This is a genomic window from uncultured Ramlibacter sp., from assembly GCF_936925435.1.
Taxonomy (GTDB): domain Bacteria; phylum Pseudomonadota; class Gammaproteobacteria; order Burkholderiales; family Burkholderiaceae_C; genus Ramlibacter.
This window is the reverse complement of record NZ_CAKZHQ010000049.1, coordinates 55,783-111,093: the sequence shown is the minus strand read 5'-3', so window position 1 is coordinate 111,093 and position 55,311 is coordinate 55,783. Positions and strand designations below refer to the sequence as shown.

Here is a 55,311-nt window from a genome sequence, read left to right as displayed (position 1 = left end):
CGACCACGCCTATGTGTTCTACCAGGTGCCCGTCGCCGCCCGCAAACTCCCGCTGGTGTTCTGGCATGGCGCGGGCCAGTCGTCGAAGACCTGGGAAACCACGCCGGACGGCCGCGAGGGTTTCCAGACCATCTTCCTGCGCCGCCAACACAGCGTCTATCTGATCGACCAGCCGCGCCGCGGCAAGGCCGGGCGCAGCACCGAGCCGCTGGCACTGGCGCCTGCGAGCGACGAGCAGGCTTCCTTCAATATCTTCCGCCTGGGCATCTGGCCGAATCTCTTCGCAGACGTGCAGTTCCCGCGCAGCCCCGAAGCACTGGACCAGTACTTCCGCCAGATGACCCCCAACACCGGCCCCTTCTCGGCGGCCGTGGCCTCCGATGCCGTGGCCGCGCTGTTCCGCAAGATCGGGCCCGGGGTGCTGGTCACCCATTCGCAGGGCGGCGGGCCCGGCTGGCTGGCTGCCACCAAGAGCCCCAACGTGCGGGCCATCGTTGCCTACGAGCCGGGCAGCGGTTTCATCTTCCCCCAGGGCGAGGTGCCGCCGCCCATGCCCAGCGCCGGCGACACGCTGGAAGCGCAGGGCGTGCCGCTGCAGCAGTTCATGGCGCTCACGCGGATCCCCATCACCATCGTCTACGGCGACAACATCCCGCAGCAGCCCATGGCCAACCCGGGGCAGGACCAATGGCGCACGCGCCTGGCCATGGCCAGGCTGTGGGCCCAGGCCGTCAACCGCCATGGCGGCAACGCCACCGTGGTCCACCTGCCTGAGCTGGGCATCCGCGGCAACACGCACTTCCCGTTCTCCGATCTCAACAACCTGGCCATCGCGGATCTGCTGTCCGGCTTCCTGGCGAAGAACGGCCTGGACGCACGGCCATGACATGCCCATCGGGCGAGTGGCCCGGCACTGACGAAGCGCCAGGACTGCGTCCTACAAGGTCTCTGCGCTCGCCACCCGATGCTCGCCCTCTCTCCCCGCCACTCCTTGATGCAAAGGCTGCAAGCCATGGACAGTCCCGACCCAATCACTCTTTCGCGTCGGGATGTCCTGATCGCGGGCACGGCCACCGCAGCCGTCGCCACCCTGCCGCTTGAAGCCGCCGCCCAGGCCGCAGCCCCGATGCCCGCGCCAGGCTCCGTGCCCAGCGCCAGCGTCACGCTGGAGGTCAACGGCAAGGCCCACACAATCAGTCTCGACACCCGCACCAGCTTGCTCGACACGCTGCGCGAGCATCTGCACCTGACCGGCACCAAGAAGGGCTGCGACCACGGCCAGTGCGGCGCCTGCACCGTGCTGCTGGACGGCGTGCGTATCAACTCCTGCCTGACGCTGGCGGTGATGCATTCGGGCGCCAAGGTCACCACCATCGAGGGCCTGGGTACACCGCGCAATCTGCACCCGATGCAGGCGGCCTTCGTCAAACATGACGGCTACCAGTGCGGCTACTGCACACCGGGCCAGATCTGCTCGGCGGTCGGTGCGCTCGACGAGATGCGCCGCGGCGTTCCCAGCCACGTCAGCGCGGACCTGAACGCCCGGCCGCTGCTGTCGGCCGAGGAGTTGCGCGAGCGCATGAGCGGCAACATCTGCCGCTGCGGCGCCTATTCCAACATCGTCGATGCGATCACCGAGGTCGGAGGGCTGCGCACATGAAACCCTTCAGCTACGAACGGGCCAGCACACCGGCCCAGGCCGCCGCCGCGGTGGCGCGCAATGCCAATGCCAAGTTCATCGCCGGCGGCACCAACCTGCTGGACCTGATGAAGCTGCAGATCGAGGCGCCCGCCCACCTGATCGACGTCAACGGCCTGGCCCTGGACAAGATCGAGGCCACGCCCGACGGAGGGCTGCGCATAGGCGCGCTCGTGCGCAACACCGCGCTGGCGTCCGACGAAAGAGTGCGGCGGGACTACGGCGTGCTGTCGCGCGCCCTGCTGGCCGGCGCTTCGGGCCAGCTGCGCAACCGGGCAACCACCGCCGGCAACCTGCTGCAGCGCACGCGCTGCCCCTACTTCTACGACACCGACCAGGCCTGCAACAAGCGCCGGCCGGGCAGCGGCTGCAGCGCCATCGGCGGTTTCAATCGCCAGCACGCGGTGATCGGCAGCAGCGATGCCTGCATCGCCACCCATCCCAGCGACATGGCGGTGGCCATGCGCGTGCTCGACGCCGGCGTGGAGACCGTGCGGCCCGACGGCCGCACCCGCGTCATTCCCATCGCCGACTTCCACCGCCTGCCCGGGACCACCCCGCACATCGAGACGGCGCTGGAACCTGGCGAGCTCATCACCTCGGTCACGCTGCCTCGGCCGTTGGGCGGCACCCATATCTACCGCAAGGTGCGCGACCGCGCGTCCTATGCCTTCGCCCTGGTGTCGGTGGCGGCCGTCGTGCAGCGCGACGGCACCGGCCGTATGGCCATGGGCGGCGTGGCCCACAAGCCCTGGCGCCATGCCGGGGCCGATGCCGCACTGCCGCAGGGCGCCAAGGCGGCGGCAGCGCAACTGTTCGCCGGCGCCCGCCCCACCCACGACAACGCCTTCAAGCTGCCGCTGGCCGAGCGCACGCTCGCCGCCGTGCTGGCCCAGGCCAGGAGCTGAGCGCATGAAGTTCGACACACCCGCCACCACCAACCCGATCGACCAGCTCAAGGTCATCGGCCGGCCCACCGACCGCATCGACGGCCCGCTCAAGACCTGCGGCACTGCTCCCTATGCCTACGAGCGGCACGACGTCGCGCCCGATGCCGCCTATGGCTATGTCATCGGTGCCGGCATCGCCAAGGGGCGCATCGCCAGCATGGATCTGAGCGCCGCCGAGGCTTCGCCCGGCGTGCTGGCCATCGTCACGGCCCGCAATGCCGGCGCGCTGGGCAAGGGCAACTTCAATACCGCCAAGCTGTTGGGCGGACCGGAGATCGACCACTACCACCAGGCCGTGGCCCTGGTCGTGGCCAAGACCTTCGAGCAGGCCCGCGCCGCAGCTGCCCTGGTGCGCATCGCCTACACCCGAGCGCCGGGCAGGTTCGACCTGGCGGCGCAAAAGGACAGCGCGCCGCTGGCCAAGCCTTCGGCCTTTGGCGGTCCGCCTGAAACCAGGGTGGGAGACTTCAGCGGCGCGTTCGCCGCGGCGCCGGTGCAGCTGGACGCCACCTACACCACGCCCGACCAGTCGCACGCGATGATGGAACCGCACGCCTCCACCGCGCAGTGGAAAGACGGCAAGCTCACGGTGTGGACCTCCAACCAGATGATCGCCTGGAGCGTGGGCGACCTGGCCAAGACCCTGGCCATTCCCAAGGAAAACATCCGCCTGGTCTCGCCCTTCATCGGCGGCGGATTCGGCGGCAAGCTGTTCCTGCGCGCCGACATCCTGCTGGCGGCATTGGGCGCGCGCGCCGCGCGCCAGCCTGTCAAGGTGGCGCTGCAGCGGCCGCTGATGATGAACAACACCACCCACCGGCCGGCCACCATCCAGCGCATCCGCCTTGGCGCTACGCGGGACGGCAAGCTCACCGCCATCGGCCATGAGGGCTGGTCCGGCAACCTGCCCGAGGGCTCGCCCGAGACAGCCGTGAACCAGACCCGATTGCTGTACGCCGGCCCCAACCGCATGACGGCCACGCGGCTGGCCGTGCTGGACCTGCCCGAGGGCAACGCCATGCGCGCGCCAGGCGAGGCGCCCGGCATGATGGCGCTGGAGATCGCGATGGACGAGATGGCCGAGAAATTGGGCATCGATCCCGTGCAGCTGCGCATCCTCAACGACACCCAGGTCGACCCGGAAAAGCCGGAGCGGCCGTTCTCCCAGCGGCGCCTGGTGGAATGCCTGCGCGCGGGCGCCGAGACCTTCGGCTGGAACCGCCGCAATGCCCGGCCAGGCCAGCTGCGCGACGGCCGCTGGCTGGTCGGCATGGGCGTGGCTGCGGCCTTCCGCAACAACCTGGTCATGAAGTCCGCCGCGCGCGTGCGGCTGGACAAGCATGGCGTGGTGACGGTGGAAACCGACATGACCGACATCGGCACCGGGACCTACACCATCATTGCGCAGACCGCCGCCGAGGTGATGGGCCTGCCGCTGGACAAGGTCTTCGTGCGCCTGGGCGACTCGGCCTTCCCGGTCTCGGCCGGCTCCGGCGGCCAGTGGGGCGCCAACAGCTCCACCGCCGGCGTGTACGCGGCCTGCATGAAGCTGCGCGGCGTGGTGGCCCAGGCTGCGGGCATCACCGCGCCCGACGCCGTCTTCGCCGACGGCATGGTGCGCGCCGGCGAACGCGCGCTGCCGCTGGCGCAAGTGGCGGGCGAGCAGGGTCTGTCCGCCGAGGACTTCATGGAGTACGGCGACCTGGACAAGAAGTACCAGCAGTCCACCTTCGGCGCGCATTTCGTCGAAGTGGGCGTGGACGCCGCCACGGGCGAGATCCGCGTGCGGCGCATGCTGGCGGTCTGCGCCGCCGGCCGCATCCTCAACCCCAAGGCAGCGCGCAGCCAGGTGATCGGCGCCATGACCATGGGCGTGGGCGCGGCCCTGATGGAGGAGCTGGCGCTGGACAAGCGCCAGGGCTTCTTCGCCAACCACGACCTGGCCGGCTACGAGGTGCCGGTGCACGCCGACATCCCGCACCAGCAGGTGATCTTCCTGGACGAGACCGATCCCCTGTCCTCGCCCATGAAGGCCAAGGGCGTGGGCGAGCTGGGCATTTGCGGCATCGGCGCCGCGGTGGCCAACGCGGTCTACAACGCCACCGGCGTGCGGGTGCGCGACTACCCCATCACTCTGGACAAACTGCTCGACAAGCTGCCGGCCGTCGCCTGAGCAGAGGCGCCTACTTCTTGCCCAGCCCCATGCGCGCTGCGCCTTCGGTGTAGAGCCTGGTCTTGTCTGCCATGAAGGCGTCCATGCCGTCGAGGCCGACATTGACCAGCTCGAAGCCATTGCGCGCGGCCAGGTCCTTCATCTCGGGGTCGTTGTTCAGGGCCAGCCACAGCTCCGACAGGCGCTTGCGCGCTTCCGGCGGGGTGGACTTGGGCACGCCGATGCCGCGGTAGGCGCCGTCCACCCAGTCCACGCCCAGCTCCTTGAAGGTGGGCACGTCGGGCATCAGGGGATGGCGCTTGTCCATGGCCACGGCCAGCGGGCGTACGCGCTCCTTGTTGACGATGGCAAACGGCGTGTAGGTCATCGCACCATCGACCTGGGCGCCCATGACCGAGGTAGCCATGTCGCCCGTGCCCTTGAACGGCACATAAATCGTCTTGATGCCGAAGGCGGCGCCCAGGCGCTCATGGGCCGCATGGTTGGCGGAGAACTGGCCCGAACCACCCAGGCTGAGCTTGCCGGGGTTGGCCTTGGCCGCCTTGATGAAGTCCGGGAAGGTCTTGATGGCGCTCTGGGCCGGCACCACCAGGATGTCGGGCGTGAAGTGGAACCAGAACACCGGCGTCACATCGGCCGTCTTGTACTGCACCTGGCCCTCGATCGGCTGGAACACGATGTGCGGGAGGTTGACACCCACCACGTTGACGCCGTCGCCGGGCAGCTGGTTCATCTGCGACCACATCAGCGCGCCGCCGGCGCCGGCCTTGTACTGGATGATGGTCTCCAGGCTGGGGCACTTCTTCTTGAGCACCATCTGCTGGTGGCGCGCCGACAGGTCGGACTCACCGCCCGGGGGGAAGGCCTGCCAGTACATGACGTTCTTGTCCAGACATTGCGGCTGCTGGGCCCAGCCCAAGCCGGACAGTGCAGTGAGCGCGATAGCGACCATCATCTTCTTCATCTTTGTCTCCTTTGAAAGTTCTTGGGCGCTAGGACTGCAGGCGCCGGCAGATGGCCTGCGTGACCTGGTCCGTCCCGGCCGTGCCGCCCAGGTCGCGGGTGTGCAGGCTCTTGTCGGCGGTGACGGCTTCGATGGCCTGCATCAGCCGGGCCGCGGCCTCGGCCTCGCCCAGGTGCTCGAGCAGCATGACGCAGCTCCAGAAGGTGCCCAGCGGGTTGGCCAGGCCCTGGCCCATGATGTCGAAGGCCGAGCCGTGGATGGGCTCGAACATGCTGGGGTAGCGCCGCTCGGGATCGATGTTGCCGGTGGGCGCGATGCCCAGGCTGCCGGCCAGGGCTGCAGCCAGGTCGCTCAGGATGTCGGCATGCAGGTTGGTGGCCACCAGGGTGTCCAGCGAGGCCGGCCGGTTGACCATGCGCGCCGTGCAGGCGTCGACCAGCTCCTTGTCCCAGCGCACGTCGGGGAACTCCTTGGCGACCTGCACTGCGATTTCGTCCCACATCACCATGGCGTGGCGCTGGGCATTGGACTTGGTCACCACCGTGAGCTGCTTGCGCGGGCGCGACTGGGCCAGGCGGAAGGCGAAGCGCATGATGCGCTCGACACCGGCGCGGGTCATCATGCTCACGTCGGTCGCCACCTCGATGGGATGGCCCTGGTGGACCCGGCCGCCGACGCCCGCGTATTCACCTTCCGAGTTCTCCCGCACGATCACCCAGTCCAGGTCGGCCGGCGTGCAGCGCTTGAGCGGCGCGTCGATGCCCGGCAGGATGCGCGTGGGCCGTACGTTCGCATACTGGTCGAAGCCCTGGCAGATCTTCAGGCGCAGGCCCCATAGCGTGATGTGGTCCGGGATGTTGGCGTCGCCCGCCGAGCCGAACAGGATGGCGTCCATGGAGCGCAGGGCATCGAGGCCGTCGTCCGGCATCATCTTGCCGTGGCGGCGGTAGTGGTCGCCGCCCCAGTCGAACGAGGTGAACTCAAAGCCGAAACCGGCACCTGCATCACTCAGCGCCCGCAGCACCGTTTCGCCCGCAGGCACCACTTCCTTGCCGATGCCGTCGCCCGGAATGCAGGCAATCTTGTATGTCTTCATGAACCAACTCCTGTGTTGGCCGGACTGTAGGGTGGCCACGGGCTCCGGTCCGGAGGCACAATTCAAGGCATTCTTAACCTGTGGTTCAGCAATGCAGCGCAACAACTCCTCCCAGGACATGCAGTTCTTCGCCCAATTGGTGCGCTGCGGCAGCCTGGTGGCGCTGGCCAGGGAGTTGCAGGTGACACCGGCCGCGGTGAGCAAACGGCTGTCGGGCCTGGAGGCGCGCCTGGGCGTGCCGCTGCTGAACCGGACCACCCGGCGCATCTCGCTGACCGAGCAGGGCCGCACCTACCTGGACAACGCGCGCCGCATCCTCGAAGAGATCGAGGCCGTCGAAAGCGGCCTGCAGGCGGCCCTCGCCCAGCCGGCCGGCCTGCTGCGCGTCAACGCCACGCTGGGCTTTGGCCGCATGCAAGTGGGCCCGGCCATCACGGCCTTCTCGCGCAAGTACCCACGCGTCGATGTGCAACTGCAATTGACCGCCACGCCGCCGCCCATCGTGGACGAGGCTTATGACGTGGGCATCCGCTTCGGTGAGCCGCCCGATTCGCGCCTGATCGCGCGCCGGCTGGCGCCCAACCGGCGCCTGCTGTGCGCCTCACCGGCCTATCTGGCGCGTGCCGGCACGCCGCTCAAGCCACTGGACCTGGCGCGCCACAACTTCATCTCCATCCGCCAGGCCGACGATGCGCAAAGCCTGCTGCGCCTGGCCAGCGGCAAGCGCAGCGAGACCGTGAAGGCGCGCGGCAACCTGAGCACCAACGATGGCGAGGTGGCCGTCAGCTGGGCCCTGAGCGGGCTGGGCATCGTGCTGCGCGCGGAATGGGATGTGGCGCGCTACCTGCGCAGTGGCCGCCTGCAGAGCGTGCTGGAGAACTGGCAGGCGCCGCCGGCCGACGTCTATGCGGTCTATCCGGCACAGCACGCGCGCACCACGCGCGTGCTGGCCTTTGTCGACCATCTGGCACACCACTTCGCGCCTTGAAGCGCGGGCTGCCGCGGTCAGCAGCCCGCGGCTCAGTGCTTGCGCGGCGGCGCGACCGCCGCACCCTGGATGCCATGCCGCTGCAGTGCGTTCGCCACAAAGCCCGAGGCCTTCATCTCCTCGATGAAGGCGCTGAGCCAGGCCTGGGCCGCCATGCGGCCCTTGGGCACGCCCATGGCCTGTTCGATCACCATGAAGCGGCCGGGCAGCAAACGCACACCGCCGACGCGCACGGCGTCCGCTTCCAGTTGCTGGCGCACGCCGGCGGCGACCTCGAGGTTCTGTGCCAGAAACACGTCGGTCACCACGGGCGAGGTGGGCGCGCGCACCAGGGTGGCGGCCTTGAGCTCGCGCGCCAGGTACAGGTCGTAGGCGCTGCCGCGGCCGACCACCACGCGCGTGCCGGCGCGGTCAACCTCTTCATTGCGCTGCAGGGGCGAGGCATTGCGCACCAGGTAAGCGCCTTCGATGATGACGTAGGGCGCCGTGTACTCGGTGTCGGCGGCGCGCACAGGATCGATGGCGACAAAGGCCAGGTCGACCTGCCTGGCCTTGACGGCTTCGACCACGTTGCCGGCCGAATTGAACAGCACCAGCTCGATGGGCACGCCCAGGCGGCGCGCTGCCTCGCGGGCCAGATCGACGGACACACCGACAGCCTCGCCGGCGGCGTTGCGGTTGGCCAGGATGGGGTTGCCGAAATTGATGGCGGCGCGCAGCTTGCCGGTGGACGCCAGTTCGGCGATGGCAGCGTTCTTGTCGGGCCCCATGGCGGCACAGCCGCCCAGCAGCAGGGCGCCGGCGGCGCAAAAGCTTCGGCGGTTTGTTGTGTGCATGCTTGTCACTCCACTTTCACGTTGGCGCTCTTGACCAGGTTGACCCAGAATTTGCCGTCGTCCACCAGGAAGCTGGCGAACTGCTCGGGCGAGCCGGAGAGCGAAACCTCCGTGCCCTCGCGTGCCAGCGCCGCTTTCACCGAGGGCTGCTGCATGGCCGCGGTTGCCGCGTCAAACAGCTTTTTCACCACGGCGGGCGGGGTCGCGGCCGGCACGAAGACGCCGTACCAGAACTCCAGGTTGTAGTCGGGCAGGCCGGCCTCCTTCATGCCGGGCAGGTCCGGCACCAGGGGCGAGCGCTCGCGCGTGCTCACCGCGATGGCGCGCAACTTGCCACCATTGGCCTGCGGCAGCACCGAGGGCGAGGTGCCGAAGGTCAGCTGGGTGTCGCCCGCCATCACCGATTGCACGGCCGGGGCGCCGCCGCGGTAAGGCACATGCGTCATCTCGGCGCCGGAGAGCAGGCTGAACAGGGCCGCGCCCAGGTGCGGCGCCGAGCCATTGCCCGAGGTCGAGTAATTCAGCTTGCCGGGGTCCTTCTTGGCCGCCGCGACCAGGTCGGCCACCGAGCGGATGCCGGTGTTGGGGTTGACCGCCAGCACCAGGGGCGAGGTGGTGATCTTGGTCACCGCCAGCAGGTCGCTGGGCTTGTAGCCCAGCTTGGGGTTGAGCGCCGGGTTCACCGAGATGCTGCTGGGACTGGCGATCAGCACGGTATAGCCATCCGCCGGCGCCTTGGCCACGAGGTCGGCCGCCACGCTGGAGCCATTGCCCGGCTTGTTGTCGACCACCACGGTCTGGCCCAGCGCCTTGCCGAAAGCATCGCTCATGGCGCGCGCCACGTAATCGGCGGCGCCGGCCGGCGCAAAGCCCACCACCAGGCGGATGGGCTTGCTGGGATAGGGCGCGGGCTGCGCCGAGCTGCTGCCGGCGATGGCGCCCAGGCCCAGCGCCAGGATCCAGGACATCTTGTTCATGCTGTTGTCTCCTTTTTTTTGGCTGTCTCAGGACCCGGGCATGCGCAGCACGATCTTGCCCACGTGCCCCCCGGCTTCCATCAAGGCTTTGGCCTCGGGCAGCTGGTCCAATGCAAAGACCCGGTCGATCAGCGGCCGGATGCGGCCCGCCGCCAGGTGCGGCAACACCTGCGCGATGAAGCCGGGGATGGCCGCGGCGCGCTGGGCCTTGGAGCGCAGCTTGTTAGACACGCCGAACACGCTCAGGCGCCGGGCATGCAAGGCGTTGAGGTCCAGGTCGGCATTGAGCACGCCGTCCACATAGCCCACGGTCGCCAGCCGGCCTTCGAAGGCCATGGCGCGGATGTTCTCGGCAAACACCGAGCCGCCCACGGTGTTGATCACCAGGTCGGCGCCGTGCTGGGCCGTCGCCTCCATCACGGCCGGACCGAAGTCGGCAGCGCGCGTGCACAGGCCCAGATCCAGGCCCAGCGGCTGGAGCCTGGCCAGCTTGTCGGCTGAACCCGAGGTGCCGATCACCTTGGCGCCCAGCACCTTGCCCAGCTGCAGGCTGGCCACGCCCACGCCGGAGGACACGCCGTTGACCAGCAGCCATTCGCCGGCCTGCAGGCGGCCCTGTAGCACCAGCATGTCGTAGGTCACCATGAAGGCCAGCGGCACCGAGGCCGCCTCCTCCCAGGACAGGGCGTCGGGCACGGGCAGGGCCTCGGCGGCGTCGACCAGAGCGTATTCCGAGAAGCCGCCGGCGCAGCGGCCCATGACGCGGCTGCCGATGGCAAAGCCGCTGGCGCCTTCACCGATGGCGACCACCTCGCCGGCGCACTCGCCGCCAATGGCCTTCCAGCTGCCGGCCTTGCCGTGCAGGCCGTGGCCGACGACGAACTCGCCGCGGTTAAGCGATGCGGCGCGCACGCGCACCAGCAACTGGCCGGCACCCGCTTCGGGCGCCGGCACATCGCGCAGTTCGAGCACCGTGTCGGTCTCGGTCATCTGCATCCAGTAAGACTGCATGTTCTGGTTTCCTTTCAGCGGCCGGTGAAGACCGGTTTGCGCTTTTGCATGAAGGCGGTCCGGCCTTCGGCGTAGTCGGCACTCTCGAAGCAGCCGCGGATCAGCGAGGCGCACAGCGCGTGGTCCAGCTCCGGCGAAGGCTTGAGGATCTCGCGGGTGATGGCCTTGCCCGCCATCACGGTCAGCGGCGCGTTCTCGGCGATGGATGCAGCGTACTCGGCCAGCAGAGCCTCCAGGGCTTCGGGCGCGCAGGCCCGCGACACCAGGCCCAGGGCCTTGGCCTCGACGGTGTCGATGCGCCGCGCCGTGAAGAACAGGTCCTTGGCCGCGCCGGGACCGATCAGGTCGACCAGGTTCTTCATCGCCGAGTAGCGGTAGCCCAGGCCCAGCCGGGCGGCGGGAATGGCGAACACCGAATCGGTGGAGGCGATGCGGATGTCGCAGCTGATGGCCACGTTGACGCCGCCGCCGATGCAGTAGCCGCGGATGCAGGCCAGCGTGGGCTTGGGGAAGTCGGCAATGCCCATCAGCGTGGCTTCGGCCATCTTCTCGTAATAGGCCACGGCCTCGCGCGCGGCGCGCATGTCTTCGAACTGCGAGATGTCGGCGCCCGAGACAAAAGCCTTGTCTCCGGCGCCGGAGAAGGCCACCAGGCGCACGCGCTCGTCGGCCTCGGCCAGCTGGAGCAAGGGCGGCACGGCCTCCCACATGTCAACCGACAACGCGTTGTGTTTTGCCGGGTTGTTGAAGCGGATGTGCAGCGTGCGGCCGTCCAGCCAGGTCTGGACACGCTCGGTGCCGCTGGCGTAAGTGGGTTCTGTCATCAATACACTCCGGCGGCTTTCATGCGGGTAAGGTCTTCGGTGCCGAGCCCCAGCTCGCGCAGGATTTCCTCGCTGTGTTCGCCGCGGCGCGGGGCGGCGCGGGCCACGGTGCTGGGCGTGCGCTCCAGCTGCACCGGCTGGCCGACCAGGCGCTGCGGGCCCTGCCACTTGGAGACCACCTCCTTGACCATGCCCAGGTGCTGGATCTGCGGCTCGGCAAAGACGCCGCGCATGTCGTTGATCTCGCCGCAGGCCACGCCACCCTCGTTGAACTGCTGGATCCAGTGGCTGCGGTCGTGTTCGGCCAGGCGGCGGTTGATCTCGGCGTTGAGCGCATCGCGGTTGACCGAACGGCCCAGCTTGTCGTGGTAGCGGCCGTCGGCAATCCATTCGGGTGCGCCCAGAATGTTGCAGAAGCGCTCCCAGATCTTGGAGCCGAAGACGGCGATGTTCATGTAGCCGTCGCGCGCCTTGTAGACACCGGTGGGAATGCTGGTCGGGTGGTAGTTGCCGGCCTGGCTCGCCACCTCGCCGTCGATCAGGTAGCGCGAGGTCTGGAAGTCCATCATGTAGACCATGGACTCCAGCAACGAGGTGTGCAGGAACTGGCCCTTGCCGGAAGTCTCGCGTTCCAGCAGGGCGACCAGGATGCCCTGGGCCGCGAAGATGCCGGCGCACAGGTCGGCGATGGGAATGCCCACGCGCACCGGCCCGTCACCCGGGATGCCAGTGACCGACATCAGGCCGCCCATGCCCTGGGCGATCTGGTCGAAGCCCGGCCGCGTGGCCAGCGGTCCGGTCTGGCCGAAGCCGGAGATGCTGGCGTAGACCAGGCCAGGGTTGTCGGCTGCCAGCGCCTCGTAATCGATGCCCAGGCGGAATTTCACGTCGGGCCGGAAGTTCTCCACCACCACGTCGGCGCCGGCGATCAGCCGCTTGAGCGTGGCGATGCCTTCGTCCTGCTTGAGGTCCAGGGTGATGGAGCGCTTGTTGCGGTGCGTGTACTGGTAGTCCGAGCCGTCCTGGCCGCCCAGGGTGTCGTCGCCGCGCATGTGCTCGGGCATCTGCACCTGGATGACGTCGGCGCCCCAGTCGGCGAGCTGACGGCAACAGGTGGGGCCAGCGCGCACCTGGGTCAGGTCGATGACGCGAAAGCGCTGCAGGGCAGTGGAAGCGGGCAGGTGGGGCATGGGCTGCGTGTCCTTGTCTGGCGAGGTCTCAGGGACGGCACAGCGCCGTCAGGCTGCGCAGGTCGGGCAAGGCGGCCAGGTCCCAGCAGGCGTGGGTGATCTCGCTCGCCTTGGCTTGTCCCAGCACCGGGTGAACCAGGGCATGGAACTTGGCCTCGAGCTGTGCGTTGGACAGCGGGTTGTTCATGGAGCCGATGGCGTGCTCGACCTGGACCTCGATGCGCCGGCCATCCTTGAGCACGGCGGCCACGTGGACCGCGGCCTCATCGATCGAGTCGTCGACGGTGGCGCGCACCTTGTCGCGCAGCTCGATCACACGCGGGTCGCGCACCACCGCGTCGGAAAATTCTTCCTCGCCCGCATGGCCGTACATCAGGCCCAGGGCGCAGCCGTGGTAGACGCTGAACTTGGCCTCCAGGCCGTCCTTGGGCGCCTTCTTGCCTGTCAGTTCCAGCACCAGGGAGTGCACGCGCAGCTCGATGCGCTCGACCTGGTCCGGCGTGACGCCCTTGTCCTTGAGTTGCACGCAGGCGTCGATGCTGGGATGGATGACGATGCCGCAGGCAAAGGGCTTGTAGGTGTTGAACGAGATCTCGAAGCGCTGGCCCAGCTCGTCGGTCACCTCGTGCCAGGCCCGCTTGTCGGAAGCCACCTGCACGAAGCCGCGGGGCGCCTCCAGGGCACGCGGGCTGGCGGTAAAGCCCTTGCTGGCCAGCAGGGCCGACATCAGGCCTGCGCGCGCCGCGCCGCCCGGATGGAAGGGCTTGGTCATGGTGCCGAATTGCTCGCGCAAGCCGACGGGCTGCGACGCCGCGATGCCCAACGCCATCGCGGTCTGCTGTTCGTCCAACCGCAGCAGGCGCGCGCAGCCGGCTGCCGCGCCCAGCATGCCGGTGGAGCCGGTGATGTGCCAGCCGCGGTCGTAGTGATCGGGGTACATCACATTGCCGATGCGGCAGGCCACATCGATGCCCAGCACCAGGGCATCGAGCAGGTCGCGGCCGCTGCTGCCGTTGCGCTCGCCCAGGGCCAGGATGGCGGAGGCCACCGGCCCGGCCGGATGGATGATGGTCTTGAGGTGGGTGTCGTCGAAGTCGAAGGTGTGGGAGGTGATGCCGTTGACCAGGGCGGCGCTGCCCATGTCCACCTTGTCGCGGCGGCCCAGCACGCTGGCCTGGGGCGCCGGCTCCAGCAGCTGGACGGCAGACAGCGCCGCATCGGCGGCTTCGTGATGCGCGGCGCCGATGGCGCAGCCCAGCCAGTTGTAAAAAGTGCGGTGGGCCTCGCGTTCGACGGCGTCGCTCCAGCCCCGGGACGGGTGGCTGGAAACGAAGCGCGCCAGGATGCTGGTGACCGGGGGAGCCGCTGTGTCAGCGGTGACTTGGGTGTTGCGTGCCATGGGGAAAAGTCGTTGGGAAAAGAAAAGGGCTGGCGGCGTGCGGCCGCTATTCGTCGAGCTGGATCTTGCGGGCCTTGGCCAGCGCGGTCCAGCGCTCGATGTCGGCGCGGATGTACTGGCCGAACTGCTCGGGCGTCATCGGCCAGGGCTCGACGGCCTCACCGGCGAGCTTTTCGGCCAGGTCGGGCACCTTGAGCACGGCCACCTGGGTTTCATTGAGGCGGCGCACGATGTCGGCCGGCAGGCCGGCCGGGCCCACCGAGCCGTACCACTGCATGGCGTCAAAGCCCTTGAAGCCGACCTCGTCCATGGTCGGCACGTCCTTGAGCTGGGGACTGCGCTGCTTGCCGGTAACGGCCAGGGCGCGCATGCGGCCCGAGCGCAGGTGCGGCAGCGCCGCCGCCAGGCCAGGGAACATGGCCTGGGTCTGGCCGCCCAGCACGTCGTTGATGGCCGGCGCGATGCCGCGGTAGGGGATGTGCAGCATGAAGATACCGGTCTCCTGCTTGAACAGCTCCATCGTCAGATGGGTCAGCGAGCCGGGCCCGGCCGAGCCGTAGTTGACCTTGCCGGGACTGCGCTTGACGTAATCGATGAACTCCTTGATGTCCTTGACCGGCAGGCTGGCGTTGATGGCCAGCACATTGGGCGTGGCACCGATCATGCCGATGGGCGTGAAGTCCTTGATGGCGTCGTAGGCCACCTTGCGCGTGGCCGGCGTGGTGCCGTGCGTGGCGACATAGCCCTGCAGCAGGGTGTAGCCGTCCGGGGCAGCCCGCGCCGCGGTCTGGCAGGCGACTACGCCGCCGCCACCGCCCTGGTTATCGACCACGAAGCTCTGGCCCAGCAGGCGGCCCCAGCGCTCGGTGACCACGCGGGCGATCATGTCGCTGCCGCCGCCGGCCGCGACCGGGACGATGTAGCGGATCGCTTTGGCTGGCCAGGCCTGTGCGCGGGCCAGTTGCGGCAACGCGATAGCAGCCGACGCTGCCTGCAAAAGATGGCGGCGAAGCATGGACTTGTCTCCTTTTTATGGCGCGATGATGCGGTGGCCGTCAGCTGTTGTAAATTGCATCTTTTGGAAGACTTGTTGCATTCACTGCATGAATCGGCCTGAACCATGGTGAAGCCCTCCCTGGCGGACCTGCGCGCCTTCGTCACCGTCGGCCAGCTGCAGAGCTTCGCTGCCGCCGCCCAGTCGCTGCATCTGTCGCAGCCCGCGCTGTCGCGCCGCATCTCCCATCTGGAAGGCGTCCTGGGCGTGCGCCTGTTCGACCGCACGACACGCAGCGTCGAGCTGACCCTGCTGGGCCAGCGCTTCCTGGGTCAGGTGCGCAGCGTGGTCGACGAGCTCGACCGCTCGGTGGTCAGCCTGCACGACGTCGCCCATCTGGAAGCGGGCGACGTGACCGTGGGCTGCGTGTTCTCCGCCGTCCACCACTTCCTGCCGGGCGTGATCCGGTCGTTTCGCGAGAAGCATCCCCATGTGCTGGTGCGCCTCATCGAAGAGGGCGCGGACGAGGTGCTGGCCAGCGTCAAGCAAGGCGAATCGGATTTCGCGCTGGACTACATCGGCATGCAGGACCCGGAGGTGGAGTTCACGCCGCTGCTCAAGGAGCCCTTCGTCGTGGCCTGTCCGGCCGACCATCCCCTGGCCAGGCGGCGCACGGTGCGCTGGGAGGAGCTGGCCCGCCATCCCTATGCCCTGGTCTCGCACGAAAGCCGCAACCGGGTGTTGATCGACCAGGCGCTGGCCGAGGTCAAGCGCCTGCCGCGGCCGGTCTGCGAGGTGCGCCATGTCTCCACCCTGATCGGCATCGTGGAAAACGGCCTGGCGATTGCCGTCGTGCCGCAGCTGGCGCTGCCGCGCGAATCGGGCGCCGTGGTCGGCGTGCGCCTGGCGGACCCGGGCATCACCCGCACCATCGGCCTGGTGCGCCGCAACGGCCGCAGCCTGTCGCCCGCCGCCACCGCCTTCGCCCAGCTGCTGACCCAGGCCATCCGGGCCCGGGCCAAGCCCGCGGGGCGCAAGTAGCATGAAGACCAGCACGCTGCGGGCCCAGGACGGCGACGCCGCGGCCGCCATGGTGCCGCTGCGCTCCTTGCGCGCCGTTGCCTCTGTGGTGGTGGCCGGCGGGGTGAGCGAGGCGGCACGCGCGCTGCACCAGTCGCCCTCGTCGGTGACGCGCGCCGTGCAGCGCGCCGAGGCGATGTTGGGCATCAAGCTGTTCGAACGCGGCGCCCTGGGCATGACGGCCACGCCCGCCGGCCAGATTCTCGCCGTGCGGGTGGCGCGTGCCCTGGAAGAATTGCAGGTGGCGGCCGATGGTCTGCGCTTGCGCGGCGCACAGGCATCGGTGGCGGCCCTGCCGCGGCTGGCCAGCGATACGCTGCTGCAGGCGATCGTGGCACGCGCGAACCACGCCACCGAGAGCGCCGCCGCCGCCCACATCGGCATGTCGCAGCCGGCGCTGCACCAGGCGCTGCGCCGGCTCGAGCACCTGGCCAAGATGCCGCTGCTCGAGCGCACGCGCATCGGTGCGCGCCTGAACGAGTCGGGCCGCTGGATGCACCAGCAGGCGCAACTGGCCCTGGCCGAGATCCGGGTCGGCCACGAGGAACTTGCGCGCTGGCGCGGCCAGGGCGGCACGCGGGTGGTGATCGGCACCCTGCCCATGGCCAGCGACGTGCTCGTCCCGCAGGCCGTGGCGCTGGCCATGGGCACGGCATCGGGCATCCATTTCACGGTCAAGGACGGCACCTATGAGTCGCTGACGCAGATGCTGCGCACGGCCGAGATCGATTTCATGGTCGGCCCGCTGCGCGGCGCAGCGCTGGCGGACGACCTGGCCGAAGAAGTGCTGCTGATCGACCGCTTCGTCGCCGTCGGCCGCGCCGGCCACCCGCTGCTGGCCGGCGGCCGCAAGGCCTCGCTCAAGCGGCTGGCCGCCTATGCCTGGGTGGGGCCGCTGCCGGGCACGCCCGCGCAGGCAGTGTTCGACCGGCTTTTTGCCGATGCAGGCCTGGCTGCGCCGCGCGTCATCCTGAGCGCGCACAGCACGGCCGTCGTTCGCTCTGTGTTGCTGGCCAGCGACCACGTCGCGCTGATCTCGCCCCTGCAGGTGCGCGCCGAGGTCCAGGCCGGCCTGCTGGCCCATGTCTCGGCCCCGTTGCCCGGCTCGGAGCGCGCGATCGGCATCACGCAACGGCGCGACGCCCTGGCCTCGTCGGCCTGCCTGGAGGTGCTGGCCGCGCTGCGCCAGACGGCGGTCGCCGCCACCCTGTTTTGAAATAAGCAAAACGCAACGCTGCAGCGCCATCTTGCAAGGCGGATGGGCCGGCCGCGGCCGATACTCGATAGGTGACCCACAATGCCCTTGCCAACCCCTTGAACCGCCGCGCGCTGCTGGCCACCCTGGCCGCCGGCCCGCTGGCCCTGGCCAGCGCCCAGGCCCAGAGCCCCTTCCCCTCCAAGCCGCTGCGCATCATCGTGCCCTTCACGCCCGGCGGCTCGTCCGACGTGCTGGCGCGGGCCATTGGCCTGGAACTGGGCAAGGCCTTCAACCAGCCCGTTCTCATCGACAACGTGCCCGGCGCCGGCGGCTCGCTGGGCGCCGACCGCGCCGCCAAGTCGCCGGCCGACGGCTACACCCTGCTGATGGGCCATATCGGCACCCTGGCCATCAACCCCGCGCTCTACCCCAAGCTGCCCTACGACCCGCAACGCAGCTTCGCCCCGGTGGCCTGGATCGCACGCGTGCCCAACGTGCTGGTGGTCAACGCCGCGCTCCCTGCGCACAACCTCAAGGAGCTGATCGCCCTGGCCAAGGCCAGGCCCGGCCAGCTGGCCTATGGCTCGGGCGGCAATGGCAGCGCGGCCCACACCACGATGGAATACCTGAAGATGCAGACCCAGGCTTCCTTCCTGCACATCCCCTACCGCGGCACGGCGCCCTCGGTGACCGACCTGCTGGCCGGCCAGGTGCAGGTGCTGTTCACCGGCATCCCGGCCCTGCTGCCGCACATCAAGGCCGGCAAGCTGCGCGCCCTGGCCGTCTCCAGCCCCAGGCGCCTGGCCCTGTTGCCGGATGTGCCCACCGTCGCCGAGAGCGGTGTCGCCGGCACCAAGGGTTTCGAGGCCGACCAGTGGTACGGCCTGGCGGCGCCAGCGGGCACGCCGGCTGATGTGGTGACGCTGCTGAACCAGCAAGTGAACAAGGCACTGGCTTCGGAGGAGGTCCGCTCGCGTCTGGCCGCCGAAGGCGCGGAAGCCACGCCAGCGACGCCGCAGCAGTTCGCCCAGCTGATCGCCAGAGAGATTCCGCGCTGGGCGCAGGTGGTGAAGAACGCCCGCATCAGCGTGGACTGACGCAAGCGAAGAAGACACAACAGGAGACACCCATGAAACCATTGATTCGCCTGCTGGCAGCAGGCGTTCTGGCCGCTGCATTGCCCGCTGCATGGGCCCAGGCCCCCGCCGCACCCGCAGCGGTCACCGCCACCGGCAAGACCGAAGTCCTGTGGCTGGGTCAGGCGGCCTTTCGCATCACCACGCCCGGCGGCAAGGTCATCGTGACCGACCCCTGGCTGCGCCTGAATCCGCTGACACCGCCCGAGTACAAGAACCTGGAAGCGCTGGGCAAGATCGACGTGCTGCTGGTGACGCATGCGCACTTCGACCACTTCGCCGACGCGCCCGCGCTGGCGCTGCTGCACCAGGTGCCCTTGCATGGGCCCGGCGACATGAACCAGGCCGTCGGCCTGCTGGGCATCCTGCCGGCCAACCTGGTGCCGCGCTTCAACAAGAGCGGCAGCATCACGCCCGCGCCCGGCATCAAGGTGACGGCGGTGCGCGCCGAGCATTCCTCGGTGCTGGTCTGGAAGAACCCGGCCACCGGCAAGGATGAAGCGCACTACGGCGGCGAGCCGGTGGGCTTCATCATCGAGCTGGAGAACGGCTTTCGCATCTGGCACATGGGCGACACCGGCCTGTTCGGCGACATGCGCTTCATCGCCGAGTACTACAAGCCCGACCTGGTGCTGATGCCCATCGGCGGCCACTTCACCATGGACCCGGCCGACGCCGCCTACGCCACGCGTGAGTGGATCAAGCCCAAGTCCGTGATTCCCATGCACTACGGCGCCAACCCGCTGGGCAAGGGAACCCCCGAGCAATACAGCCGCGCACTGGGCGCAAGCAGCACACGCGTGCTGCCGCTCAAGCCCGGCGAGAAGGCGGTGTTCTGATGCGCCGCCGCACCCTGATCGGCGGCGCCGCCGCCCTCCCCGTCGCTTTCACGCCCACCTGGGCCCTGGCCCAGGCCTTCCCGTCCAAGCCCGTGCGCATCGTCGTGCCCTTCGGCCCCGGCGGCATCGCCGACCTGGTGGCGCGCGCCATCGCCCAGAAGCTGGGCGAGCAGCTGCGCCAGAGCGTGGTGGTGGAGAACAAGCCGGGCGCCGGCGGCGTCGTGGCCGGCGACATGGTGGCCAAGGCCGAACCCGACGGCCACACCCTGCTGCTCATGAGCAACGGCACGGCCGTCAGCGCCACGCTGTTCCAGTCGCTGCCCTTCAACGCGCAGAAGGACTTCGCACCCGTGGCCACGCTGGGTGTGTTCGACATCGCCGTGCTCACCGCCGCCGACAGCCGCTTCAAGAGCATGAAGGAGCTGCTGGCCTATGCCAGGGCCAATCCCGGCAAACTGAACATGGCGACCATCAACGTCGGCAGCTCGCAGCACCTGTCGGCGGAACTGCTCAAGACCAGCGCCGGGGTCGACTTCCAGGTCGTGCCCTTCAACGGCTCGCCGGCCGTGCTGACGGCGCTGCGCGGCGGCCAGGTCGATGCCGCGGTCGAGATCCTGGGCCCCATGCTGCCGCAGATCGCTGCCAAGGCGGTGCAGCCCTTGGCGGTGATGGGCGCGCGCCGCGCCGCGAGCCTGCCCGACGTGCCCACCATGGTGGAGAGCGGCGTGGCCGGCTTCGACGTGGCCTCCTGGAACGCGCTGGCCGCGCCCGCACGCACGCCGCCGGCCGTGGTTGCGCAGCTCAATCGCGAAGTGAACAAGGTCCTTGCCGACCCCGGCGTGCGCAAGCAGCTGGCCGACCTGAATGTCACACCCCGGGGAGGAACACCCGAGCAGCTGGGTGAACTGCTGGCGTCCGAGACCCGCCGCTGGGCGGACGTGATCATCCGCGCCAAGGTGCCACGCCAATAAGCGCCGCGCGCAACAACAGAGTCAACAACGAGGAGAGAGACACCATGAAGATGAAGACACTGGCGCTTGCCGCCTGCCTGTGCGTGAGCGCGTCCGCCATGGCCCAGAGCGCCGCCACCAGCATGACGCTGTACGGCATCGTCGACCTGTCGGCGCGCAAGCAGACCGGCCTGACGGCCGCCTACACCCGCGATGCGAACGACACCACGGTGGTGGCCAGCGGCGTCGGCCCGACCAGCCGCTGGGGCATCCGCGGCTCCGAGGACCTGGGCGGCGGCACGCGGGCGCTGTTCAACCTGGAGTCGGGCATCAACGCCGACAGCGGCATCCAGGCCAATGCCCTGACCTACTTCGACCGCGCCTCCGTGGTCGGTCTGAGCGGCAGCTGGGGCCAGCTGATGGCGGGACGGCAGAACACGCTGCTGGCGGACTCCGCCGGCGTCACCGATCCCATCGGCCTGCGCTTTGCCGGCATGAACCCCAACATCCAGATCACCAGCCTGACCGGCCACCAGCTGGGCATCGAGTTCGGCAACACCGGCTCCAGCGGCTCGTCCAACCGCGTCAACAACGGTCTGAAGTACTCGCTGCCCGTCGGCCCGGTGGTGGCGCGCGCGATGTACAGCTTCGGCGAGGTGACGGCGGACACGTCCAGGCTGCAGTCGGCCGGCCTGGGCCTGGACTACCTGAGCAACGGCTTTTCCGTCACCAGCGCGTACACCCAGTTCCGCGACCTGAACGACCGCGAGCTGCGCGCCAGCAACATCGGCGCCAGCTGGCTGGTGCTGCCAACGCTGCGCCTGATGGCCAACGTGGGCTACAACAAGGCTGAGACTTCGGCAACCACCCAGACCCGCAACCGGCTGATCGCCGCCGGCGTCAACTACGCCGCCACGCCCACGATCGACGTGCTGGCGGGCTACTACAACGCCGAGCGCGCCAGGACCGGCATGACGGACGACGGCTTCAACCGCCTGCTGGCCTTCGTTGAATACAAGTTCAGCCGGCGCAGCAAGGTCTACCTGGAACTGGACTCCACGCACTGGAAAAACAACTACCTGGTGGCCAATGCGAAGTCGACCTCCAACGGCCTCAGCTTGGGCATCACCCACGCCTTCTGAGGATTGGCATGCAGCGCATCCATGGTCTGAACCCGTCGCGCCGGAGCCTGCTGGCTGCCGCGCTGGCCGGCGCTGCGGCACTGGCCGGTTGCGCCAGCGCCAGCGCGCCGGTGGTCCCGGCTGCAACGCGTGCGGCGCTGGCGCCGACGGGCACGCTGCGCGTGGCCGTCTACCCGGGCAGCCCGACCTCGCTGGTCGAGCAGGCGTCGCCTGAGCGCATGCGCGGCGTCAGCGTCGACATCGGCCGTTCGCTGGCGGCGCGCCTGGGCGTGCCGGCCCAGATCGTGGTCTATCCGCGCCTGGCGCAGGCACTGGAGGCGGTGCAACGCGGCGAGGCGGATTTCACCATCACCAATGCCACTGCGGAGCGCGCGCGCGTTGTGGACTTCGCGTCCACGCTGGTCGACCTGGAGCTGGGCCTGCTGGTGCCGGCCGCATCGCGCGTCACGGCTGTCGAGCGGCTGGACCAGGCTGGCGTGACGGTGGGCGTGAGCCAGGGCAGCTCCTCCGAGCGGGTGCTGGGCGGCCGTCTCAAGCAGGCCAAGCTGCGCAGCTTGGCCACGCTGGAAGCGGCCGGCGCCGCGCTGCGCGCGAGCGAGATCGACGCCTTCGCCACCAACAAGGCCATCCTGTTCGAGCTGGCGGAACGCGCGCCTGGCACACGCGTGCTGGACGGCCGCTGGGGCACCGAGCATCTCGCGCCGGCCATCCCCAAGGGACGCGAGGCCGGCATGGCCTGGCTGACATCCTTCACCGAAGGAGTGCGGCGCAACGGCGAGCTGGAACGCGCCAGCCAGCGCGCCGGCCTGCGCGGCACGGCGCCACCGGCGCCCTGAGTCCCCACTCGCGAAGCGCTCAGCGCTTCGGCCGCTGCTTGGCCAGGGCCACGTACCAGTCCAGGCAGGCCGGGTTGGCCATCGCATCCTTGTTGACCACCTTGTCCAGCGGCTGGCCCAGCAGCAGCTTCTTGACCGGCAGCTCCTGCTTCTTGCCGCTGAGGGTGCGCGGGATCTCGGCCACCAGGAAGATGTCGTTGGGCACGAAGCGCGGCGACAGCGCGGTCTTGATCGCGCTGTTGATCTTCTCGCGCATGGCGGCGTCCAGCGCCAAGCCCGGGCGCAGCACGACGAACAGCGGCATATAGCTTTCGCGGCCCAGGTACTCCAGGTCGACCACCATGGAGTCCAGCACCTCGGGCAGGGCCTCGACCGCGCTGTACAGCTCGCTCGTGCCCATGCGCAGGCCGTGGCGGTTGATGGTGGCGTCGCTGCGGCCGTAGATGATGCAGCCGCCCGAAGGTGTGATCTTGAGCCAGTCGCCATGGCGCCAAACACCTGGATACGTGTCGAAGTAGCTGGCGATGTAGCGCTGCTTGCCCTCGTCGTTCCAGAAGTAAAGCGGCATGGACGGCAGGGGCTGGGTGCAGACCAGCTCGCCCACCGCATCGGTGACAGCCTCGCCCTGCTCGTTCCAGGACTCGACCGCGCAGCCGAGCAAGCGGCACTGCATCTCGCCGGCCTTGCTGGGCAGCTCACGGTTGCCGCCGATGAAGGCGCCAGCGAAGTCGGTTCCGCCCGAGATGTTCGCCCACCAGATCTCCGGCACGCCGATGCGGCGGAATTGCTCGCTTCCCCAGTTCTGCACCTCCGGCGGCAGCGGCGAGCCTGTGGCGCCCAGGGCGCGCACGGTCTTGAGGCCCGGCAGCTGCGCCAGATCGACACCGGCCTTCATGCAGTTGGTAAAGAAGGCCGCGCCGGCGCCGAAGAAGCTCACGCCCAGGTCGGCGGCAAAGCGCCAGAGCGTGCTCCAGTCCGGCGCATCCTTGCTGCCGGCCGGATTGCCGTCGTAGATGCAGCAGCTCGTGCCGTTCAACAGGCCGCTGGCCTGCACGTTCCACATCACCCAGCCGGTGGAGCTGTACCAGTGGAAGCGTTCGCCCCAGCTGTTGGCCGCATGGCTGGGGCCGATATCGTTGTGCAGCACCTGCAGCACCAGGGCCACCAGCACGGTGCCGCCATGGCCGTGGACGATGGGCTTGGGCAGGCCGGTCGTGCCGCTGGAGTAGACGATCCACAGCGGATGGCCAAAAGGCAGGCAGAGCGGCTCAAAAGCCGCTGTTTGGGCATCGTTTCTGGCTGTAGCCCCCGAAAAATCTTGCGACTCTGCTATGGAATCAGGAGCATCCAGCTGCCGGTGCACGAGCAGGTGGCACACGCTGGGCAGGGCCTCGCGCAATTGCCTGACCACGTCCGCGCGGTCGACATCGCGGCCGCCGTAGCGCACGCCATCGCAGGCGATAAGCACCTTGGGCTCGATCTGGCGGAAGCGGTCCAGCACGGCCGCCGTGCCCATGTCGGGCGCGCACAGGCTCCAGACGCCGCCGATGCTGGCCACGGCCAGGAAGGCCACCATGGTCTCGGGGATGTTGGGCAGGTAGGCGGCCACGCGGTCGCCGGGCTGCACGCCCTGGGCCTGCAGGTGCAGGGCCAGCGAGGCGACCTGGCGGCACAACTCGGGCCATGACAGTTCCCTGTGCTCACCCTTTTCGTTGCGGCTGACGATGGCCGGCATGCCGGCGGCTTCGGCCGCATCGACGTGGCGAAAGACCTGCTGCACGTAGTTGAACTGCGCGCCCTCGAACCAACGGGCCTGCGGCATGCTGCCCGTGACGACGGCGCTGTGCGGCGTCGGCGACTGCAGTTCAAAGTAGTCCCAGATGCTCTGCCAGAAGGCCGGCAAGTCGCTGGTTGACCAGCGCCACAGCGCATCGTAGGAGTCGAACGCCAGGCCGCGCTGCTCGCGCAGCCAGTCCTGGTACAGGCGGACCTGGGGAACGTGGGGGGCTCTGCTCATGCCGCAAGCGTAGCGCCGGATGGCAGTTCTGGCGGAGCGGGAATGCCCTGAAAACAGAACGCCTCAGGCGCGGCGCGCGCTGGCGCGCAGGCTTTGCACCAGCAGCCGCGCGGGGACGCTCAGCGCTGCCTCGTCACGCACCGAGATGACGAACTTGCGCCGCGCCCAGGGATTGCTCAGGGGCACAACCTTCAGGCCCTGGGCCTGCTGCTGGGCCCGCGCCTCCTCGCGCGGCACGATGGCCAGGGCCAGGTTGGCCGCGACGATGCGGCAGGCGGCGTCCACCGTCGAGACCTGGATGCGGTAGCGCATGCGCTTGCCGGCGGCAGCCGCCTGGCCTTGCTGCGTGGCCTTCATGATGCTGCGCGCCACGATGTCCACATGCTCGTGGTCGATGGTGTCTTCGAAGGCGATGGAGCGGCGCCTGGCCAGGGGATGGTCCGGGTGCATGACCACGGCCAGGTGGTCGCTGCGGTAGGCAAAGGTCTTGAGCTGGCGCATGTCCACCGCGTCCCAGCACACGCCGATGTCGGCCCGGCCCTCCTCCACGCCACGAACCACTTCCCAGATCTCGCGCTCCTCGAAGCTCACCCGCACGCGCTCGTACTGGCGCGCGTACTCGCTCACATCCTCGGGCAGGAACTGCGCCACGGCCGACATGCTGGCAAACACGCGCACATGGCCTTGCACGCCGTCGGCAAAGGCGCCCAGCTCGGCCTGCATGCGGTCCAGCAGCGCCAGGGACTCGCGCGCATAGCGCCACAGCGTCTCGCCGGCCGGCGTGACCACCACGCCGCGCCGCCCGCGCTCGAGCAGCTGGGTGCCAGTCTGTTCTTCCATCTGGCTGATGCGTTTGCTCACCGCCGAAGGCACGATGGCCTCGCGCTGCGCCGCCGAGGCGATGTTGCGCTCCTCGCAGACGGCGATGAACAGGCGCAGGGAGAGGGGGTCGAAATGGCGCATGGGTTCAGACATCTTATCCCGGCATGGCTGACGTCAAAGATGACCACTTCAGAGATGACAGAAAGCGCGGCACCATGCGCCCACAACAAGGAGACAAGCGATGCACCGCAACACCCTCACGGCCGCTCTGGCGCTCGCGCTGGCAGCGCTTCTCGCCACCACTGGGCCCGCACGGGCCCAGGACTTCCCGACCAAGCCAATCAGCATGGTCGTGCCGTTCGCTCCGGGCGGCCCCACCGACACCGTGGCGCGCGTGACGGCGGAAACCATGTCGCGCATCCTGGGCCAGCAGGTGATCGTGGAAAACGTCGCCGGCGCCGGCGGCACCATCGGCACCGCCAAGGTGGTGCGCGCCAAACCGGACGGCTACACGCTGCTGCTGCACCACATGGGCCTGGCGACAGCCGCCACGCTCTACCGCAAGCTGCCATACGATACCAAGGGCGACCTGTCGGCGATCGGCATGGTTTCGGACGTCAGCATGACCATCATGGGCAAGCCGGGTCTGGAGCCCAACACGCTGGGCGAGCTCATCGCCTGGGCCAAGGCGCGCGGCGACAAGGTCACTTTCGGCAATTCGGGGATGGGCGCCGCCTCCCACCTGTGCGGCATGCTGTTCCAGCAGGCTATCCAGACGCAGCTGACCACCGTCCCCTACAAAGGTGGCGGCCCGGTGATCCAGGACCTGATGGGCGGGCAGATCGACCTGGCCTGCGAGCAGGCGACCACCTCCGCGCCGCTGGTCCAGGCCAAGCGCGTCAAGGGCTATGCAGTCACCACCAAAACCCGCTTGCACGCCCTGCCCGACGTCCCGACCGCCAACGAGGCCGGGCTGCGCGGCTTCGAGATCAGCGTCTGGCATGGTCTGTACGCGCCCAAAGGCACGCCGGCGCCCGTTATCCGCAAACTGTCCGAGGCCCTGGCCACCGCATTGCGCGATCCAGCACTGCTGCAGCGGTTCGCCGGCATCAGCACGGACGCAACGGCCGACCGGGCCACGCCGGAGGTCCTGCGCCGCACCTTGAACGCCGAAGTGGACCGCTGGGCGCCGATCATCAAGTCTGCCGGCCAGTTCGCCGACTGACTTCTTCCCCGTTTTTTCACCCCGAGGACCTGTTCTTCCCATGCGCATCGTTGAAATCCGGGAGCGCACCGCTCCCATCGCCTCCCCCATCGCCAACGCCTTCATCGACTTCTCGAAGATGACGCTCAGCCTGGTGGCTGTCGTCACCGACGTCATCCGCGACGGCAAGCCGGTCATCGGCTACGGCTTCAATTCCAACGGCCGCTACGGCCAGGGCAGCCTGATGCGCGAGCGCTTCATCCCGCGCGTGCTGGAGGCCGCGCCCGAGAGCTTGCGCAATGAGGCGGGCGACAACCTGGACCCGCACAAGATCTGGAACACCATGTTCAAGAACGAGAAGCCCGGCGGCCACGGCGAACGCTCGGTCGCCATGGGCACGATCGACATGGCGGTCTGGGACGCGGTGGCCAAGATCGAGAACAAGCCCCTCTTCCGCCTGCTGGCCGAACGCCACGGCACCAAAGCCAACCCCAAGGTCTTCGTCTATGCGGCCGGCGGTTATTACTACCCGGGCAAGGGCCTGGAAGGCCTGACCGCCGAGATGCAGGGCTACCTGGACCGCGGCTACAACGTGGTGAAGATGAAGATCGGCGGCGCGCCCCTGGCCGAGGACTGCAAGCGCATTGAGGCCGTGCTGGCCATGCTGCCGCCCGGCTGCAAGCTGGCGGTGGATGCCAACGGCCGCTTCGACCTGGCCACAGCCGTCGCCTATGCCAAGGCCTTGAGCGCCTACGACCTGTTCTGGTACGAAGAGGCCGGCGACCCGCTGGACTACGAGCTGCAAGCCAAGCTGGCCGAGCACTATGCCGGGCCCATGGCCACGGGCGAGAACCTGTTTTCCATGCAGGACGCGCGCAACCTGGTGCGCTACGGCGGCATGCGGCCGGACCGCGACTGGCTGCAGTTCGACTGCGCGCTCAGCTACGGCCTGGTGGAGTACCTGCGCACGCTGGAGATGCTCAAGGCCAACGGCTGGGGTTGGGACCGCTGCATCCCGCACGGCGGCCACCAGATGTCGCTGAACATCGCGGCGGGCCTGGGCCTGGGCGGCAACGAGTCCTACCCCGACCTGTTCCAGCCCTATGGCGGCTTCCCGGATGGCGTGCGCGTCGACAACGGCCACATCACCATGCCGGAACTACCGGGCATAGGCTTTGAGGGCAAGGCCGACCTGATCCAGGAAATGCGCAGCCTGTCGGCCTAGATTTGCACTTTCGCACGGGCGTGCTATATTTCGCCGAATGGACGCCAAGACCCAGAAATCTGAGCTGACCCGCGCCGCCATCGTCGGGGCTGGGCTGGACCTTGCGTCCGAGCAGGGACTGGAGGCGATCACGCTGCAGGCCGTGGCCGACCGCATCGGCCTGTCCAAGAGCGGCGTGTTCTCCCGCGTGGGTTCGCGCGAGGCGCTGCAAAAGGCCACCATCGACGAGTTCGGGCGGCGCTTTCTGGCCGAGGTGTTCGTGCCCGCCATGCAGGCGCCCAAGGGCCTGCCGCGGCTGGACGCCATCGTCCAGCGCTGGATCGTGCGCACCCGCGACGTCGAGGCCCACACCGGCTGCATCTACAGCGCCGGCGCCTTCGAGCTGGACGACCGCGAAGGCCCGCTGCGCGAGCACCTGCACACCGAGATCATCCGCTGGCGTGGCGCGCTGCGCCGCGCCGTGCTGCAAGCCGTCGAGGCCGGCCACCTGCAGGCCGACACCGATGCTGACCAGCTCGTGAGTGAGCTCAATTCGCTGATCCTGGGTCTGCTGCACGACGCGCGCTTTCTGCGCGACAGCCGCGCCGCCGACCGCGCCCTGGCCACCTGGCAGCGCCTGCTGCGCAGCTACACCGCATAACCCCAAGAGACGGAGACATGTTCTTGCCCCTGACCTTCCGTTTGCCGACATTTCGCACGATTGTGCGAAGAAAGGATTTGCCATGCTCACCCTTGTGATCCTTGCCGCCGCCTGGGGCGGCTGGCGCGTCACCCGCGCCGCCATCCAATCGTTGCGCAGCCTGCCGCAGCGCAATGAAGACATGGTCTTCTATTGAAGGAGCAGCGATGACACGCACCGCCCTCGAGGCCACCTCGGCCTTCTACCAGTCCAGCCCCGGCATCCGCCTGTTCCGCCTGCTGCTGGCCGCATCGCAGCGCGTCTGGCCAGCCCTGGCCGTGCGCGCCGCCTGCCGGCTGTTCCTGACGCCCTTTCCGCCCAAATGGCTGCACCGCGGCAAGCCCTGGGATGCGTCCTGGCGCATTGAGGCCTGGCCTTTCGAGAGCGCCAGCCTGACGCTGTACTCGCAAAGCGCCGCGCCACACGGGCCGGTGGCGCTGCTGGCCCACGGCTGGGGCGGCCACGCCGGCCAGATGCTGGCCATGGCGCAGGCGCTCGCTGCCCAGGGCCTGCGCCCGGTGATCGTGGAGATGCCGGCCCACGGCCGCAGTGCCGGCTCGGAAAGCACGCTGCCGCAGTTCACACGGGCGCTGGACTACGTGGCGGCGCGGCTGCGCCAGGAGGGCCATACGGTGCGCGTGCTGGTGGCCCACTCGCTGGGCGCCAGCGCCGCCGCCTATGTGGCCAGCCGCGGCCTGCCGCTGGAACGGCTGGTGCTGGTGGCGCCCGCGGCCTCGCCGCCGGAGTACACCCACCTGTTCGCCCAGGTCTTCGGCCTGTCGGAAGCCACACGCGCTGCCATGCAGCGGCGCATCGAAGCGCGAGAGGGCCTGCTGATGCCCCAGTTCGTTCCCGACGCCGTGGGGCCGCGCATCCATGTGCCCACGCTGATCGTCCATGACCGCGGCGACAGCATCAACCGCTTTGCCGACGGCCAGGCCTATGCGCATGCCGTGCGCGGCGCCGAGCTGCTGGCCACCGAAGGCCTGGGCCACCGCAAGCTGCTCAAGGATGCGTCCGTGCTGGGCCGGGTCGCGTTGTTCGCGCGCTGACCCTCGCAAGCCGTGTTGCGTTGCGGCTTGCACGGCCGCACGCCAGCCCCTAGCATCGCCGCACCCAAAACAAAGGAGCGAGCGATGGGACTGTTCAACTGGACCGAGAGACCAGCCTCCGTGCTGCAACAGGGCGGAGTGATTGCGCCGGACGAGCGCCTGCCCTGGCCGCAGACCGCCGTCATGGGCGTGCAGCACGTGATCGCCATGTTCGGCGCCACCGTGCTGGCGCCCATCCTCATGGGCTTCGATCCCAATGTGGCCATCCTGATGAGCGGCATCGGCACACTGATCTTCTTTCTCATCACCGGCGGCAAGGTGCCCAGCTACCTGGGTTCGAGCTTTGCCTTCATCGGTGTGGTGATCGCCGCGACCGCCTATGCCGGCAAGGGTCCCAATCCCAACATCGGCGTTGCGCTGGGCGGCATCATCGCCTGCGGTCTGGCCTACATCGTCATCGGCGCCATCGTCCAGGCCTCGGGCACGGCCTGGATCGAGCAGCTGATGCCGCCGGTGGTCACCGGCTCGGTGGTGGCTGTGATCGGCCTGAACCTGGCGGGCATCCCGGTCAAGAACATGGCAGCCAGCAACTTCGATTCGTGGATGCAGCTGGTGACCTTTGTCAGCGTGGCGCTGGTGGCGGTGTTCGCCCGCGGCATGGTGCAACGCCTGCTGATCCTGGTCGGCCTGATCGTCGCCACCGTCATCTATGCGGTGCTGACCAACGGCCTGGGCCTGGGCAAGGCCATGGACCTGTCGGGCATCGCCAATGCCGCCTGGCTGGGCGCGCCGGCCTATGCCGCGCCGGCCTTCAGCGCCGGCGCCATGCTGCTGATCGCACCCGTGGCCATCATCCTGGTGGCCGAGAACCTGGGCCACCTCAAGGCCGTCACCGCCATGACCGGGCGCAACCTCGACCCCTACATGGGCCGGGCCTTCATCGGCGACGGCGTCGCCACCGTGGTCAGCGGCGTAAGCGGCGGCACCGGCGTGACCACCTATGCCGAGAACATCGGCGTGATGGCGGCCACCAAGATCTATTCGACGGCAGTCTTCATGCTGGCCGCGCTGTTCGCCATCGTGCTGGGCTTCTCGCCCAAGTTCGGCGCCGTCATCCAGGCCATCCCGCTGCCGGTGATGGGTGGCGTGAGCATCGTGGTGTTCGGCCTGATCGCGGTGGCCGGCGCCAAGATCTGGGTCGACAACAAGGTCGACTTCTCCGACAACCGCAATCTGCTGGTGGCCGCCATCACCCTGGTGCTGGGCACGGGCGACTTCACCCTGAAGTTCGGCGACTTCGCCCTGGGCGGCATCGGGACCGCCACCTTCGGCGCGATCGGGCTGTGGGCCCTGCTGGGCCGCGCGAAGCGCTAGCGCGCCGGGGCGGACGCCGGCTTCTTCGCCGCGTCGCCGCCAAACAGCTTGCCGACGGCAGCGCCCACGCTGGCGCCGATGGCCGTGCCTATGCCGGGCAGGACCGCCGTGCCGACGACGGCACCGGCAGCGGCGCCGGCCATCGCCGTCGGTGGCACCGTGACCTTGGGTGCGCCCAGCGGCCCGGCGAACTGCAGCGGCACACCGACCAGGCCACCCACCAGGTCCACCCGCAGCTCGCCCTCGACCTGGCGGTTGGCGATTGTTGCGTGGCCGCTGGCGCTGAAGGTCTCGCCGCGCGCCTGCAAGCCGCTGTAGCGCACCACCATGCCCTCGGGCGTGTTCTGCGTGTCCATCTGGCCGCTCAGCGATTGCAGCGGCGTCTGGCCTGCACGGTCCTGGCCGGCGGTGCGGATGGCCTTGTCGATGTCCAGGCGCAGCACGGTCGCCGGCTGCATGCTGAACGTGGTGCGGGTGTGCAACGAGCGCGCCAGTTCCGCGATGGTGTGGCCATCGGCCGACAGCAAGCTGCGGCCCGAGGCCTTGCCGCGCACCACCGAATTGCGCTTGAAGGCAGCCATCGCGCTGTCCACTTCCACATTGCGCGGCGCCAGCTCGCCCGCCAGGTGCAGGCCTTCCGCGGCTGGCGTGAGCGCCACCTGGCCATGTGCAGTTCCGCCGCCCAGCAGCAGCTGCACCTGCCAGCTGTCGGCATCGCCTTCGCGCTGCAGCTTCAACTGGGTCAGCGGTTGCACACCGGGGCGCACGACTTGCGCCTCACGCGGCCGCCAGCCGGCGTCGAAGAACACATTGCCGTCGAACTCCAGCGCCTTGCCATAGCGTGTCACCCAGCTCAGGTTGTGGAAGCGCAGCTGCGCGATCGGCACGCCCTCCTGATGGGCAGCCTTTGCCGGCTGCAGCCGCAGGCCGCGCAGGGCCAGCTGCGGCATCACGCCGCCTTCGACCAGCACATGGTCGAAGCGCAGCTGCCGATGCAGCAGTGCCCGGATCTGGGGCTGGGCCACCAGGCGGTCGAAGCGGATGGGCTCGGGCTGGACGGTGGCGGCGTTTTCGATGACCAGGGCAGGCCAGGGCAGGAGCTGCCAGCGCACCGAGCCCAGGCTGACCTCCACACCCAGGCGGGCCTCGGCCTGGGCCTTGACGCGTGCGCCCAGTTCCGCGTCGGTCGGCAGCCACCAGGCGAGCAGCAGCGCCAGCGCGCCAGCGACGGCAGCCAGGCCCAATCCGATTGACAGCATGCGGCGCGCGCGGCGTTCCATGCTGCCAATCTAGGGCAGGGCCGGCGGGCCACGCGTAGGCCTGCGGCCTGAGCGCGTGCAGGCCGGGCGGACGAGTGCGCCCTAGAATGCGGCGATGCGCATCTGGACAAAACCGGTGTCGGTCGAAGAACTCACCGCCATCCACAAGGACACGGCCGTCGCCCACCTGGGCATGGAATTCCTGGAGGTCGGCGACGACTTCATCCGCGGCCGCGTGCCGGTGGACACCCGCACGCGCCAGCCCTACGGCCTGCTGCACGGCGGCGTGTCGGTGGTGCTGGCCGAGACCCTGGGTTCCTGCGGCGCCGCCTATTCCTGCCCCGAAGGCCACCGTGCCGTCGGCCTGGACATCAATGCCAACCATCTGCGCGGCGCGACCTCGGGCTGGGTCACCGGCATCGCACGGCCGGTGCACATCGGCCGCAGCACCCAGGTCTGGCAGATCGACATGGCCAATGACGCGGGCGAGCTGACCTGCGTGTCGCGCATCACCATGGCGGTACTCGCGCCGCGCTAGTCTGCCGCGCTGCGCGACAGGCGTTCGCTCTTCCAATACACATCGTCGCCACCGTTCATGCGGTTGCAGACGCGGGCCAGCACGAACATCAGGTCGGACAGGCGATTGAGGTAGTGGCGCGGCGCCTCCTTGAGCGCCTCGGCCGCGCCCAGGGCCACGACGGCGCGCTCGGCGCGCCGCGCCACCGTGCGGCAGACATGGGCCTGCGACGCGGCGCGGTTGCCGGCCGGCAGGATGAACTCCTGCAGCCGCGGCAAGGCGGCGTTGTGCTGCGCCAGCGCCTCGTCCAGCGCCAGCACCGCCTCGGGTTTGAGCAGTTCGAAGCCGGGAATGGACAGCTCGCCGCCCAGGTTGAACAGCTGGTGCTGGATCTCCACCAGCAGGGCGGGCACACCTTCGGGAAGAGACTCGCACAACAGCAGGCCGATGTGGGAATTGAGCTCATCGACTTCGCCCATGGCGTGGACACGCAGGCTGTCCTTGGGCACGCGCGTGTTGTCGCCCAGGCCCGTCGTGCCGTCGTCGCCGGTGCGGGTGGCTATCTGCGTGAGGCGCTGTCCCATATGGCTCCCGAAAGAATCAATGCAAGCGCCATTGTCCCATCGGCCGCGTAACGAGTGCCCTGCAGATGTGTCTGGCGCAACAGCAGGCAAAAGTGCTGGCCGGCGGCTGCCGCTTGCGCTGCAATGCGGGCTCTTCCACAACAGCCCCATCCCATGCAGGTGAAACGACGGACTCTCGACGATTTTGAAACCCGCAGCGTGGCCCTGTTCGCCACCGTGCTGGTGAGCATGGCCCTGGCCACATCCGCGCGCGCCCAGACCGCCACGCCCCCGGTGCCCAGCCTGTCGGCCCCCCAGGCCGCCGACAAGGCATCGAAGATGAAACTCAGCGCCGCACAGGTGCAGCAGGCCTTCCAGCAGATCGACAAGAACCGCGACGGCAGCCTGAGCCGCTCCGAAGTCAGCGTCTTCCCGCGCATCGAGCGCCATTTCGAGCGCATGGACGTGAACGGCGACGGCAAGCTCTCGCCCACCGAATTCGAAGACGCCGTCCAGCAGTCGTCCTGAGCGCGGCGACGAGCAGCCTTGCGTCGCGGGGTGTCAGGCGATGATGTTCGCCGCCGCGATGGCGGTGTTGACCACGCCGACCAGAACGATCACCTGGTCCGCGCTGCCATTGCCATCGGTGTCGTTGAACAGATAGCCGTTGGTCGCGTCGAACTGGAAGGAGAACAGCTCGGTGGCGGCCGACCCGGCGTCGAGCGTCGCAAGCGCCGTGTTCGCCGCCGCCAGTGCCGCGGCAAAGTCAGCCACCGCGGCGCCCGCTTCCACGTAGGTCGCCACGGCGCCGCCCACCACCGCCGCCGTGCCCATTTTCAGGACGTCGTTGGCGCCGGAGAAATTGCTGATCTTGTCCGCCGTCGCCAGCGTGATGCCGGAGTCCGCGTTGCCGACCACCAGCGTGTCCGGCGCCGCGTCCACCTTCAGGGTGATGGTGTCCGCGCCCAGGCCGCCGGTGATGGTGTTGGACGTCGCGGTGCCGCTGCCCAGCAAGGTCAGCGTGTCGTTGCCACCGTTGGTGGTGTAGACATTGCTGCCACCCCATGTCGTGACCTTCACGATGTCGGCGCCGGCGCCGGTCGTGATGGCCTGGGTGCCGGCGGTTCCGGTGTTGGTGGCAGTGACGGTCACCGCGCTGGTGCTGGTGCTGACAATGGACAGGTTGCCGGCCTTGTTCTGCAAGGCCGTCACCGTCGTCAGCATGGCGCCGCCTCCGATGGCGTCGCCAATGGCCTGGTCGCCCGCGCCGTTCGATGTTGCCGACACGGTGGTCAGCCCCGCGCCCTTGATGGTCTGGTTGCCGGCCAGCGTTGTCGAAGTGACCGTGGTCAGTGCGCTGCCCGTGGTGATGTCATGCGCACCTGCGCCGGAGGAGTTTGTGGTGAGGGTGGCCACATGGCCAAATCCGCTCATGTCGATCAGGATCGCGCCGGCGCCGTTCGATGCCAGCAGGTTCACGCCGGAGGCGAACGCGGTGTTGAAATTCGCGCCCGTGGTGATGGTCTGCGCACCCGCGCCGCCGGCGGTGATGAAGGCCAGCTTCTCGATCCCGCTGACCTTGGACCACAGGGCGTCGGGCGGCGTGATGGCCACGGCGCCAAGCGTGTTGATGCTCAGCGTGTCCCCGCCCGAGCCATTGGCGCCGCCGGCGATGGTGTCACTGGCGTTGAAGGTTCCCACGCCCCCGTCGGTGTAGGTGCCGTTGATGATGTCGTCCCCGGCTCCTGCGGTGATGCTCTCGGCGCCGATCACGTTGAGCGTGAAGGTGGCCCCGCTGTCGCCGCCGCCGCCGCCGGGCCCCGGCACAGTGACCACCGTCCCGCTGGCAATGGCGACCTGCCCCACCAGGATGAGGTTGGCGGCGGTGACGCTGGCCGCGGTCCCGTCAACGCTCTTGAGGAAACTGCGCGCCGCAGCCGCTGCTGTCGTGCCGGAATAGCCGCTGATTTCAGCTGCCGTGTCCAGCTGCGCCACGAAGGCACTGGAGAGGGCCAGCTTGTTCTGCACGCTGAGCTTGTCCGTGTTCTGTGCGCCCTGCAGGATCGCCAGGGCGGCGCCGGCGGCGCTGATGCGGCCGGCGGAGACTTCGGCGGACCAGTAAGTCAGTCCGGCGGTCTCTGCGTCCCGGTTGAACAGGTTCTGGTAGATCGCGTTGATCTGCGCAGCGCCGAAGGTGCTGCCATACAGGGCCAGCGCCTCGGGCGAGGCACTGAAGTTGGCCGCCACGCTTTGCATGGTGTTGGCCGGGTTCCCGGTGTAGAACTGGATGCCGCTGTTGTCGGCGGGTCGGCCGAAATAGGCCAGATACAGTTCGGACAGCTGGGTGGGGGATACGGCCATGGGAAAACTCCTGTAGAACCCGGAAAGCGGGTTCTCTTCAGGGTGCGCCCGGAACTTCAAACCAGCGTAGGGCAACGGGTAGCTGAGCTTGTAGTCAAAACCGCTGACAAGCGAACCATCGTTCTCATGACCGTGCCCAGGGCGGGGCGTAAACTGGCATCCCCCGACGGAGACCCGCATGAACGCCCCCACCGCCCTGTCCCACCTCGTCCCCGAAATCCGCCAGCGCGAAGTGCCGCAGGCACTGATCGACGCACTCAAGGCGCGCTTTGCCGACCAGTGCTCCACGGCCATGGCGGTGCGCGAGCAACACGGGCGCGACGAGTCGTCTTTTGAGGCGCCGCCGCCGGCGGCCGTGGTGTTCGCGCAAAGCACCCAGGACGTCGCCGATGCCGTGGCCCTGGCCAGCGCACACAGCGTGCCCGTCATCCCCTTCGGTGTGGGCTCCTCGCTGGAAGGCCATCTGCTGGCCGTGCAGGGCGGCATCAGCATCGACGTCGCCCGCATGAACAAGGTGCTGTCCATCAACGCCGACGACCTGACGGTGACGGTGCAGCCGGGCGTGACGCGCAAGCAGCTCAATGAAGAGATCAAGAGCACCGGCCTGTTCTTCCCCATCGACCCGGGTGCCGACGCCTCCATCGGCGGCATGGCGGCCACCCGCGCCAGCGGCACCAACGCCGTGCGCTACGGCACCATGCGCGAGAACGTGCTGGCGCTGGAGGTGGTCACCGCTTCGGGCGAAGTCATCCGTACCGGCACCCGCGCCAAGAAGTCGTCGGCCGGCTACGACCTGACGCGCCTGATGGTGGGCAGCGAGGGCACGCTGGGCGTGATCACCGAGATCACGGTGCGCATCTACCCGCTGCCCGAAGCCATCTCGGCGGCGATCTGCTCCTTCCCCAGCATCGAAGCCGCGGTGCGCACCACCATCCAGGTGATCCAGCTGGGCGTGCCGATCGCGCGCGTGGAGCTGATCGACGTCAACACCGTGCGCATGGTCAACGCCCACAGCAAGCTGGGCCTGCGCGAAGAGCCCATGCTGCTGATGGAATTCCACGGCTCGCCCGCGGGCGTGAAGGAGCAGGCCGAGACGGTGCAGGAGCTCGCCAGCGAGCACGGCGGCAAGGCCTTCGAATGGGCCAGCACGCCGGAAGAGCGCACCCGCCTGTGGACGGCGCGGCACAACGCCTACTTCGCCGCCATCCAGTCGCGTCCGGGCTGCAAGGCCATTTCCACCGACACCTGTGTGCCGATCTCGCGCCTGGCCGACTGCCTGCTCGATTCCGTGGCCGAGGCCGATGCCAGCGGCATCCCCTACTTCCTGGTCGGCCATGTGGGCGACGGCAATTTCCACTTCGGCTACCTGCTCGACCCCAACGACCCCAAAGAGCGCGAAGTGGCCGAGAAGCTCAACCACGACCTGGTGGCCCGCGCGCTGCGCCTGGAAGGCACTTGCACCGGCGAGCACGGCGTGGGCCTGCACAAGATGGGCTTCCTGGTGGACGAGGCCGGTGTCGGCGCGGTCGACATGATGCGCACCATCAAGCGCGCGCTTGATCCCAAGAACATCATGAACCCCGGGAAGATCTTCGCCCTCTAGAGCGCGCATGCGCCTGGCCGACCTCGCACGCCGGCTCTGGCCGGCCCTCCTGCTGGCCGCCTCAGGCGCCCTGGCCCAGCCCTGCGGCTCGGTGCAGGACATCCCCGACGCGCTGCGCCGGATCGAACCGCTGGCGCAGGCCCCCGCCGGCGTGTCAGATGCCACACCGGTGCGCCTGCCCGACACCCTCCCTCTGGAGGCGCGCCGCGAACGGCAGCGCATCCGCTATGAAGTCGACGTCTCGGCCTGCGCCGCAGCGCCCGCTGCGGCGCTGTGGGTCTTTCGCGTCGGGGCGCCCTACCGCATCAGTGCCGATGGCCAGCCGCTGGCGCTGATGAGCGCCAACGCCATGGCCGCCACCGGCAGCCCGCGCCTGGAGCAGGACACGGGCGGGGGCATCTACAACGGCCGCATTCCGGCGCTGTTTGCGCTGCCCGCCGGGGTGCGCAGCGTGGTGATCGAGTTGCAGACCCTGCCCTACATGCCCGCCGGCCTGGTCAAGCTGCGCACCGGGCCGACCAACCAGTTGCTGCCCGAGCACACGGCCTCGGTACGCTCGGTCATCGGCTACGCGGATGCCGCCTCGGGCGTGGTGCTGGTGGTCGGGCTGTTCGCCCTGCTGCTGTGGCTGCCGCGCCGGCGCGGCCTGAACCTGCTGTGGCTGGCGATGGCCTGCGGCCTGTGGGGCGTGCGCGGCCTGGTGTATTTCGACAACACCGTGCCGGGCAATCCCATCCTGTTCGAGCAGCTCAATCCGGTGAACGCGCTGCTGGCCGCCGCTGCCATTGCAGCCTCCGCCCTGCACCTGATTCTTGCGCCCGCGCAAAGGGCGGCCGCCCTGCGGGTGCTGTTGGTGCTGACCTTGCTGGTCCTGGGCGGCCTGGCCGCCAGCGTGCTGGCCGGCCACGGCACAGGCATCGCGCGCGCCCTGACCCAGATCACCGGCACCGGCTTCATCTGCTGGCTGGGCATCGCCATCTGGCGACGGCGCCAGGCACTGCCGGCACGCCACACGGCAGGCCTGATCGCCTGCGTGCTGACCGTGCTGTCCTGCGTGGTGCACGACCTGCTGGTGGTGGCCGGCGTGCTGCCGCCGACCTCGCACACCCTGCTGTTCTGGGGCTTCATCGTCGTCCTGATGGGCTTTGCACTGATGTCGGGCGAGTACGTGGTCGCCACGCTCAACCGCGCCGAGCGCAGCAACGAGGAGCTGGAACTGCACGTGGCGCGCAAGACCCGGGACCTGGAGGACAGCTATGTCCGGCTACGCGAGAACGAGCAGGAAGCCGTGCGCGTGCAGGAACGCGAACGGCTGCTGCGCGACATGCACGACGGCCTGGGCGCGCAGCTGATGACGGCCTTGCGCGGCGTGGAGCGCGGCGCGCTGGCGCCGCAGCAGGTGGTGCAGTCGCTGCAGGACAGCCTGGACGAGTTGCGCCTGCTGATGGACAGTACCGACATCGGCCACTACCTGCCGGGCGCTCTGGCGGCTTGGCGCAACCGCTGGGATGGCCGCCTGGCGGCAGCCGGCGTGGCGCTGGACTGGGACATCGACGAATCGGTGGACCAGGTGCAGCTGCCCAGCGACACCGCTCTGCAGGTGATGCGCATCCTGCAGGAAGCCGCAACCAATGTGGTCAAGCACGCGCAGGCGCAACGCCTGTTGCTGGCCGCGCGGGTGCGCGAGGTGGCGGGCCGGCGCACGCTATCGATCGAGATCGCCGACGACGGCGTGGGTCCGGGCGAGGAGCCTGCCCGCGCCGGTGCGCGCGGCCTGAAGAACATGCACTACCGCGCCGGGCAGATCGGCGCTGCGCTGGCCATCGGTGCGCGCGCAGCGCCGCTGCGCGGTTGCCAGGTGGTGCTCAGCCTGCCCCTGGCGTAAGAGCCAGCACCTCAGGCCACCAGGCCGCGCCGCGCGGCTTCCATCGTGGCCTCGGCACGCGAGGAGATGCCCAGCTTGCGGTAGATGTCGCGCACATAGCTGCTGACCGTGGACGGCGTCAGGCCCAGCAGGGAGGCTGCCTCCGTCGTGCGGTAGCCCTTGGCGATCAGGCGCAGCACATCGGCCTCGCGCTCGGTCAGCTTGACCGCGGGGGCCTGCGCTTCCGGCGCGGCAGCCGGCCCGGGCGATGCGCGGAAGTGGCGCAGCATGCGCAAGGCGATCGATGGCGACAGCGCGGGCTCGCCGATCTCGATGCGCTGCAGCTGGGCCATCACCACCGGACCCGGCTGCGACTTCAGGATGTAGCCGGAAGCACCGGCGCGCAGTGCCGGAAAGACATGGGTGTCGTCGTCATGGATGGTGGCGACGATCACGACCGCCCCCTCCCGCGCGGCCACCAGCTGCGCGATCAGCTCCTCGCTGGTGCCGTCCGGCAAGCCCCAGTCCACCAGGGCCAGCCCGTAAGCGTGGCTGCGCATGCATTCGCGGGCCTCGGCCAGCGTTGCCGCCATGTCCACGCGGCGCACGACGGGCAGGGCCAGCGGCAGGATTTCCGCCAGCCAGCGGCGCGGTTCGTCCAGGTCTTCGACGATGAGGGCGCGTTCGAACAGCGGGTTCCCGGGCATGGCGCAGTCTAGAGCTGCCACTGCGGGCTCACAACCCGGAACCAGGGGGGGCGACCCCTGAAACAAGGGGTATCCAGTTGTAACCGAGATTTGTACGCTGGCGGCTCCTCAATCTTCCTGCCAAGGAGTGCTGTCCATGACCCGTTTGCCGCATCCCGATCGCAAGCTGCTTTGCGCCTGTCTCGCTGCCGCCGGCCTGCTGGCCGCGTGCGGCGGCTCCGATGATCCCGCCGCCCCCGCTGCGCCGGCCGCCACCACAACCACCGTCTCCGGCGCAGTCGTCAAGGGCCCGGTCAATGGCGCCAATGTCTGCGCCTACAAGGCGACGGCCGCCGGCAAGGGCGAGCAGCTCAAATGCGTGAGCAGCGGCGCCGCCGGCAGCTATTCCATGGACCTGGACTACGTGGGTGACATCGTGGTCGAGGCCAGTGGCGGCAGCTACACCGACGAGGCGACCAACACCAGCAAGACCCTGAGCGACCCGATGCAGGTGGTGCTGGCCAGCCAGGGCGGCGCCACCACTGGCGTGATCACGCCGCTGACCTCGGCGGCCTTCAGTGTCGCCAAGACCGCCTCCGGCGGGGTCAGCAGCGCCAGCTTCGCAACGGCCGCCGGCAGCGTGGCCAGCCAGTTCCAGCTGAGCGGCGTGAACCTGGCCACCACGGTTCCGACGGTGACCGGAACGACCAATGCTTACGGGCAAATCCTGCGTGCCGTGTCGCAGTACGTCGCCAACGGCAACTCGCTGGGCTCGGTGCTGACCCTGTCGTCGCCGACGGCGCTGCAGGGCGGCTTCGGCACCGCTTACGCCACCATCAATGGCACATCGCTGACGTTCACGTTCAACGGCGCCACGACGGGCGGCACCGGTGGAACGGTTGGCACCGGCGGCACGGGTGGAACCGGAACCGGCGGCACCGCGGGCAACAAGACGCTGGTGATCACCGTCGGTGTGGCCGGCACGACGTCCACCGTGACCATCCCGAATGTGCCGCAGCCAACCACGCAGACCGAGTTCTGCGACGGCTTGGCCAATGACACCCAATTCAAGCAGCTGGCCGCCGGCGGCACGTTCACCATCAACAGCTGTTCGTACTCCGGCAACACCGGCAACATCGCCGCGTCCATCAGCGCGTCGGGCTTCAACGTCGCCTACACCATCAAGTACGCCTACCAGTAAGACCCGCGGCTCAGCGGCCGAACAGGCCCTTGATCAGGCCAGTGGCGGCGCCGGCACCCGGCAGCACCGCGTCGACCGCGCTTTGCAGCGGGGTGGCCGGTGCAGCGGCGGGTGCGGCAGCAGCACCCGGCGTGCTGGGCGCGCCAGGCGTTGCGGAAGCAGCGTTACCGCGGCCGCTGCTGTCCTCACCCAGCATGGCCATGGTGTTGGCCTTGACGCGCACACGCACAGCCCATTCCGGCTCCCAGGCGATCTTGGGGTCGGTGGGGCGCGGCGGATGCGCGAAATTGCTCTCGCTGCCATAGGCAATCATGCGCAGCATGGCGGGGCTGCCGTCGCCACGCGCGGCGCCCTCGGGGCCGGCAAAGATGCCCTTGGGCACGGCGCAGGCCGTGGTCTCGGGCTTGAGCAAGGTGTTGTCCTTGAGCCAACGGTCGATCGAGGCATTGGGCAGGTAGTCGAACAGGCCCATGCCGGAGTCGGCGTTCTCGGCGCTGGACCACATCACCAAGTCGTTACCGACCTGACCCATGGCATGCAGGAAGTAGGCGCGCACCTGCGGCACGGCGGCCCAGTTCAGCGCGATGCTGTCCTTGAGGCCGCCACGGCTTTGCAGCTCGATGGCCGGCATCAGGTTCTGCGCCGCAGCCAGGGTGAACTTCATCGAGGCCGGCACGCCCTCGCCCAGCACCTGGTGCTCGCCCACCAGAGATGCATCGCGCGGCACGTTGACGCGGTTCTTCTCGTTGGGGAACAAGGCGTGCTGGGGCGTGACGCGGGCGCCGCGGTCCGGCGCATTGCGCCCGGCAAAGGCCGCGCCCATGTCGGCCGGGTTGGCGCGTGCCAGGTCGATGACGCGCGGCTGGCCGCCGCGCACCGCATTGCCGCAGCCCCAGTAAATCAGGATGCGGCCCTTGGGCGTTTCACGGCGCATGTCTTCGCTCATCTCACCGGGCTCGCGCTCGCGCGGCACGGCTTGCGGCTGCGGCGGCACCAAGGGCAGCTTGTCGCCCATGCGCAGACCGGGCGGCACGGCTTGCGCCGCTTCCGCGCCGGGTTTGAGGCTGTTGTACAGCGCGATGTCCAGCACGCGCGCCGGCATGACGTTCATGCCGCGGGCCTGGCCGTAGCTGGTGTTGCCGCCGCCCGGGCCGCCGCGGCCTCCAAACATGCCGCCCATGCTGGCGGGCATGTCCATCTCGGGCATGCCCGCCATGCCGCCGGTGGACAGGTCCATCCACAGCTGCAGCTTGGGCGGCTTGACGTTCTGTTGGGCGCCGGCGCCGAACGCCAGGCACAGGCCAGCCGCCAGCAAGGCGGGCCGGGTCGAAAGCAAAGTCCTTTTGGTCATGGAATTTCCTCCGGTCAACAACAAAAAAATCAGTTGCGGCGCAGCTTCTCGATCAGGCCGTTCAATTCGTCGAGCGAACCGAACTGGATGGCGAGCTCGCCCATCTCCTCGGTGCGGCCATGGCGTTTGACGCGCTTTTTCACGCGCACCTCGACCTGCGCCATCAGCAGGTCCGACAGCTCTTCCTCGACGCGGCGCAGGTCGCGCGACTTTTCCTTCTTGGGCTTGGGCGAGACCAGGTTGAACTCGGCGCCCAGCTTCTTGACCAGGCTCTCGGCCTCGCGCACCGACAGCTTCTTCGCGGCGATCTGGTTGCCGGCGGTGATCTGGGCCGCACGGTCCAGCGACAGCAGCGCGCGGGCATGGCCCATGTCGATGTCGCCGGCCATCAGCATGGTCTGCACAGGTTCGGCCAGGTTGAGCAGGCGCAGCAGGTTGGAAGCGGCGCTGCGCGAGCGGCCGACGGCCTGGGCCGCCTGTTCATGGGTGTGGCCGAATTCCTTGACAAGGCGCTGCAGGCCCTGGGCTTCTTCCAGCGGGTTGAGGTCTTCGCGCTGGATGTTCTCGATCAGCGCCATGGCGGCGGCGGCCTCGTTGGGCACGTCGCGCACCAGCACCGGCACGCTGTCCAGGCCGGCCAGCCTGGCGGCACGGAAGCGCCGTTCGCCGGCGATGATTTCGTACTTGCCGGCGTTGGCGCCGTCGGCCAGCTGGCGCACGAGGATGGGCTGCATGATGCCCTGGGCCTTGATCGACTCGGCCAGCTCGTAGAGCGCGCCCTCGTCCATGCGGGTGCGCGGCTGGTACATGCCGGCGACCATGTCGTCCAGGCGCAGCGAGGCCGGCGCGCCGGGGTTGGCGGAGGGCGGCTGGGCGGGGCTGCCATCGGGCTGGGCCGTCGGGCCGAGCAGCGCTTCCAGGCCGCGGCCCAGTCCCTTGGGTTTCTTCGTCACCATGCAATCACTCCCGTATTTCTTGCGTGTCTTTCCGTGGGGCACCGCGGATCCGGCTTTGCCGGTCCGCTGGTGCCGCCCCCTTGAGGGGGAGGCGGCCGCAGGCCGCTTCGGGGGAGAGCCATATTCAGTCTTTCATTAAATCTTGCAGCAGCACATGGCCTTCGGGCCAGCTCGCCAGGCCGGAGTCGGCATTGATGTGGCCGCAGTCGCCGTAGTCCATGAACTGCGCGTTCCAGGCGTGGCCGAACAGGCGGGCGCGCTCGAACTCGCAATAGGGATCGTTGCGGCTGGCCAGCAGCACGCTGGGAAACGGCAGGGCCTGCAGCTCGATGGGCGACCAGGTGGGGATCTGGTCGCGGATGTCCGGCCGCTCGACGTCGCCCGGCGCCACCAGCAGCGCCGCCTTGACGCGGTGCGTGTTCTTCGAGCGCGCCGCCCAGGCGGCCGTGAGGATGCAGCCCAGGCTGTGGGCCACCAGCACGGTTGGCTCATCGCACGACAACAGCACCTCTTCCAGCCGCGCCACCCAGTCGCCCCGCAAGGGCTTCATCCAGTCGTGCTGTTCAACGCGCACATAGCCATGGCGCGCTTCCCACAGGCTTTGCCAGTGCTGCGGCCCGCTGTTTTCCCAGCCGGGCAGGATGAGGACGTTGGAAGGCTTCATTTGCTCCTCTTTTGATAGCTGCTCAGGCATGTTCCATGCGGTCTACAGGCCAATTCAACTTTGGACATGTCTACATCTTGCGGATCCGCTCGACCATCTCGTTGGCAAACTCGACAAAGGCCACGCTGCCGCGCGCCGAAGGGTCGAAGACCACGCCCGGCAGGCCGTAGCTCGGCGCTTCGGCCAGGCGCACGTTGCGCGGGATGACGGTGTTGAAGACCTTGTCGCCGAAGTGCGCTTTGAGCTGCTCCGAGACCTGCTGCTGCAAGGTGATGCGCGGATCGAACATCACGCGCAGCAGGCCGATGATCTGCAGGTCCTGGTTCAGGTTGGCATGCACCTGCTTGATGGTGTTGACCAGGTCGGTCAAGCCCTCGAGCGCGAAGTACTCGCACTGCATGGGCACGACCACGCCGTGGGCGCAGCACAGGCCATTGAGGGTCAGCATCGACAGCGAGGGCGGGCAGTCGATCAGCACGAAGTCGTACTCGGCGTCGACCGCGGCCAGGGCCAGCTTCAAGCGCTTCTCGCGCCGCTCCACCTCGACCAGCTCCACTTCGGCGCCGGCCAGTTCGCGGTTGGCGCCCAGCACGTCGTAGCCGCACTTGTCGCTGCGCACACGCGCCTCGGCCACCGAGGCCGACTCCAGCAGCACGTCATAGACCGTGAGTTCGAGCTTGCGCTTGTCCACGCCCGAGCCCATGGTGGCATTGCCCTGGGGATCGAGGTCCACCATCAGCACGCGCTGGCCGATCTTGGCCAGTCCGGCCGCCAGGTTCACCGTCGTCGTGGTCTTGCCAACCCCACCCTTCTGGTTGGCAACGCAAAAAATCTTGGCCATCAGTTTGTTCTTCTGTTCTTTTACTTGGAGAAGGCGAGCTTGACGCCGAAGCCGATCAGGAAGACACCGGCGATCTTGTTGAGCACGCGGGTGATGAGGGGGTTGGCGCGCAAACGCTCAGCCAGGTGATGGGTCAACAGCACGACCGTCAGGCCGTAGAGAAAAGTGAGCGTGGCAATGGTCGCTGCCATCACGCCGAAGGTCAGCATGCCTTGGTGCCGGGCCGGGTCAACGAACAGCGGGAAGAAGGCCATGTAAAAGACGATGGCCTTGGGGTTGAGCAAGGTGATCAGGCTGGCCTGCTTGAAGTAGTGGCGCGGCTGGATGTTGAGCACCGGGGCATCGCCCGGCTTGGCCATCAGCATCCTGAAACCCAGCCAGGCCAGGTAGGCGGCGCCCAGCCACTGCACGGCATGGAAGGCCGCCGGGTAAGCCACCAGGAGAGCCGCCACACCGGCCACGGCCGTCCACATCAACACCTGGTCACCGGCGATCACGCCCATGGTGGCGGCCAGGCCACCGGCGATGCCGCCCTTGCTGGTGGAGGTGATCAGCGCCAGGTTGCCGGGGCCCGGAATCGCCAGAAAAATGATGATGGCGGCGACAAACGCGCCGTAGTCTGCAACGCCAAACATGGGAATCCCCCGGAAACTGGAAGGCTGAGTTTACGTGAGGGTCCCAGTTTTTCTGAGCCAGATGATGTGACGTTCTGCACCCAGACCGGGCACTTGCAACTGTTCCACGTGAAACACAGAGGCGGTGGATGGCAAAGCCGCCATCTCGGCCTCGGGCAGCTTGCCCTTCATGGCCACCCAGACCCCCTGCTCCGCCAGAGCCCCGGCCGACCAGATGACGAAGTCAGCCAGCGAGGCAAAGGCCCGGGAGCTCACCACGTCGTAGGGCTGGTCCAGGTTTTCCACCCGGTTGTGCAGGCCGCGCAGATTGGCCAGCTTGAGCGAGACCGCCACCTGCTGGATGAAGGCCGCCTTCTTGGCCACCGTGTCCACGCAATCCACACGGATGTCCGGGCAGCAGATGGCGATGACCACGCCGGGCAGGCCGGCGCCCGAGCCCACGTCCAGCAGGCGCAGGGCTTGGTTGTTGGTCTGGCGGCGCAGTGGCGCAATCACGGCCAGGCTGTCCAGCAGATGGTGGCTGAGCATCTCCGCCGGGTCGCGCACGGCCGTCAGGTTGTAGACCTTGGTCCATTTCTGGATGAGGCCCAGGTAGGCCAGCAGCTGGGCCACTTGCCCATCGTCCAGGACCAAGCCCAGCTCGGCGGCGCCAGCGCGCAGATCGGACTCCAGACTCACGCCGCCGCCTGCCCTTCCTGGTTGGCGGCCGTCTCGAAGCCCTTGAACTTGCTCTTCTTCAGGTGGACCAGCAACAGCGAGATGGCCGCCGGCGTCACCCCGGAGATGCGAGAAGCCAGGCCAAGAGTCTCCGGCCGGTGCTTGCTCAGCTTTTGCCGGATCTCGATGGACAGGGCCGGAATCTGCATGTAGTCCAGCTCGGCCGGCAGCTTCAGGTGCTCGTAGTGGGCGGCGCGCAGAACCTCGTCCTTCTGCCGGTCGATGTAGCCGGAGTACTTGGCGGCGATCTCGATCTGCTCGATCACCGGCTCCAGCAACTCGCCCAGTGTTTCACGTGAAACAGCGTGGTTGGCCAGCCGGCCATCGTCCAGGGACATCAGGTCGGCATAGCTGACACCGGGTCGGCGCAGCAGGTCGCCCAGGTTGTGCTCGTGTTCGATGGACTTGCCCAGCACCCGCTGCGACTCCTCGGCCGGCAGGTTGCGCGGGTTCACCCAGGTCGTCTTCAGGCGCTCTGTTTCACGTGAAACAGCATCGCGCTTGCGGCTGAAGGCATCCCAGCGGGCATCGTCCACCAGGCCCAGCTTGCGGCCGTCCTCGGTCAGGCGAAGGTCGGCGTTGTCTTCGCGCAGCTGCAGCCGGAACTCGGCCCGGCTGGTGAACATGCGGTAGGGCTCGGTCACACCCTTGGTGATGAGGTCGTCGACCAGCACGCCCAGGTAGGCCTGGTCGCGGCCCGGCACCCAGGCCTCCTGGTCCTGGCACAACCGCGCGGCATTGATGCCGGCGAACAGTCCCTGGGCCGCCGCCTCTTCGTAACCCGTCGTCCCATTGATCTGGCCGGCAAAGAACAGGCCGGCGATGGACTTGGTCTCGAAGCTGCTCTTGAGGGAACGCGGGTCGAAGTAGTCGTATTCGATGGCGTAGCCCGGCCGCAGGATGTGGGCGTTTTCCAGCCCGGCCATGGAACGCACCAGCTGGTACTGGATGTCAAAAGGCAGGCTGGTGGAGATGCCGTTGGGATAGAACTCGTTGGTCGTCAGGCCTTCGGGCTCCAGGAAGATTTGGTGGCTGTCCTTGTCGGCAAAGCGGTTGATCTTGTCTTCCACACTGGGGCAGTAGCGCGGGCCAACGCCCTCGATCTTGCCGGTGAACATGGGACTGCGGTCAAAGCCGGAGCGGATGATGTCGTGGGTGCGCTCGTTGGTGTGGGTGATCCAGCACGGCAGCTGCTGCGGGTGCATGGCCCGGTTACCCATGAAGCTGAACACGGGGACAGGATCGAGGTCACCCGGCTGCTCTTCGCACTTGGAGAAATCGATGGTCCGGCCGTCCAGGCGCGGCGGCGTGCCGGTCTTCAGGCGGGCCTGCGGCAGCTTCAACTCTTTCAGCCGGGCCGACAGCGAGATGGCGGGTGGATCACCGGCGCGGCCGGCGGCGTAGTTGTTCAGCCCGACATGGATTTTGCCGTCCAGGAAGGTGCCGGCCGTCAACACCACGGCACGGGAGCGAAAGCGAATGCCAACTTGCGTCACAGCCCCCACCACACGGTCGCCCTCCACCATCAGGTCGTCGACAGCTTGCTGGAACAAGGTGAGGTTGGGCTGGTTTTCCAGACGCCGGCGGATGGCGGCCTTGTAGAGGATGCGGTCGGCCTGGGCCCGGGTGGCGCGCACGGCCGGGCCTTTGCTGGAGTTGAGGATGCGGAACTGGATGCCGCCCTCGTCGGTGGCGATCGCCATGGCGCCGCCCATCGCATCGACCTCCTTGACCAGGTGGCCCTTGCCGATGCCGCCGATCGAGGGGTTGCAGCTCATCTGACCCAGGGTCTCGATGTTGTGGGTCAGCAGCAGGGTCTTGCAGCCCATGCGTGCCGAAGCCAGGGCCGCTTCTGTGCCCGCATGGCCGCCGCCGACCACGATCACGTCGAATTCTTCAGGGTAAAGCATTGGGGGTGGGCGCTGGGCGCCGAGGGCCGCTGGCCCGGGAGAAGCCGCGATTTTACCGGCTGCCTCTTCTTTGTGCAGAAAAGCTGTGCGGCCCTGTGTTGCAATCCAGGGCATGAAAGTCCTCGTCTTTGCCGGCAGCACCCGCCAGAACTCCTACAACCGCCGTCTGGCCAAGCTCACGGCCGCCATGGTCCGCTCCAGCGGCGCCGAGGCCACCCACATCGAACTGGGCGACTTCGACATCCCCATGTACAACGCCGACCTGGAAGCGCGCGGCACGCCGGCCGACGTGGTTCGCCTCAAGGAGCTGGGCCACGCCCACCCGGCCTGGATCATCTGCACGCCCGAATACAACGCCAGCTACCCTGCCCTGCTGAAGAACACGCTGGACTGGATCTCCAGCCCCATCCAGGGCGACCCGCTCTGGTCGGACGGCTTTCGCGCCACACGCGGTAAGGTGGCCGGTGTGCTCAGCGCCTCGCCCGGTGGTCTGGGCGGCCTGCGCTCGCAAAGCCACCTGGCGCCCCTGCTGCTGAACCTGCATTTCTGGGTGGCGCCGACCAACCACGCCCTGGGCCGCGCAGGCGATGCCTTCACACCCGAGGGCGAGCTGGCCAGCGACGCCGCCAAGGCCCATGTTCAAGCCGTGATTGACCAAGTCATTTGGGCTGCAGACCGCTTGCAGCAAGCCTGAGCAGCTACAAAACATATAGCACCATGGACTGTCGCCCGGGCTGCGGTGCCTGCTGCACCGCCCCTTCCATCAGCTCCGCCATCCCCGGCATGCCCCAGGGCAAGCCGGCCGGCGTGCGCTGCGTGCAGCTCGATGAGGCCAACCGCTGCCGCATCTTCGCCAGCCCCGAGCGCCCCGCCGTCTGCGCCGGCCTGCAGCCCTCGGCCGAGATGTGCGGGCCTTCGCAGGCGCATGCGATGCACTACCTGACCCAGCTGGAAGCGCTGACGCGCTGAGCGGGTCTGTCATCCCGGCCTGCAGGGTTGGCAAGGCCGGCGGCAGGGGTGGCCGGACTCCGGTCACGCTCGCGGACGACGGCCTGCGCTCGCCAATGTGATTGCGTCAACACCGCGGTTGGCACGCCATGTCTGTGGCAACCGCGAATGGACCTGCGCCGACCACCCCAACCACCGGCCTTCAGCTGACATGGTGGCAAACCACCGGTGGCGCGCCGGAACATTGGCTTCGCGGCAGCCGGTGTCCGGGCTGCGGCCTTCGGGCATCGCCGTGCGCCCGGCACGGGTTGCTTCGGCGCGCGAGGGGCACCCTCCGGGCTGCCAGGGAATGCCGCCGACCAGGCGGCACGCTGACCGTTGGACGCAAGCCCGGACACCGGCTGGCGCGAGCACGGTGCATGCAAGACATGGATCCCGGTTCGAGCCCGGGGCGACAAGCGCGTCAGAACGGATAGTGGCGCGGCGTGGTTTGGATGGTGATCCAGCGCAGCTCGGTGAACTCGGCGATGCCGGCCTTGCCACCGAAGCGGCCGATGCCGCTGCCCTTGACGCCGCCGAAGGGCATTTGCGCTTCATCGTGCACCGTCGGGCCATTGACGTGGCAGATGCCCGAGTCGATCTTGCGCGCCACGTTGAAGGCCCGCGCGATGTCGCGGCCGAAGACCGCGGACGACAGGCCGTACTCGTTGTCGTTGGCGCAGGCGATTGCCTCCTGCGTGTCCTTGACCCGCACGATGCACTTGACCGGGCCGAATGTTTCTTCGTGGTAGATGCGCATCTTGGGCGTGACGTGGTCCAGCACCGTGGCCGGCATCAATGTGTTCTCGGCCTTGCCGCCGCACAGCAGCTTGGCGCCCAGGGCCAGCGCGTCGTCGATCAGGGCGTTGCAGTGGTGCACAGTCGACATGCCGACCACGCTGCCCAGCACCACGGGCTCGGGCTTGCGCGGGTCGCCCAGGGGCAGGCTGCTGGCCTTGGCGGCGAACTTCTTGGCAAACTCGTCGGCCACCTTCTGGTCGACGATCAGGCGCTCGGTCGACATGCAGATCTGGCCGCTGTTGGCAAAGCAGCCGAAGGCCGCGCCATTGACCGCGTCCTCGATGTCGGCATCGTCGAGCACCACCATGGGCGCCTTGCCGCCCAGCTCCAGCACCACCGGCTTCAAATACTTGGCGCAGGTCTGCGCAATGATGCGGCCCACGCGCGTGGAGCCCGTGAAGTTGACGCGGCGCACGGCCGGATGCGCCACCATGGCCTCCACCACAGCGCCCGCGTCTTCCGGCGCATTGGTGATGTAGTTGACCACGCCGGCCGGGAAGCCCGCTTCCTGGAAGGCCTCGATGATCAGCTGGTGCGTGCGCGGGCAGTTCTCCGAACCCTTGAGCACCACGGTGTTGCCGCAGGCCAGGGGCACGGCAATGGCGCGCGTGGCCAGGATGATGGGCGCGTTCCAGGGCGCGATGCCCAGCACCACGCCGGCCGGCTGGCGCACGCCCATGGCCAGCGAGCCCGGCACGTCGGACGGGATCACCTCGCCGCTGATCTGGGTGGTCAGCGATGCCGCTTCACGGACCATGCCGGCGGCCAGCATCACATTGAAGCCGGCCCACATGCCGGTGGCGCCGGTCTCGGCCGCCACGGCTTCGATGAACTGCGGCACCTTGGCTTCCATCTTCTCGGCGGCCTTGAGCAACAGGGCGCGGCGCTCGCCGGGACCGGTCTCGCTCCAGGTCTTGAAGGCCTCGGCCGCGGCTTCCACCGCCAGCACGGCATCGGCCGGCGAGGCGGCCGGTGCGCGCGTGGCCACCGTGCCGTCGAGGGGATTGCGGCGCTCGAAGGTCGCGTTCTTTTCGGCGCTGACCTTCAGGCCGTTGATGAGCATGGACAGATCGGACATGGTGTTCTCCTTCTAGCGGGACTACAGGGCTCGCTCGGGTTCGGTCCGAACGGTGGTTTGTCTGGCGGTGGACTGGGCGGTGTCGCCCGAGGGCGCGCCCAGGTAGGCTTCACGCACGGCGGCCGAGCGGGCCAGCAGCGCGGCGGGACCGCTGGCCACCAGGGTGCCGCGCTCCAGCACATAGCCGCGGTCGGCCACGGCCAGCGCCTTGCGGACGTTCTGTTCGACCATCAGCACAGTGGTACCGGCATCGGCGATGCGCCGGGCGATCGCCAGCAGCTCGTCGACCATGCGCGGCGCCAGACCCAGCGAGGGCTCGTCGAGCATGAGCAGGCGCGGCGCACTCATCATGGCGCGGGCCACAGCCACCATTTGCTGCTCGCCGCCGCTCATGGTGCCGGCCAGCTGGCCGGCGCGCTCGCGCAGCTTGGGGAAATCCTTGAAGGCCTGGTCGAGGCGGCGCGCGCGTTCCGCCTTGGGCACCAGCCAGCCGCCTAACTCCAGGTTCTCGGCCACCGTCATCTGCGCAAACAGCTGCCGGCCCTCGGGCACCAGCACCATGCCGGCCTGGACGATCTCGTTGGTCTTCTCGGGCAGCTCCTGGCCATCGAGCAGCACCTCGCCGCCGCGCGGCAACAGGCCGTTGAGCGCGCGCAGCAAGGTGGTCTTGCCGGCGCCGTTGGGGCCAAGAATGACCGTCAGGCCGGGCTTGATCTCCAGCGAGAGATTGCGCAGCACCTGCACCGGGCCGTAGCCCGAGGACAGGCCGTTGATCTTCAGCTGGGCGCGGCCCGAGCCGCCCAGCACAAAACCGGGTTGGTGCCACATCATGCCGAGGCCTCCACCATTTCATCGCCCAGATAGGCCTCGATCACCTCGGCATTGCGCACCACCTCGGCCGGCGTGCCGTCGGCGATCTTGCGGCCCTGGTGCAACACGATCACGCGCTCCACATGGCGCAGCAGCGTGGTCACCGCGTGCTCGATCCACACCACGGTCAGGTCCAGCTCGTCGCGCAGGCGCCGGATCAGGCGCGCCATCTCTTCGACCTCGGCCTCGGTCAGGCCGGCCGCCACTTCATCGAGCAGCAGCATGCGCGGCCGCGTCGCCAGCGCCATGCCGATCTCCAGCAGGCGTTGCTGCGAAGGCGTGATCGCCGCGGCAGGCAGGCCGGCTTGCGCCTGCAGGCCGATCACAGCCAGCACGCTGGACGCATCGCGCAGGGCCCAGGGCACGGCCGCTTCCTCGCCCCACAGCCAATACTTGCGCGCGCGCCGGCCGGCGAACTTCAGGCCGAACTCGATGTTGGCCTGCACCGTCATGTCGGGGAACACGCGCGGGGTCTGGAAGGTGCGCGCCAGGCCATGGGCCGCATAGCGGTGCGGGCCATGGCCGGTCAGGTCCTTGCCGCCGGCCACCAGGCGGCCCGAGGTCGGCGCAATGACACCGGTCAGCGCATTGAAGAAGGTGGTCTTGCCGGCGCCGTTGGGGCCGATGATGCCCACCAGCTCGCCGGCCCGAAAGTTCGCGCTCACCGCGTCGACGGCCACCAGGCCGCCGAAGCGCACCGTGACTTCACGGGCTTCGAGCAAGGGAGCGTTGATGATTAGCTCAGACAAGGCGCTGCTCCCGCGCGCGGCGCTTCGCGCGCTCCTTGTCCCTGGCCTTGTCGCCGCTCCATTCGTAGCGGCGCTCCTTCCACTGGGCCTTCGTGCCTTGCCACCAGCCGCTCAAGGTCTCCCAGCGCAGCGAGGCCAGGCCGCCCGGCAGGTAGAGCACCGACAGGATCAACAGCAGGCCCAGCGTCATCATGTAAATCTGCGGCGCCTGCAGGCGCAGGGTCTCGGCCAGCAGGCTGAACACCACGGCGGCGATCAGCGGGCCCCACAGCGTCATGGCGCCGCCGATCAGCGCGATCAGCACGGTCTGGAAGCCGATGAAGGGATTGAAGACGGTGTGCGGGTCGATGTAGGTCCAGCGCACCGACATGGCCGCGCCCACCGCGCCGGCCACGGCCGCCGTCATCGCAAAGCCGATGATCTTGACCAGGCGCGTGTCCACGCCCAGGGTCTGGGCGCGCTGCTCGTCCGCGCCTATGCCCATCAAGGCCAGGCCGAAGCGGGTGCGCCGCACGGCGATGGACAGGGCCACCGTGCCCACGGCCAGCGCCAGCACCGTCAGGTAGATGGTGTCGCGCTCGGGCACCACGCTGAGCACCCGGCCCACCGTGCCCGTCACCTGCTTTTCCCAGTAGGTCACGGCGTGGCGGATCAGCTCGGTCATGCCGAAGGTCAGCACGGCAAAGTAGGTGCCGCGCAGGTGCAGCACGGCCGCGCCCATCACCACCGCCACCACCGTCGCCAGGCCCGCGCCCAGGGCGATGGAGGCGATCCAGCTCATTTGCTCCAGGGCGATGGCGCTGGTGTAGGCGCCGATGCCGAAGAAGGCCGAGGTCGCCAGCGAGAGGTAGCGCGTGCTGCCGCAAAACAGCCCCCAGCTGGAGGACAGGGCCACGTACATCAGGCAGGTCAGGCCCAGCGAGACCACGAATTCGCTGCCGAAGTACGGCAGGCACAGAGCCCAGCCGGTCAGGCCGAACAGCACGAGCAGATCGCGCGTCAGAAGGTGTCGATCAGTCATTTGGAGAACAGGCCCTTGGGCCGCAGCAGCAGGACCGCGATGAACACCACATACGAGAGCAGCGCCTTGAGCGAAGGATTGGTGAAGTGCATGCCCAGGGCCTCGATCACGCCCAGCAACAGGCCGCCGGCCAAGGCGCCCGACATGCTGCCGAAGCCACCCAGGGTGATGACGATCAGCGCCGTCACGGTGTAGGGCTCGCCCATCGAGGGTGCGATGGTGTAGGCCATGGACAGCAGGCAGCCGGCCACGCCCGACAGGCCCAGGCCGATGCCGAACATCAGCGGGTGCAGACGCTTGGTGTCGATGCCCACCAGTTGGGCGCCCACGGGCGACTGCATCAGCGCGCGCACGCCCTTGCCCAGCAGCGTCATGCGCAGCAGCACGATGAGCGCGCCGCAGAACACCAGGGCCAGGCCGAAGACCAGCAGCTTGTTGCCGGCGAACTGGGCCTGGCCGAACTTGACCGGCTCGGCGAAGTAGTCGTAGCCGCGCAGCTCGCCGCCCCACATCCAGGAGGCGAAGTTCTGCACCAGGAACATCAGGCCGAAGGCCACCATCAGGCCGCGCGCCTCGAAGATGTCCAGGTTGGGCGAGGTGGCCGTCAGCCGGGCAAAGCACAGGCGGTGGATCACCAGGCCCAGCGCCATCAGCATCAGAAAGGACACCGGCACCATCAGCAGCGGCGAGATGCCCAGCGTGGACTGCGCCATCCAGGTCAGGTAGGCGCCCAGCATCAGGAACTCGCCATGGGCGATGTTCAGGATGCGCATCAGGCCGTACTGGAGGTTCAGCCCCAGGGCGACCAGGGCATAGATGCCGCCGGTGATGAGACCGGAAGCGAGGAGTTCAAGCCAGGCGGAGATGGACATGCGTATGGGTTCCAGGGACACCGCGGAACCGGCTTTGCCGGTCCGCTGGTGTCGCCCCCTGAGGGGGAGGCGCCGTAGGCGCTTCGGGGGGAAGCCTTATTTCCAGGCAGCTTTCGCGGGATTGAGCTTGGCGGTGGCGACCTTGGGCGGCCAGACCACCTCGAACTCGCCGTTCTGCCACTGGCTCACCGTGCCGGGCGTGGCGGTGTTTTCGCTGCCCGTGAACTTGATGTCGCCCAGGATGGTCTTGTGCGTGGTGGTGGCCACGTACTCGCGGATGGCCTTGCGGTCCAGGCCCTGCTTGTTGACGGCGGCGGTGAGGATTTCCAGGCCGGCCCAGCAGGCGCCCGAGGCCCAGCGGTCCGGCTCCTTGCCGCCGAACTTCTTGGTGTGGGCGTCGAAGTAGGCCTTGGCGCCGGGGCTGGTCTTGCCGTTCCAAGAGCCCATGCCCAGCACGCCCTCGGCGCCGGCCGGCGTCATCACGTTCTTGTACAGCTGGAAGGCCGTGCCCACCGAGGCGTAGAAGAACTTCGGGTTCAGACCCACTTCCTTGGCCTGCTTGCTGGCCAGGATGGTGTCGGGCGGGTAGGTGAAGCCGACGAAGGCGTCGGGGTTCTTGTCCTTGATGGAGCGCAGCACCGGCGACAAGTCTTTCACGCCGGCCGGGTAGCTCTTGTCTTCCACCAGCTGGATGCCGCTGCCCTGCAACGCCACCTTGAGGGCCGAGTAGTTCTCCAGGCCGAACAGGTCGTCCACGTAGATGCAGGCCAGGGTCTTGCAGCCGTTGGCCTTGAGCATGTCGACCAGGGCATTGGTCATGGGCGCGGGTTGCTGCAGCAGCAGGAAGAAGTACGGCAGCTTCATTTCGACCAGGCGGCGCGACAAAGCCGTGGGCGCCAGGAAGGGATAGCCGAAGCGATTGGCCAGGGGCGCGACCGCGAAGTTGGCGTTGCTGCCCCAGGGCGGCAGCACCAGGTCGACCTTGTCGCTGCCCATCAGCTTTTCGTAGGTGCGCACCACGGTTTCGGTGTCGCTGCGGTCGTCCGAGCTGATCAGCTCAATCTGGCGCTTGACACCCTTGACGCTGATGCCGCCCGCGGCGTTCTGCTGCTCGGCCCACAGCAGGTAGTTGGGCTCCTGGCTGACCTGG

52 protein-coding genes (2 of these 52 cut by a window edge) are annotated in these 55,311 nt (G+C 68.5%); 24 read left to right on the top strand and 28 right to left on the bottom strand.

Going from position 1 to position 55,311, the window contains the following annotated elements; all coding sequences use genetic code 11:
- The 4 genes from Q0632_RS20005 to paoC form a co-directional block, all read left to right on the top strand.
- Window positions 1–886, top strand: partial view of an alpha/beta fold hydrolase gene (locus tag Q0632_RS20005; RefSeq protein ID WP_298933511.1) — the 3' portion only. Its footprint begins 167 nt before the window's first position; only the last 886 of its 1,053 coding nucleotides appear in the window; the start codon falls outside the window, past its left edge; its stop codon occupies window positions 884–886.
- 126 nt (window positions 887–1,012) lie between these two features.
- Window positions 1,013–1,660, top strand: coding sequence for an aldehyde dehydrogenase iron-sulfur subunit PaoA (gene paoA, locus Q0632_RS20000; protein ID WP_298933509.1), 648 nt, complete (start codon window positions 1,013–1,015; stop codon window positions 1,658–1,660).
- Entirely contained in the window at window positions 1,657–2,607 is a 951-nt protein-coding gene (locus Q0632_RS19995) for a xanthine dehydrogenase family protein subunit M (protein ID WP_298933508.1), read from the top strand. The genes paoA and Q0632_RS19995 overlap by 4 nt, the downstream gene beginning before the upstream one ends.
- A gap of 4 nt (window positions 2,608–2,611) precedes the next feature.
- A complete protein-coding gene (paoC, locus tag Q0632_RS19990; RefSeq protein WP_298933506.1) occupies window positions 2,612–4,822 on the top strand; it encodes an aldehyde oxidoreductase molybdenum-binding subunit PaoC in 2,211 nt (736 codons plus the stop codon).
- A gap of 10 nt (window positions 4,823–4,832) precedes the next feature.
- Here paoC and Q0632_RS19985 read toward each other — a convergent pair whose 3' ends face one another.
- Window positions 4,833–5,786, bottom strand: coding sequence for a tripartite tricarboxylate transporter substrate binding protein (locus Q0632_RS19985; RefSeq protein ID WP_298933503.1), 954 nt, complete (start codon window positions 5,784–5,786; stop codon window positions 4,833–4,835).
- A 28-nt stretch (window positions 5,787–5,814) separates the two neighbouring features.
- Window positions 5,815–6,882 carry a tartrate dehydrogenase gene (locus tag Q0632_RS19980; protein WP_298933502.1) on the bottom strand — a complete coding sequence of 356 codons (1,068 nt, stop codon included), beginning with the start codon at window positions 6,880–6,882 and terminating at the stop codon, window positions 5,815–5,817.
- A gap of 91 nt (window positions 6,883–6,973) precedes the next feature.
- On the opposite strand from Q0632_RS19980, the gene Q0632_RS19975 reads away from it, so the two are divergent.
- On the top strand, window positions 6,974–7,870 hold the full coding sequence (locus tag Q0632_RS19975) for a LysR family transcriptional regulator (protein WP_298933500.1): 897 nt from the start codon (window positions 6,974–6,976) through the stop codon (window positions 7,868–7,870).
- Window positions 7,871–7,902: 32 nt separating this feature from the next.
- Here Q0632_RS19975 and Q0632_RS19970 read toward each other — a convergent pair whose 3' ends face one another.
- The 7 genes from Q0632_RS19970 to Q0632_RS19940 form a co-directional block, all read right to left on the bottom strand.
- Window positions 7,903–8,640 (bottom strand): ABC transporter substrate-binding protein, encoded by a 738-nt coding sequence (locus tag Q0632_RS19970; protein WP_298933618.1) that lies wholly within the window; start codon window positions 8,638–8,640, stop codon window positions 7,903–7,905.
- A 71-nt stretch (window positions 8,641–8,711) separates the two neighbouring features.
- A complete protein-coding gene (locus tag Q0632_RS19965; protein ID WP_298933498.1) occupies window positions 8,712–9,683 on the bottom strand; it encodes a tripartite tricarboxylate transporter substrate binding protein in 972 nt (323 codons plus the stop codon).
- 27 nt (window positions 9,684–9,710) lie between these two features.
- Window positions 9,711–10,694 carry a zinc-binding dehydrogenase gene (locus Q0632_RS19960; protein ID WP_298933496.1) on the bottom strand — a complete coding sequence of 328 codons (984 nt, stop codon included), beginning with the start codon at window positions 10,692–10,694 and terminating at the stop codon, window positions 9,711–9,713.
- Between the two features lie 14 nt (window positions 10,695–10,708).
- Window positions 10,709–11,518 carry an enoyl-CoA hydratase gene (locus Q0632_RS19955; RefSeq protein ID WP_298933494.1) on the bottom strand — a complete coding sequence of 270 codons (810 nt, stop codon included), beginning with the start codon at window positions 11,516–11,518 and terminating at the stop codon, window positions 10,709–10,711.
- Window positions 11,518–12,708, bottom strand: coding sequence for a CaiB/BaiF CoA-transferase family protein (locus Q0632_RS19950; RefSeq protein WP_298933492.1), 1,191 nt, complete (start codon window positions 12,706–12,708; stop codon window positions 11,518–11,520). Before Q0632_RS19950 ends, Q0632_RS19955 begins: the two co-directional genes overlap by 1 nt.
- A 28-nt stretch (window positions 12,709–12,736) precedes the next feature.
- Window positions 12,737–14,107: an MmgE/PrpD family protein gene (locus Q0632_RS19945; RefSeq protein WP_298933490.1), complete on the bottom strand. Its 1,371-nt coding sequence runs from the start codon at window positions 14,105–14,107 to the stop codon at window positions 12,737–12,739.
- A 46-nt stretch (window positions 14,108–14,153) separates the two neighbouring features.
- Window positions 14,154–15,122, bottom strand: a complete 969-nt coding sequence (locus Q0632_RS19940) for a tripartite tricarboxylate transporter substrate binding protein (protein WP_298933488.1) — start codon at window positions 15,120–15,122, stop codon at window positions 14,154–14,156.
- A 105-nt stretch (window positions 15,123–15,227) separates the two neighbouring features.
- Here Q0632_RS19940 and Q0632_RS19935 point away from each other — a divergent pair, with 105 nt between their 5' ends.
- From Q0632_RS19935 to Q0632_RS19905, 7 genes are all read left to right on the top strand, one after another.
- Entirely contained in the window at window positions 15,228–16,142 is a 915-nt protein-coding gene (locus tag Q0632_RS19935; protein WP_298933487.1) for a LysR family transcriptional regulator, read from the top strand.
- A 1-nt stretch (window position 16,143) separates the two neighbouring features.
- Window positions 16,144–17,397, top strand: coding sequence for a LysR family transcriptional regulator (locus Q0632_RS19930; RefSeq protein WP_298933486.1), 1,254 nt, complete (start codon window positions 16,144–16,146; stop codon window positions 17,395–17,397).
- Window positions 17,398–17,468: 71 nt separating this feature from the next.
- The gene (locus Q0632_RS19925; RefSeq protein ID WP_298933485.1) at window positions 17,469–18,476 is read left to right on the top strand and encodes a tripartite tricarboxylate transporter substrate binding protein; all 1,008 of its coding nucleotides are present in this window, start codon (window positions 17,469–17,471) and stop codon (window positions 18,474–18,476) included.
- Window positions 18,477–18,508: 32 nt separating this feature from the next.
- On the top strand, window positions 18,509–19,354 hold the full coding sequence (locus Q0632_RS19920; protein ID WP_298933483.1) for a metal-dependent hydrolase: 846 nt from the start codon (window positions 18,509–18,511) through the stop codon (window positions 19,352–19,354).
- On the top strand, window positions 19,354–20,325 hold the full coding sequence (locus Q0632_RS19915) for a tripartite tricarboxylate transporter substrate binding protein (protein ID WP_298933481.1): 972 nt from the start codon (window positions 19,354–19,356) through the stop codon (window positions 20,323–20,325). The genes Q0632_RS19920 and Q0632_RS19915 overlap by 1 nt, the downstream gene beginning before the upstream one ends.
- A gap of 44 nt (window positions 20,326–20,369) precedes the next feature.
- The gene (locus tag Q0632_RS19910; RefSeq protein WP_298933479.1) at window positions 20,370–21,446 is read left to right on the top strand and encodes a porin; all 1,077 of its coding nucleotides are present in this window, start codon (window positions 20,370–20,372) and stop codon (window positions 21,444–21,446) included.
- An 8-nt stretch (window positions 21,447–21,454) separates the two neighbouring features.
- The gene (locus tag Q0632_RS19905) at window positions 21,455–22,282 is read left to right on the top strand and encodes a transporter substrate-binding domain-containing protein (RefSeq protein ID WP_298933477.1); all 828 of its coding nucleotides are present in this window, start codon (window positions 21,455–21,457) and stop codon (window positions 22,280–22,282) included.
- Between the two features lie 19 nt (window positions 22,283–22,301).
- On the opposite strand, the gene Q0632_RS19900 is transcribed toward Q0632_RS19905, so the two are convergent.
- Both Q0632_RS19900 and Q0632_RS19895 read right to left on the bottom strand, forming a co-directional pair.
- On the bottom strand, window positions 22,302–24,299 hold the full coding sequence (locus tag Q0632_RS19900; RefSeq protein ID WP_298933475.1) for an acetoacetate--CoA ligase: 1,998 nt from the start codon (window positions 24,297–24,299) through the stop codon (window positions 22,302–22,304).
- 63 nt (window positions 24,300–24,362) lie between these two features.
- Window positions 24,363–25,262 (bottom strand): LysR substrate-binding domain-containing protein, encoded by a 900-nt coding sequence (locus tag Q0632_RS19895; RefSeq protein ID WP_298933473.1) that lies wholly within the window; start codon window positions 25,260–25,262, stop codon window positions 24,363–24,365.
- Window positions 25,263–25,362: 100 nt separating this feature from the next.
- On the opposite strand from Q0632_RS19895, the gene Q0632_RS19890 reads away from it, so the two are divergent.
- The 5 genes from Q0632_RS19890 to Q0632_RS19870 all read left to right on the top strand — a co-directional run bounded on the left by Q0632_RS19890 (window position 25,363) and on the right by Q0632_RS19870 (window position 30,655).
- Entirely contained in the window at window positions 25,363–26,346 is a 984-nt protein-coding gene (locus Q0632_RS19890; protein WP_298933471.1) for a tripartite tricarboxylate transporter substrate-binding protein, read from the top strand.
- A gap of 40 nt (window positions 26,347–26,386) precedes the next feature.
- The gene (locus tag Q0632_RS19885; protein WP_298933469.1) at window positions 26,387–27,550 is read left to right on the top strand and encodes a mandelate racemase/muconate lactonizing enzyme family protein; all 1,164 of its coding nucleotides are present in this window, start codon (window positions 26,387–26,389) and stop codon (window positions 27,548–27,550) included.
- Between the two features lie 37 nt (window positions 27,551–27,587).
- Window positions 27,588–28,190 (top strand): TetR/AcrR family transcriptional regulator, encoded by a 603-nt coding sequence (locus tag Q0632_RS19880; RefSeq protein WP_298933467.1) that lies wholly within the window; start codon window positions 27,588–27,590, stop codon window positions 28,188–28,190.
- Window positions 28,191–28,396: 206 nt separating this feature from the next.
- Window positions 28,397–29,281 carry an alpha/beta hydrolase gene (locus Q0632_RS19875; RefSeq protein WP_298933465.1) on the top strand — a complete coding sequence of 295 codons (885 nt, stop codon included), beginning with the start codon at window positions 28,397–28,399 and terminating at the stop codon, window positions 29,279–29,281.
- An 84-nt stretch (window positions 29,282–29,365) separates the two neighbouring features.
- Window positions 29,366–30,655, top strand: coding sequence for a solute carrier family 23 protein (locus tag Q0632_RS19870; RefSeq protein ID WP_298933463.1), 1,290 nt, complete (start codon window positions 29,366–29,368; stop codon window positions 30,653–30,655).
- On the opposite strand, the gene Q0632_RS19865 is transcribed toward Q0632_RS19870, so the two are convergent.
- Entirely contained in the window at window positions 30,652–31,935 is a 1,284-nt protein-coding gene (locus Q0632_RS19865) for a glycine zipper domain-containing protein (protein WP_298933461.1), read from the bottom strand. The genes Q0632_RS19870 and Q0632_RS19865 overlap by 4 nt on opposite strands.
- A 94-nt stretch (window positions 31,936–32,029) precedes the next feature.
- Here Q0632_RS19865 and Q0632_RS19860 point away from each other — a divergent pair, with 94 nt between their 5' ends.
- On the top strand, window positions 32,030–32,452 hold the full coding sequence (locus tag Q0632_RS19860; RefSeq protein ID WP_298933459.1) for a hotdog fold thioesterase: 423 nt from the start codon (window positions 32,030–32,032) through the stop codon (window positions 32,450–32,452).
- Here Q0632_RS19860 and Q0632_RS19855 read toward each other — a convergent pair.
- Complete coding sequence (locus Q0632_RS19855) at window positions 32,449–33,015, bottom strand: cob(I)yrinic acid a,c-diamide adenosyltransferase (protein WP_298933457.1); 567 nt, start codon at window positions 33,013–33,015, stop codon at window positions 32,449–32,451. The genes Q0632_RS19860 and Q0632_RS19855 overlap by 4 nt on opposite strands.
- A 153-nt stretch (window positions 33,016–33,168) precedes the next feature.
- Between Q0632_RS19855 and Q0632_RS19850 the strand changes: the two genes are divergently transcribed.
- Complete coding sequence (locus tag Q0632_RS19850) at window positions 33,169–33,522, top strand: EF-hand domain-containing protein (protein WP_298933455.1); 354 nt, start codon at window positions 33,169–33,171, stop codon at window positions 33,520–33,522.
- A 33-nt stretch (window positions 33,523–33,555) separates the two neighbouring features.
- Here the strand turns inward: Q0632_RS19850 and Q0632_RS19845 are convergent, their stop codons facing one another.
- Window positions 33,556–35,355, bottom strand: coding sequence for a DUF4214 domain-containing protein (locus Q0632_RS19845; RefSeq protein ID WP_298933453.1), 1,800 nt, complete (start codon window positions 35,353–35,355; stop codon window positions 33,556–33,558).
- A gap of 178 nt (window positions 35,356–35,533) precedes the next feature.
- On the opposite strand from Q0632_RS19845, the gene Q0632_RS19840 reads away from it, so the two are divergent.
- Together Q0632_RS19840 and Q0632_RS19835 are read left to right on the top strand one after the other, a co-directional pair.
- Entirely contained in the window at window positions 35,534–36,958 is a 1,425-nt protein-coding gene (locus tag Q0632_RS19840) for an FAD-linked oxidase C-terminal domain-containing protein (RefSeq protein WP_298933451.1), read from the top strand.
- A 7-nt stretch (window positions 36,959–36,965) separates the two neighbouring features.
- Window positions 36,966–38,843: a hypothetical protein gene (locus Q0632_RS19835; RefSeq protein ID WP_298933449.1), complete on the top strand. Its 1,878-nt coding sequence runs from the start codon at window positions 36,966–36,968 to the stop codon at window positions 38,841–38,843.
- An 11-nt stretch (window positions 38,844–38,854) separates the two neighbouring features.
- On the opposite strand, the gene Q0632_RS19830 is transcribed toward Q0632_RS19835, so the two are convergent.
- A complete protein-coding gene (locus Q0632_RS19830; protein ID WP_298933447.1) occupies window positions 38,855–39,529 on the bottom strand; it encodes a response regulator transcription factor in 675 nt (224 codons plus the stop codon).
- A 136-nt stretch (window positions 39,530–39,665) separates the two neighbouring features.
- On the opposite strand from Q0632_RS19830, the gene Q0632_RS19825 reads away from it, so the two are divergent.
- Entirely contained in the window at window positions 39,666–40,709 is a 1,044-nt protein-coding gene (locus Q0632_RS19825) for a hypothetical protein (protein ID WP_298933445.1), read from the top strand.
- Window positions 40,710–40,719: 10 nt separating this feature from the next.
- Here Q0632_RS19825 and Q0632_RS19820 read toward each other — a convergent pair whose 3' ends face one another.
- The 7 genes from Q0632_RS19820 to mnmG form a co-directional block, all read right to left on the bottom strand.
- Window positions 40,720–42,060: a hypothetical protein gene (locus Q0632_RS19820; RefSeq protein WP_298933443.1), complete on the bottom strand. Its 1,341-nt coding sequence runs from the start codon at window positions 42,058–42,060 to the stop codon at window positions 40,720–40,722.
- Between the two features lie 29 nt (window positions 42,061–42,089).
- Window positions 42,090–43,016, bottom strand: a complete 927-nt coding sequence (locus Q0632_RS19815) for a ParB/RepB/Spo0J family partition protein (RefSeq protein WP_298933441.1) — start codon at window positions 43,014–43,016, stop codon at window positions 42,090–42,092.
- A 124-nt stretch (window positions 43,017–43,140) separates the two neighbouring features.
- Window positions 43,141–43,680 (bottom strand): alpha/beta hydrolase, encoded by a 540-nt coding sequence (locus Q0632_RS19810; protein ID WP_298933439.1) that lies wholly within the window; start codon window positions 43,678–43,680, stop codon window positions 43,141–43,143.
- 70 nt (window positions 43,681–43,750) lie between these two features.
- Entirely contained in the window at window positions 43,751–44,521 is a 771-nt protein-coding gene (locus Q0632_RS19805; RefSeq protein ID WP_298933437.1) for an AAA family ATPase, read from the bottom strand.
- 20 nt (window positions 44,522–44,541) lie between these two features.
- On the bottom strand, window positions 44,542–45,156 hold the full coding sequence (locus tag Q0632_RS19800) for a LysE family transporter (RefSeq protein WP_298933435.1): 615 nt from the start codon (window positions 45,154–45,156) through the stop codon (window positions 44,542–44,544).
- 30 nt (window positions 45,157–45,186) lie between these two features.
- Window positions 45,187–45,834 carry a 16S rRNA (guanine(527)-N(7))-methyltransferase RsmG gene (gene rsmG / locus Q0632_RS19795; protein WP_298933433.1) on the bottom strand — a complete coding sequence of 216 codons (648 nt, stop codon included), beginning with the start codon at window positions 45,832–45,834 and terminating at the stop codon, window positions 45,187–45,189.
- Window positions 45,831–47,783 (bottom strand): tRNA uridine-5-carboxymethylaminomethyl(34) synthesis enzyme MnmG, encoded by a 1,953-nt coding sequence (mnmG, locus tag Q0632_RS19790; RefSeq protein ID WP_298933431.1) that lies wholly within the window; start codon window positions 47,781–47,783, stop codon window positions 45,831–45,833. Before mnmG ends, rsmG begins: the two co-directional genes overlap by 4 nt.
- Before the next feature lie 112 nt (window positions 47,784–47,895).
- On the opposite strand from mnmG, the gene Q0632_RS19785 reads away from it, so the two are divergent.
- Together Q0632_RS19785 and Q0632_RS19780 are read left to right on the top strand one after the other, a co-directional pair.
- On the top strand, window positions 47,896–48,477 hold the full coding sequence (locus Q0632_RS19785; protein WP_298933429.1) for an NADPH-dependent FMN reductase: 582 nt from the start codon (window positions 47,896–47,898) through the stop codon (window positions 48,475–48,477).
- A gap of 23 nt (window positions 48,478–48,500) precedes the next feature.
- Window positions 48,501–48,752 carry a YkgJ family cysteine cluster protein gene (locus tag Q0632_RS19780; RefSeq protein ID WP_298933427.1) on the top strand — a complete coding sequence of 84 codons (252 nt, stop codon included), beginning with the start codon at window positions 48,501–48,503 and terminating at the stop codon, window positions 48,750–48,752.
- A gap of 442 nt (window positions 48,753–49,194) precedes the next feature.
- Here Q0632_RS19780 and Q0632_RS19775 read toward each other — a convergent pair whose 3' ends face one another.
- From Q0632_RS19775 to Q0632_RS19750, 6 genes are all read right to left on the bottom strand, one after another.
- The gene (locus Q0632_RS19775; RefSeq protein WP_298933425.1) at window positions 49,195–50,649 is read right to left on the bottom strand and encodes an aldehyde dehydrogenase; all 1,455 of its coding nucleotides are present in this window, start codon (window positions 50,647–50,649) and stop codon (window positions 49,195–49,197) included.
- Window positions 50,650–50,670: 21 nt separating this feature from the next.
- Window positions 50,671–51,480 carry an ABC transporter ATP-binding protein gene (locus tag Q0632_RS19770; protein WP_298933424.1) on the bottom strand — a complete coding sequence of 270 codons (810 nt, stop codon included), beginning with the start codon at window positions 51,478–51,480 and terminating at the stop codon, window positions 50,671–50,673.
- The gene (locus Q0632_RS19765) at window positions 51,477–52,268 is read right to left on the bottom strand and encodes an ABC transporter ATP-binding protein (RefSeq protein ID WP_298933423.1); all 792 of its coding nucleotides are present in this window, start codon (window positions 52,266–52,268) and stop codon (window positions 51,477–51,479) included. The genes Q0632_RS19770 and Q0632_RS19765 overlap by 4 nt, the downstream gene beginning before the upstream one ends.
- Window positions 52,261–53,289, bottom strand: coding sequence for a branched-chain amino acid ABC transporter permease (locus tag Q0632_RS19760; protein ID WP_298933421.1), 1,029 nt, complete (start codon window positions 53,287–53,289; stop codon window positions 52,261–52,263). The genes Q0632_RS19765 and Q0632_RS19760 overlap by 8 nt, the downstream gene beginning before the upstream one ends.
- The gene (locus Q0632_RS19755) at window positions 53,286–54,161 is read right to left on the bottom strand and encodes a branched-chain amino acid ABC transporter permease (protein WP_298933419.1); all 876 of its coding nucleotides are present in this window, start codon (window positions 54,159–54,161) and stop codon (window positions 53,286–53,288) included. The genes Q0632_RS19760 and Q0632_RS19755 overlap by 4 nt, the downstream gene beginning before the upstream one ends.
- A gap of 96 nt (window positions 54,162–54,257) precedes the next feature.
- Window positions 54,258–55,311: the 3' portion of an amino acid ABC transporter substrate-binding protein gene (locus Q0632_RS19750; protein WP_298933417.1), read on the bottom strand. 146 nt of this gene lie beyond the right edge of the window; the window shows 1,054 of its 1,200 coding nt (coding positions 147–1,200); its start codon lies beyond the right edge, outside the window; its stop codon occupies window positions 54,258–54,260.

Excerpts from the sequence above, each read along its gene's own strand:
- paoA (WP_298933509.1), top strand. The coding sequence starts at position 1,013 with ATGGACAGTCCCGACCCAATCACTCTTTCGCGTCGGGATGTCCTGATC.
- Q0632_RS19995 (WP_298933508.1), top strand. The coding sequence starts at position 1,657 with ATGAAACCCTTCAGCTACGAACGGGCCAGCACACCGGCCCAGGCCGCC.
- paoC (WP_298933506.1), top strand. The coding sequence starts at position 2,612 with ATGAAGTTCGACACACCCGCCACCACCAACCCGATCGACCAGCTCAAG.
- Q0632_RS19985 (WP_298933503.1), bottom strand. The coding sequence starts at position 5,786 with ATGAAGAAGATGATGGTCGCTATCGCGCTCACTGCACTGTCCGGCTTG.
- Q0632_RS19980 (WP_298933502.1), bottom strand. The coding sequence starts at position 6,882 with ATGAAGACATACAAGATTGCCTGCATTCCGGGCGACGGCATCGGCAAG.
- Q0632_RS19975 (WP_298933500.1), top strand. The coding sequence starts at position 6,974 with ATGCAGCGCAACAACTCCTCCCAGGACATGCAGTTCTTCGCCCAATTG.
- Q0632_RS19970 (WP_298933618.1), bottom strand. The coding sequence starts at position 8,640 with ATGGGGCCCGACAAGAACGCTGCCATCGCCGAACTGGCGTCCACCGGC.
- Q0632_RS19965 (WP_298933498.1), bottom strand. The coding sequence starts at position 9,683 with ATGAACAAGATGTCCTGGATCCTGGCGCTGGGCCTGGGCGCCATCGCC.
- Q0632_RS19960 (WP_298933496.1), bottom strand. The coding sequence starts at position 10,694 with ATGCAGTCTTACTGGATGCAGATGACCGAGACCGACACGGTGCTCGAA.
- Q0632_RS19955 (WP_298933494.1), bottom strand. The coding sequence starts at position 11,518 with ATGACAGAACCCACTTACGCCAGCGGCACCGAGCGTGTCCAGACCTGG.
- Q0632_RS19950 (WP_298933492.1), bottom strand. The coding sequence starts at position 12,708 with ATGCCCCACCTGCCCGCTTCCACTGCCCTGCAGCGCTTTCGCGTCATC.
- Q0632_RS19945 (WP_298933490.1), bottom strand. The coding sequence starts at position 14,107 with ATGGCACGCAACACCCAAGTCACCGCTGACACAGCGGCTCCCCCGGTC.
- Q0632_RS19940 (WP_298933488.1), bottom strand. The coding sequence starts at position 15,122 with ATGCTTCGCCGCCATCTTTTGCAGGCAGCGTCGGCTGCTATCGCGTTG.
- Q0632_RS19935 (WP_298933487.1), top strand. The coding sequence starts at position 15,228 with ATGGTGAAGCCCTCCCTGGCGGACCTGCGCGCCTTCGTCACCGTCGGC.
- Q0632_RS19930 (WP_298933486.1), top strand. The coding sequence starts at position 16,144 with ATGAAGACCAGCACGCTGCGGGCCCAGGACGGCGACGCCGCGGCCGCC.
- Q0632_RS19920 (WP_298933483.1), top strand. The coding sequence starts at position 18,509 with ATGAAACCATTGATTCGCCTGCTGGCAGCAGGCGTTCTGGCCGCTGCA.
- Q0632_RS19915 (WP_298933481.1), top strand. The coding sequence starts at position 19,354 with ATGCGCCGCCGCACCCTGATCGGCGGCGCCGCCGCCCTCCCCGTCGCT.
- Q0632_RS19910 (WP_298933479.1), top strand. The coding sequence starts at position 20,370 with ATGAAGATGAAGACACTGGCGCTTGCCGCCTGCCTGTGCGTGAGCGCG.
- Q0632_RS19905 (WP_298933477.1), top strand. The coding sequence starts at position 21,455 with ATGCAGCGCATCCATGGTCTGAACCCGTCGCGCCGGAGCCTGCTGGCT.
- Q0632_RS19900 (WP_298933475.1), bottom strand. The coding sequence starts at position 24,299 with ATGAGCAGAGCCCCCCACGTTCCCCAGGTCCGCCTGTACCAGGACTGG.
- Q0632_RS19895 (WP_298933473.1), bottom strand. The coding sequence starts at position 25,262 with ATGCGCCATTTCGACCCCCTCTCCCTGCGCCTGTTCATCGCCGTCTGC.
- Q0632_RS19890 (WP_298933471.1), top strand. The coding sequence starts at position 25,363 with ATGCACCGCAACACCCTCACGGCCGCTCTGGCGCTCGCGCTGGCAGCG.
- Q0632_RS19885 (WP_298933469.1), top strand. The coding sequence starts at position 26,387 with ATGCGCATCGTTGAAATCCGGGAGCGCACCGCTCCCATCGCCTCCCCC.
- Q0632_RS19880 (WP_298933467.1), top strand. The coding sequence starts at position 27,588 with ATGGACGCCAAGACCCAGAAATCTGAGCTGACCCGCGCCGCCATCGTC.
- Q0632_RS19875 (WP_298933465.1), top strand. The coding sequence starts at position 28,397 with ATGACACGCACCGCCCTCGAGGCCACCTCGGCCTTCTACCAGTCCAGC.
- Q0632_RS19870 (WP_298933463.1), top strand. The coding sequence starts at position 29,366 with ATGGGACTGTTCAACTGGACCGAGAGACCAGCCTCCGTGCTGCAACAG.
- Q0632_RS19865 (WP_298933461.1), bottom strand. The coding sequence starts at position 31,935 with ATGGAACGCCGCGCGCGCCGCATGCTGTCAATCGGATTGGGCCTGGCT.
- Q0632_RS19860 (WP_298933459.1), top strand. The coding sequence starts at position 32,030 with ATGCGCATCTGGACAAAACCGGTGTCGGTCGAAGAACTCACCGCCATC.
- Q0632_RS19855 (WP_298933457.1), bottom strand. The coding sequence starts at position 33,015 with ATGGGACAGCGCCTCACGCAGATAGCCACCCGCACCGGCGACGACGGC.
- Q0632_RS19850 (WP_298933455.1), top strand. The coding sequence starts at position 33,169 with ATGCAGGTGAAACGACGGACTCTCGACGATTTTGAAACCCGCAGCGTG.
- Q0632_RS19845 (WP_298933453.1), bottom strand. The coding sequence starts at position 35,355 with ATGGCCGTATCCCCCACCCAGCTGTCCGAACTGTATCTGGCCTATTTC.
- Q0632_RS19840 (WP_298933451.1), top strand. The coding sequence starts at position 35,534 with ATGAACGCCCCCACCGCCCTGTCCCACCTCGTCCCCGAAATCCGCCAG.
- Q0632_RS19835 (WP_298933449.1), top strand. The coding sequence starts at position 36,966 with ATGCGCCTGGCCGACCTCGCACGCCGGCTCTGGCCGGCCCTCCTGCTG.
- Q0632_RS19830 (WP_298933447.1), bottom strand. The coding sequence starts at position 39,529 with ATGCCCGGGAACCCGCTGTTCGAACGCGCCCTCATCGTCGAAGACCTG.
- Q0632_RS19825 (WP_298933445.1), top strand. The coding sequence starts at position 39,666 with ATGACCCGTTTGCCGCATCCCGATCGCAAGCTGCTTTGCGCCTGTCTC.
- Q0632_RS19820 (WP_298933443.1), bottom strand. The coding sequence starts at position 42,060 with ATGACCAAAAGGACTTTGCTTTCGACCCGGCCCGCCTTGCTGGCGGCT.
- Q0632_RS19815 (WP_298933441.1), bottom strand. The coding sequence starts at position 43,016 with ATGGTGACGAAGAAACCCAAGGGACTGGGCCGCGGCCTGGAAGCGCTG.
- Q0632_RS19810 (WP_298933439.1), bottom strand. The coding sequence starts at position 43,680 with ATGAAGCCTTCCAACGTCCTCATCCTGCCCGGCTGGGAAAACAGCGGG.
- Q0632_RS19805 (WP_298933437.1), bottom strand. The coding sequence starts at position 44,521 with ATGGCCAAGATTTTTTGCGTTGCCAACCAGAAGGGTGGGGTTGGCAAG.
- Q0632_RS19800 (WP_298933435.1), bottom strand. The coding sequence starts at position 45,156 with ATGTTTGGCGTTGCAGACTACGGCGCGTTTGTCGCCGCCATCATCATT.
- mnmG (WP_298933431.1), bottom strand. The coding sequence starts at position 47,783 with ATGCTTTACCCTGAAGAATTCGACGTGATCGTGGTCGGCGGCGGCCAT.
- Q0632_RS19785 (WP_298933429.1), top strand. The coding sequence starts at position 47,896 with ATGAAAGTCCTCGTCTTTGCCGGCAGCACCCGCCAGAACTCCTACAAC.
- Q0632_RS19780 (WP_298933427.1), top strand. The coding sequence starts at position 48,501 with ATGGACTGTCGCCCGGGCTGCGGTGCCTGCTGCACCGCCCCTTCCATC.
- Q0632_RS19775 (WP_298933425.1), bottom strand. The coding sequence starts at position 50,649 with ATGTCCGATCTGTCCATGCTCATCAACGGCCTGAAGGTCAGCGCCGAA.
- Q0632_RS19770 (WP_298933424.1), bottom strand. The coding sequence starts at position 51,480 with ATGATGTGGCACCAACCCGGTTTTGTGCTGGGCGGCTCGGGCCGCGCC.
- Q0632_RS19760 (WP_298933421.1), bottom strand. The coding sequence starts at position 53,289 with ATGACTGATCGACACCTTCTGACGCGCGATCTGCTCGTGCTGTTCGGC.
- Q0632_RS19755 (WP_298933419.1), bottom strand. The coding sequence starts at position 54,161 with ATGTCCATCTCCGCCTGGCTTGAACTCCTCGCTTCCGGTCTCATCACC.